Source organism: Arthrobacter sp. HLT1-20, assembly GCF_054510895.1.
The window spans coordinates 57672-115342 of record NZ_JBTNDR010000009.1; the positions used below are offsets into that span (position 1 = coordinate 57672).

General features: G+C 64.2%; 51 protein-coding genes and 1 riboswitch (2 of these 52 cut by a window edge). Of the genes, 25 read left to right on the forward strand and 26 right to left on the reverse strand.

The features are described 5' to 3' along the window. Window positions 1–89: the 3' end of an alpha/beta fold hydrolase gene (locus ACX80Q_RS07140; protein WP_459329834.1), read on the forward strand. 1141 nt of this gene lie to the left of the window's left edge; only the last 89 of its 1230 coding nucleotides appear in the window; its start codon lies beyond the left edge, outside the window; the stop codon is at window positions 87–89. Between the two features lie 326 nt (window positions 90–415). Here the strand turns inward: ACX80Q_RS07140 and ACX80Q_RS07145 are convergent, their stop codons facing one another. After that, window positions 416–1042, reverse strand: coding sequence for a response regulator (locus tag ACX80Q_RS07145; protein WP_459329835.1), 627 nt, complete (start codon window positions 1040–1042; stop codon window positions 416–418). Continuing rightward, complete coding sequence (locus ACX80Q_RS07150; protein ID WP_459329836.1) at window positions 1039–2256, reverse strand: sensor histidine kinase; 1218 nt, start codon at window positions 2254–2256, stop codon at window positions 1039–1041. Before ACX80Q_RS07150 ends, ACX80Q_RS07145 begins: the two co-directional genes overlap by 4 nt. Window positions 2257–2485: 229 nt before the next feature. Between ACX80Q_RS07150 and ACX80Q_RS07155 the strand changes: the two genes are divergently transcribed. Together ACX80Q_RS07155 and ACX80Q_RS07160 are read left to right on the forward strand one after the other, a co-directional pair. Further along, window positions 2486–3043, forward strand: a complete 558-nt coding sequence (locus tag ACX80Q_RS07155) for a GlcG/HbpS family heme-binding protein (RefSeq protein WP_459329837.1) — start codon at window positions 2486–2488, stop codon at window positions 3041–3043. Window positions 3044–3052: 9 nt separating this feature from the next. Beyond that, a complete protein-coding gene (locus ACX80Q_RS07160) occupies window positions 3053–3745 on the forward strand; it encodes an ankyrin repeat domain-containing protein (RefSeq protein ID WP_459329838.1) in 693 nt (230 codons plus the stop codon). A gap of 45 nt (window positions 3746–3790) precedes the next feature. Here the strand turns inward: ACX80Q_RS07160 and ACX80Q_RS07165 are convergent, their stop codons facing one another. Genes ACX80Q_RS07165 through ACX80Q_RS07175 form a run of 3 tightly spaced genes read right to left on the reverse strand, consistent with a single transcriptional unit; the run spans window position 3791 to window position 6716 of the window. Then, entirely contained in the window at window positions 3791–4603 is an 813-nt protein-coding gene (locus tag ACX80Q_RS07165; protein WP_459329839.1) for an ABC transporter ATP-binding protein, read from the reverse strand. Further along, entirely contained in the window at window positions 4603–5664 is a 1062-nt protein-coding gene (gene fepG / locus ACX80Q_RS07170) for an iron-enterobactin ABC transporter permease (RefSeq protein ID WP_459329840.1), read from the reverse strand. The genes ACX80Q_RS07165 and fepG overlap by 1 nt, the downstream gene beginning before the upstream one ends. Further along, the gene (locus tag ACX80Q_RS07175; RefSeq protein ID WP_459329841.1) at window positions 5661–6716 is read right to left on the reverse strand and encodes an iron chelate uptake ABC transporter family permease subunit; all 1056 of its coding nucleotides are present in this window, start codon (window positions 6714–6716) and stop codon (window positions 5661–5663) included. Before ACX80Q_RS07175 ends, fepG begins: the two co-directional genes overlap by 4 nt. Before the next feature lie 112 nt (window positions 6717–6828). Here ACX80Q_RS07175 and ACX80Q_RS07180 point away from each other — a divergent pair, with 112 nt between their 5' ends. The 8 genes from ACX80Q_RS07180 to ACX80Q_RS07215 all read left to right on the forward strand — a co-directional run bounded on the left by ACX80Q_RS07180 (window position 6829) and on the right by ACX80Q_RS07215 (window position 16665). Further along, window positions 6829–7875, forward strand: a complete 1047-nt coding sequence (locus ACX80Q_RS07180; RefSeq protein WP_459329842.1) for an ABC transporter substrate-binding protein — start codon at window positions 6829–6831, stop codon at window positions 7873–7875. Window positions 7876–8051: 176 nt separating this feature from the next. Then, entirely contained in the window at window positions 8052–9575 is a 1524-nt protein-coding gene (locus ACX80Q_RS07185; protein WP_459329843.1) for a SulP family inorganic anion transporter, read from the forward strand. 119 nt (window positions 9576–9694) lie between these two features. Further along, window positions 9695–10411, forward strand: coding sequence for an SRPBCC family protein (locus ACX80Q_RS07190; RefSeq protein ID WP_459329844.1), 717 nt, complete (start codon window positions 9695–9697; stop codon window positions 10409–10411). A 134-nt stretch (window positions 10412–10545) separates the two neighbouring features. Continuing rightward, window positions 10546–12075: an aldehyde dehydrogenase family protein gene (locus ACX80Q_RS07195; RefSeq protein ID WP_459329845.1), complete on the forward strand. Its 1530-nt coding sequence runs from the start codon at window positions 10546–10548 to the stop codon at window positions 12073–12075. After that, on the forward strand, window positions 12068–13297 hold the full coding sequence (locus ACX80Q_RS07200) for a CaiB/BaiF CoA transferase family protein (protein ID WP_459329846.1): 1230 nt from the start codon (window positions 12068–12070) through the stop codon (window positions 13295–13297). The genes ACX80Q_RS07195 and ACX80Q_RS07200 overlap by 8 nt, the downstream gene beginning before the upstream one ends. Then, window positions 13290–14093 (forward strand): enoyl-CoA hydratase/isomerase family protein, encoded by an 804-nt coding sequence (locus ACX80Q_RS07205; RefSeq protein WP_459329847.1) that lies wholly within the window; start codon window positions 13290–13292, stop codon window positions 14091–14093. The genes ACX80Q_RS07200 and ACX80Q_RS07205 overlap by 8 nt, the downstream gene beginning before the upstream one ends. Window positions 14094–14368: 275 nt before the next feature. Beyond that, window positions 14369–14998, forward strand: a complete 630-nt coding sequence (locus ACX80Q_RS07210; protein ID WP_459329848.1) for a TetR/AcrR family transcriptional regulator — start codon at window positions 14369–14371, stop codon at window positions 14996–14998. Continuing rightward, window positions 14995–16665 (forward strand): MDR family MFS transporter, encoded by a 1671-nt coding sequence (locus tag ACX80Q_RS07215; protein WP_459329849.1) that lies wholly within the window; start codon window positions 14995–14997, stop codon window positions 16663–16665. The genes ACX80Q_RS07210 and ACX80Q_RS07215 overlap by 4 nt, the downstream gene beginning before the upstream one ends. A 54-nt stretch (window positions 16666–16719) precedes the next feature. Here the strand turns inward: ACX80Q_RS07215 and ACX80Q_RS07220 are convergent, their stop codons facing one another. Both ACX80Q_RS07220 and ACX80Q_RS07225 read right to left on the reverse strand, forming a co-directional pair. Next, complete coding sequence (locus ACX80Q_RS07220; RefSeq protein ID WP_459329850.1) at window positions 16720–17424, reverse strand: ABC transporter ATP-binding protein; 705 nt, start codon at window positions 17422–17424, stop codon at window positions 16720–16722. Between the two features lie 3 nt (window positions 17425–17427). Continuing rightward, window positions 17428–18876: an ABC transporter permease gene (locus ACX80Q_RS07225; protein WP_459329851.1), complete on the reverse strand. Its 1449-nt coding sequence runs from the start codon at window positions 18874–18876 to the stop codon at window positions 17428–17430. A 161-nt stretch (window positions 18877–19037) separates the two neighbouring features. On the opposite strand from ACX80Q_RS07225, the gene ACX80Q_RS07230 reads away from it, so the two are divergent. Both ACX80Q_RS07230 and ACX80Q_RS07235 read left to right on the forward strand, forming a co-directional pair. Continuing rightward, window positions 19038–20111, forward strand: a complete 1074-nt coding sequence (locus ACX80Q_RS07230) for a lipid II:glycine glycyltransferase FemX (RefSeq protein WP_459329852.1) — start codon at window positions 19038–19040, stop codon at window positions 20109–20111. A gap of 228 nt (window positions 20112–20339) precedes the next feature. Continuing rightward, window positions 20340–21767: a threonine/serine exporter family protein gene (locus ACX80Q_RS07235; RefSeq protein ID WP_459329890.1), complete on the forward strand. Its 1428-nt coding sequence runs from the start codon at window positions 20340–20342 to the stop codon at window positions 21765–21767. Between the two features lie 287 nt (window positions 21768–22054). Here ACX80Q_RS07235 and ACX80Q_RS07240 read toward each other — a convergent pair whose 3' ends face one another. Both ACX80Q_RS07240 and ACX80Q_RS07245 read right to left on the reverse strand, forming a co-directional pair. Then, window positions 22055–22909 carry a siderophore-interacting protein gene (locus ACX80Q_RS07240; RefSeq protein WP_459329853.1) on the reverse strand — a complete coding sequence of 285 codons (855 nt, stop codon included), beginning with the start codon at window positions 22907–22909 and terminating at the stop codon, window positions 22055–22057. A gap of 76 nt (window positions 22910–22985) precedes the next feature. Beyond that, window positions 22986–23744 (reverse strand): uracil-DNA glycosylase, encoded by a 759-nt coding sequence (locus ACX80Q_RS07245; protein WP_459329854.1) that lies wholly within the window; start codon window positions 23742–23744, stop codon window positions 22986–22988. 220 nt (window positions 23745–23964) lie between these two features. Here ACX80Q_RS07245 and ACX80Q_RS07250 point away from each other — a divergent pair, with 220 nt between their 5' ends. Continuing rightward, entirely contained in the window at window positions 23965–24240 is a 276-nt protein-coding gene (locus tag ACX80Q_RS07250; protein WP_459329891.1) for a DUF3263 domain-containing protein, read from the forward strand. A 42-nt stretch (window positions 24241–24282) separates the two neighbouring features. Next, window positions 24283–24891, forward strand: coding sequence for a LytR C-terminal domain-containing protein (locus tag ACX80Q_RS07255; protein ID WP_459329855.1), 609 nt, complete (start codon window positions 24283–24285; stop codon window positions 24889–24891). Window positions 24892–25012: 121 nt separating this feature from the next. On the opposite strand, the gene ACX80Q_RS07260 is transcribed toward ACX80Q_RS07255, so the two are convergent. Next, a complete protein-coding gene (locus tag ACX80Q_RS07260; protein ID WP_459329856.1) occupies window positions 25013–25564 on the reverse strand; it encodes a TM2 domain-containing protein in 552 nt (183 codons plus the stop codon). A gap of 450 nt (window positions 25565–26014) precedes the next feature. On the opposite strand from ACX80Q_RS07260, the gene groL reads away from it, so the two are divergent. Continuing rightward, window positions 26015–27643 (forward strand): chaperonin GroEL, encoded by a 1629-nt coding sequence (gene groL / locus ACX80Q_RS07265; RefSeq protein ID WP_459301463.1) that lies wholly within the window; start codon window positions 26015–26017, stop codon window positions 27641–27643. A gap of 177 nt (window positions 27644–27820) precedes the next feature. Continuing rightward, window positions 27821–28801, forward strand: a complete 981-nt coding sequence (locus ACX80Q_RS07270; RefSeq protein WP_459329857.1) for an RNase H family protein — start codon at window positions 27821–27823, stop codon at window positions 28799–28801. Here the strand turns inward: ACX80Q_RS07270 and ACX80Q_RS07275 are convergent. The 9 genes from ACX80Q_RS07275 to ACX80Q_RS07315 all read right to left on the reverse strand — a co-directional run bounded on the left by ACX80Q_RS07275 (window position 28798) and on the right by ACX80Q_RS07315 (window position 39621). Further along, window positions 28798–30681 carry an HNH endonuclease signature motif containing protein gene (locus ACX80Q_RS07275; protein WP_459329858.1) on the reverse strand — a complete coding sequence of 628 codons (1884 nt, stop codon included), beginning with the start codon at window positions 30679–30681 and terminating at the stop codon, window positions 28798–28800. The genes ACX80Q_RS07270 and ACX80Q_RS07275 overlap by 4 nt on opposite strands. A 125-nt stretch (window positions 30682–30806) precedes the next feature. Beyond that, complete coding sequence (locus ACX80Q_RS07280) at window positions 30807–31100, reverse strand: WXG100 family type VII secretion target (RefSeq protein WP_459329859.1); 294 nt, start codon at window positions 31098–31100, stop codon at window positions 30807–30809. Window positions 31101–31257: 157 nt separating this feature from the next. Then, a complete protein-coding gene (locus ACX80Q_RS07285; protein ID WP_459329860.1) occupies window positions 31258–32853 on the reverse strand; it encodes a sensor histidine kinase in 1596 nt (531 codons plus the stop codon). Between the two features lie 15 nt (window positions 32854–32868). Next, window positions 32869–33579, reverse strand: a complete 711-nt coding sequence (locus ACX80Q_RS07290; protein WP_103466192.1) for a response regulator transcription factor — start codon at window positions 33577–33579, stop codon at window positions 32869–32871. Window positions 33580–33665: 86 nt separating this feature from the next. Then, window positions 33666–35000, reverse strand: coding sequence for a sulfatase family protein (locus tag ACX80Q_RS07295; protein WP_459329861.1), 1335 nt, complete (start codon window positions 34998–35000; stop codon window positions 33666–33668). After that, window positions 34997–36406, reverse strand: coding sequence for a sulfatase family protein (locus ACX80Q_RS07300; protein WP_459329862.1), 1410 nt, complete (start codon window positions 36404–36406; stop codon window positions 34997–34999). The genes ACX80Q_RS07295 and ACX80Q_RS07300 overlap by 4 nt, the downstream gene beginning before the upstream one ends. Beyond that, on the reverse strand, window positions 36406–37329 hold the full coding sequence (locus ACX80Q_RS07305) for a carbohydrate ABC transporter permease (RefSeq protein WP_459329863.1): 924 nt from the start codon (window positions 37327–37329) through the stop codon (window positions 36406–36408). The genes ACX80Q_RS07300 and ACX80Q_RS07305 overlap by 1 nt, the downstream gene beginning before the upstream one ends. Before the next feature lie 9 nt (window positions 37330–37338). Beyond that, window positions 37339–38313 carry a carbohydrate ABC transporter permease gene (locus tag ACX80Q_RS07310; RefSeq protein ID WP_459329864.1) on the reverse strand — a complete coding sequence of 325 codons (975 nt, stop codon included), beginning with the start codon at window positions 38311–38313 and terminating at the stop codon, window positions 37339–37341. Then, the gene (locus ACX80Q_RS07315; RefSeq protein WP_459329865.1) at window positions 38314–39621 is read right to left on the reverse strand and encodes an ABC transporter substrate-binding protein; all 1308 of its coding nucleotides are present in this window, start codon (window positions 39619–39621) and stop codon (window positions 38314–38316) included. A gap of 270 nt (window positions 39622–39891) precedes the next feature. Between ACX80Q_RS07315 and ACX80Q_RS07320 the strand changes: the two genes are divergently transcribed. Continuing rightward, complete coding sequence (locus tag ACX80Q_RS07320; RefSeq protein WP_459329866.1) at window positions 39892–41046, forward strand: LacI family DNA-binding transcriptional regulator; 1155 nt, start codon at window positions 39892–39894, stop codon at window positions 41044–41046. 9 nt (window positions 41047–41055) lie between these two features. Then, complete coding sequence (locus ACX80Q_RS07325; protein ID WP_459329867.1) at window positions 41056–42051, forward strand: Gfo/Idh/MocA family protein; 996 nt, start codon at window positions 41056–41058, stop codon at window positions 42049–42051. A gap of 92 nt (window positions 42052–42143) precedes the next feature. Here the strand turns inward: ACX80Q_RS07325 and ACX80Q_RS07330 are convergent, their stop codons facing one another. Both ACX80Q_RS07330 and ACX80Q_RS07335 read right to left on the reverse strand, forming a co-directional pair. Continuing rightward, entirely contained in the window at window positions 42144–44510 is a 2367-nt protein-coding gene (locus tag ACX80Q_RS07330) for a polysaccharide lyase 8 family protein (protein WP_459329868.1), read from the reverse strand. A gap of 125 nt (window positions 44511–44635) precedes the next feature. Then, the gene (locus ACX80Q_RS07335; protein ID WP_459329869.1) at window positions 44636–46159 is read right to left on the reverse strand and encodes a sulfatase-like hydrolase/transferase; all 1524 of its coding nucleotides are present in this window, start codon (window positions 46157–46159) and stop codon (window positions 44636–44638) included. Between the two features lie 141 nt (window positions 46160–46300). On the opposite strand from ACX80Q_RS07335, the gene ACX80Q_RS07340 reads away from it, so the two are divergent. After that, a complete protein-coding gene (locus ACX80Q_RS07340) occupies window positions 46301–47215 on the forward strand; it encodes a sugar phosphate isomerase/epimerase family protein (protein WP_459329870.1) in 915 nt (304 codons plus the stop codon). 26 nt (window positions 47216–47241) lie between these two features. Next, window positions 47242–48684: a sulfatase family protein gene (locus tag ACX80Q_RS07345; protein WP_459329871.1), complete on the forward strand. Its 1443-nt coding sequence runs from the start codon at window positions 47242–47244 to the stop codon at window positions 48682–48684. Between the two features lie 287 nt (window positions 48685–48971). On the opposite strand, the gene ACX80Q_RS07350 is transcribed toward ACX80Q_RS07345, so the two are convergent. From ACX80Q_RS07350 to ACX80Q_RS07365, 4 genes are all read right to left on the reverse strand, one after another. Continuing rightward, a complete protein-coding gene (locus ACX80Q_RS07350) occupies window positions 48972–49766 on the reverse strand; it encodes a class I SAM-dependent methyltransferase (protein WP_459329872.1) in 795 nt (264 codons plus the stop codon). Between the two features lie 73 nt (window positions 49767–49839). Then, the gene (locus ACX80Q_RS07355) at window positions 49840–51513 is read right to left on the reverse strand and encodes a DNA repair helicase XPB (RefSeq protein WP_459329873.1); all 1674 of its coding nucleotides are present in this window, start codon (window positions 51511–51513) and stop codon (window positions 49840–49842) included. Further along, on the reverse strand, window positions 51513–53339 hold the full coding sequence (locus ACX80Q_RS07360) for a helicase-associated domain-containing protein (RefSeq protein WP_459329874.1): 1827 nt from the start codon (window positions 53337–53339) through the stop codon (window positions 51513–51515). The genes ACX80Q_RS07355 and ACX80Q_RS07360 overlap by 1 nt, the downstream gene beginning before the upstream one ends. A 29-nt stretch (window positions 53340–53368) precedes the next feature. Then, window positions 53369–53608: a hypothetical protein gene (locus tag ACX80Q_RS07365; protein ID WP_459329875.1), complete on the reverse strand. Its 240-nt coding sequence runs from the start codon at window positions 53606–53608 to the stop codon at window positions 53369–53371. Between the two features lie 201 nt (window positions 53609–53809). Between ACX80Q_RS07365 and ACX80Q_RS07370 the strand changes: the two genes are divergently transcribed. Further along, window positions 53810–54190, forward strand: coding sequence for a cold-shock protein (locus tag ACX80Q_RS07370; protein WP_459329876.1), 381 nt, complete (start codon window positions 53810–53812; stop codon window positions 54188–54190). Window positions 54191–54201: 11 nt separating this feature from the next. Continuing rightward, on the forward strand, window positions 54202–54753 hold the full coding sequence (locus ACX80Q_RS07375) for a DUF3027 domain-containing protein (protein ID WP_459329877.1): 552 nt from the start codon (window positions 54202–54204) through the stop codon (window positions 54751–54753). Window positions 54754–54912: 159 nt separating this feature from the next. Here the strand turns inward: ACX80Q_RS07375 and serC are convergent, their stop codons facing one another. Then, window positions 54913–56040, reverse strand: coding sequence for a phosphoserine transaminase (gene serC / locus ACX80Q_RS07380; protein WP_459329878.1), 1128 nt, complete (start codon window positions 56038–56040; stop codon window positions 54913–54915). A gap of 251 nt (window positions 56041–56291) precedes the next feature. Here serC and ACX80Q_RS07385 point away from each other — a divergent pair, with 251 nt between their 5' ends. Together ACX80Q_RS07385 and ACX80Q_RS07390 are read left to right on the forward strand one after the other, a co-directional pair. Continuing rightward, window positions 56292–56987: a metal-dependent transcriptional regulator gene (locus ACX80Q_RS07385; protein ID WP_459329879.1), complete on the forward strand. Its 696-nt coding sequence runs from the start codon at window positions 56292–56294 to the stop codon at window positions 56985–56987. 118 nt (window positions 56988–57105) lie between these two features. Next, a riboswitch (cyclic di-AMP (ydaO/yuaA leader) is annotated at window positions 57106–57336 on the forward strand. A gap of 127 nt (window positions 57337–57463) precedes the next feature. After that, a protein-coding gene (locus ACX80Q_RS07390; RefSeq protein ID WP_459329880.1) for a M23 family metallopeptidase crosses the window boundary here: on the forward strand, window positions 57464–57671 show its 5' end (the start). Its footprint extends 479 nt past the window's final position; the window shows 208 of its 687 coding nt (coding positions 1–208); the start codon lies at window positions 57464–57466; its stop codon lies beyond the right edge, outside the window.

The following is a 57671-nucleotide window of genomic DNA, read 5'->3' on the forward strand; positions in this document are numbered from 1 at the left end:
AATCCCATGTGCTGCCCAACGCCACTCACGCAACAGTCGCACTGGACGCCATGCCCGACTTGATGACATGGATGGCAGCGTTGCGGTGAACGCGAGCCAGATCCTCCGGCCAGTTTGCCAATGAAGCCGGTCACCCCCGCATGGAATCGTTCTGCGGCCGCTATCCCAATATGCTCTGGCAGCCGAATACCCACGAGTACGACGTCGGGCGCCAGCGCCGGTGCGCCGCGCACGGCCTGGCGCGCCGGGACAATGAAAACGAGGAGCTGCGGTGCTCGCCATGGAGTTGACCGGCAGCTTAATTGGTGAAGGCAGTTGCCAGTCAGGCTGTGAGCCACAGGATTGAGCAGTATGTGCGGAGGGTCCCATGGTGCCGCTCCCAGGGACGGGTGCGGCGGTAACCCAGCTGAGCGCCTTAGCGCATGCCCTCGCGCCTGATGGCTGTGGAGATGGCACCGGCCCGGCTCTCCACTCCGAGCTTGGCGTAGATGTGCGCCAAATGTGTCTTCACGGTGGCCTCGGAAATGAACAGCCGCTGGCCCAGTGCCTTGTTGCTCAGCCCCTCCGTCAGCAGGCTCAACAGCTCCGCCTCCCTGGGCGTGAGCACCTCGTCGGGGTTGCGCAGCTGCTGAAACAGCCGGGATGCCACCGGGGCGCTCATGACGCTCTTTCCCTGGACCGCGCCCCGGACAGCCGCGAAAATCTCCTCCGGTGCGGCGTCCTTGAGCAGGTACCCCATGGCGCCGGCGTCCACGGCCCGGACAATATCGGCGTCGGAATCGTAGGTGGTGAACACAATGACCGCCTGCTTGTTGTTGAGCCGCCGCACCGCCTTGATGGTCTCAATGCCGTCCATCCCGGCACCCATGGCGAGGTCCATGATGATTACTGCGGGGCTGTGCTCCGCCACGGCCAGCAGGGCTTCCTCCCCGGATGCGGCCTCCGCAACAACGCTGATGTCCGGCTGGGTGCCCAGCAGGGCCTTGAGCCCGCTGCGGACCACCATGTGGTCGTCCACCAAAAGAACAGAAATAGTAGTCATGCGTCGTTTTCCTCCGTGGGAAGCTGCGCGGCAACGATGGTTCCCTCGCCGGGCGTGCTTTCCACCGAGAATACCCCGCCCAGCTGCTCCACGCGCGCCCGCATGGCCCGCAATCCATAGCCGCCGGATTCCGACGGCGGGGCGGTGACGCCTGGGTCGAAGCCGTCGCCGTCGTCGTAAATGTCCAGGGTGAGCGTGCCCGGCAGATACCCCAAAGTCACCGTCGCGTGGGCAGCGGCGGCGTGCAATTTGATGTTGGCGGCGGCGCTCTGGACCACCCGGAGCACGGCGTGCCGGACTTCGGGGGCCACGTGGCGCTCCACCCCGATCACCTGCACCTCAACCTCCGGAACGTACATCGAGGCTGCCTGCCGCAGGGCGTCGGCCAGTGGCACGGCGTCCAGCCCCGGCGAGGCCAGCTCGTGCACCAGGTTCCGGGTTTCGGCAAGGTTGGCCCGCAACAGGGCGCCGGCCCGGTCCACATCACCCTTGGCGGCGGCGCTGGGCCACGTCCTGGTGGCGGCCTCCAGCAGCAGCAGACTGCTGGCAAGGCCCTGGGTCACGGTGTCGTGGATTTCCCGCGAAACGCGCTCGCGTTCGGCCACCGCACCGGCCCGGCGCTCGCTGGCCGCGAGCCGGTCCTGGGCCGCTGACAGTTGCGCCAACAGACGGCGCTGTTCGCGGGCGTCGTGCTCAATCCTGTCGTAGATCAGCGTCAACATGGCGCCCACAGCCAGCGGCCCCAGCAGCATGGCAATGTCGCTGCCACCGCTGAGCCTGAACAGTCCCGCGGATGTTGCCACCGCAATCACCCCGCCCGCCACGTGGGCAGCCCAGCCGGTTAAAGAGGTGCGGCAGAGGAAGAACACAGCAACGGAACACCACGCAAAACTTGGCGCCACCACCACCAAGGCCGGCCACAAAGCAACCAGGGCAATCATCCACAAAACCCATGGTCGGCGCCGGCGGGCCAGCACAGCGACCACCGCGTAGACGGCGCACACGCCCACAGCAAGCGCCAGCACCCAGATGTTGTCCGCCGGCGGATGCCGCATGACGTATCGCAGCAGCGACGCCACAAGGAGCACCGCAAAGCCCAGATGCACCACCGCAGCAATCCTGCCCAGCTGGTGGGACGGAGTGATCGCTGATGCCTGGAGGCTGTTTACTGGCCCATCGAGGTGCGCAGAGGTGGCTGGAGGTGAAGGTGGCATGGTCCTGTTCCGGTACATAATAGGTGGTTCTCCCATGCTAGATCGTATGGCGTTGTGGCTCTCTCAACCTTTTGGCTGACAACGCCACCGCTTGGGATGAGCCAGCTCCAGCCCAAGGCCCGATGTGCCAGCAGGGCCGTCCGCGAAACCATAGAGACATGGCGCAGGCACCCAAAATGCCGGCCAGTCCCACTCAAGGCCCAGCATTCAAAGAACCCAGGAGACCACCATGAAGAAGTCCACCAAGCTCATGTCCGCTGCCGCCGTTGGCGCGTTGCTGCTCACGGGAGGCAGCACCTTGGTTGCCAATGCCGGAACCAGCTCCGCCGTGCCAGTGGCCAAACCTGCCGCGGATGTCCAGATAGCTGCCTCCAACGCAGTGCCCCAAAACCGGATTTCCGTTGGCGCCTCAGCACAAGCCGTGGGTGCGGCCCTGGCCAAATGTCAGGGCGACAAGCTTCCCTTCGTGACAGTTGCGCTGGTTGACCGTTTCGGCACCGTCCAGGCAATTCTGCGCGGTGACAACGCAGCCGAGCACACCATCGAAGCCGCCAAGGCCAAGGCCTACACCGCCGCCGCCTTCGGGGCACCCACCAGCGAGCTGGCCAAGCGCATCCAGGGCAACGGCCCCAGCATCGCGGACCTGCCCGGAACCCTGTTCCTGCCCGGCGGCGTTCCCTTGAAGGTCAACGGTGTCTCGGTCGCCGGGATCGGCGTGGGCGGCGCCCCCGACGGCATGCTGGACGAGGCCTGCGCAGCTGCCGGCGCCGCGGCCCTGATCAAGTAGCCTTTCCCCATGGCACCCTTCGCAGCTTCCAACCCACGCAGGCGCCTGTTGTTGGCGGCGGCAGTTTGTGCTGTGTTGCTCACTGCCTGCACAGCAGGTGAAGGCACGACGGCGGCAACCCAGGTGCCGCCGTCGTCCGCCGCCACGAGCCAATCACCCCCGCCCACCCCCGCACCGACCACCCGCGCTGCCCTGTCCAAGGAGGCCCAAATGGAGCTCGACCAGCAGCTGATTCTCGCCGCAAAGGCCAACGACCTGCCCCTGGTTGAGCGGCTCATCGAGGCGGGCGGCAACGTCAATGCCAAGGATTCCCTTCAAGACTCGGCATTCCTGTACGCCGGAGCCGAGGGGTTCAACGAGATCCTGGAGCTCACGCTCGCCCACGGGGCCGATGTGTCCAGCACCAACCGCTACGGCGGGACCGCCCTCATCCCGGCGAGCGAGCACGGGCATGTGGAGACGGTGCGGATCCTGATCGCAGCGGGAGTTCCGGTCAACCATGTCAACAACCTTGGCTGGACGGCCATGCAGGAGGCTGTTCTGCTCAACAACGGCGGCCCCAGGCAGCAGGACGTTGTCCGGCAACTGCTGGACGCCGGTGCCGACCCGGACCTGAGGGACCCGCAGGGCCGCACTGTCCTGGAAAACGCCCAGCGCCTGGGCTTTTCGGAGATCGCGGAGATCATCAGCGCGCACCGCTGAGTTGCTGGCGGACCCTGCCCGGAGCCAAAGCAGCCCGGTCATCCCTCAGGCGGTGCGGGGCCGACCCAACGGGATGACCAGCGGCGTGTGGGAGACCGGGTCTTCAATGATCCTGCACGGCATGCCAAACACTTCCTCCACGAGTTCCTCGGTGATGATGTCAGCCGGGGCGCCCTCGGCCACCACTGCGCCGTCCTTCATGGCGATGATGTGGCTGGCGTAGCGGCTGGCATGGTTGAGGTCGTGCAGCACGGCAACCAGCGTGAAACCCTTGTCCTGGTTCAGGTCCCGGCACAGCTCCAGCAGTTCAATCTGGTGCGCAATATCCAAAAACGTGGTGGGCTCATCCAGCAGCAACAGGGGAGTCTGCTGCGCCAACACCATGGCCACCCACACCCTTTGCCGCTGCCCGCCGGACAGCTCATCAACAAGCCGCCCTGACAGTGAATCCACCCCGGTGGCAACCATGGCATCGACCACGGCGGCCTCATCCGCAACGCTCCACTGCCGCAACAGTTTTTGGTGGGGGTAGCGGCCGCGGGCCACCAGATCGGCCACCGTGATGCCGTCCGGGGCAATTGATGACTGCGGCAGCAGACCCAGTTTCCGTGCCAACTCCTTGGCCGGAAAGGCCGCCACCGACTTGCCGTCCAGCAGGACCTGCCCCGTGCGCGGCTTGATGAGCCGGGCCAACGCCCGCAGCAGCGTTGACTTACCGCACGCGTTGGGGCCCACGATCACAGTGAATGAGCCCTCGGGGATCTGGACGTTCAGGTGCTCCGAGATGACCCGCTGATCGTAACCAATGGTCAGATCGGCGGCCTGCAGCCCTTGGTGGGTGGTCGTTGAGATACTCATTATTTCCTTGCTTCCCTGGCCAGCAGCCAGATCAAGTAAACGCCGCCAATGCTGACGGTCACCACACCCACGGGCAACTGGATGGGGGCAAACACTCTCTGGGCGGCCAGATCGCTCGCCACCAGCAGCAGCGACCCCACCACGGCGGAAGGCAGCAGGGAGATGCCGGCGTTGCCGCACATCCGGCGGGCCAGCTGCGGGGCAGCCAGGGCCACGAAGGCGATGGGACCGGCCACGGCGGTGGCTGCGGCCGTCAGCGCCACCCCAAGGATCAGCAGCAGCAAGCGGGTGGGTTCGGCCCGGACGCCCAAGGCGCGGGCGGCGTCGTCGCCCATTTCCAGCATCCGCATCCTCGTGGAAACACCCAGCGCGGCCACCGACACCAGGACGACGGCGGCCATGGCCGGACCCGCCGCAGCCCACGTGATCCCGTTCAGGGAACCTGCACCCCACACGGCCGCGGCCATCGCCGCCTCAAGCTCAGCCTGCAGGATGAGCCAGTGGTTGAAGGCCGCGAGCATGGCACTCACCCCGATGCCCACAATGATGAGCCGGAAGCCGTGCGAGCCGCGCCGAAACGCCAGAAGATAGACCGCCAGGGCCGTGAGGATGCCGCCCACGAGTGCCCCTGCTGCGACCTGCCAGAAGCTTCCGCCGACGGCCAGAATGACCAGCAACGCCCCAGTGTAGGCGCCGGTGTTGAAACCGATGATGTCCGGGCTGCCCAGCGGATTCCGGGTCAGCGACTGGAAAATGCCGCCGCTCATGCCCAGCGCGGCGCCCAGAAACAATGCCATGAGGACGCGCGGAAGCCGCCACTGGGTCACCACAGTCTGGGCCATGGGATCGCCGCCGCCGGTCAAGGCGTGCAGGACCTCGGGCAGCGGGACGGCGAAGTCGCCCGTGGCCAGGGCCACGGCAGACAGGATCAACGCCAACACCACCACCGCGATGCAGACCAGCACGGTGCGGGTCTCGAAGCGGAAACTGGCAGCACCTGCCGGCGCTCGCAGCAGCAGGGTTTGCCGGCCGAAGTCCACCGCCGGGCGTGAAATACTCACAGGCCGCTCACCTTCTTTCGGCGGGCCAGGGCAATCAAAACTGGTGCTCCGATGAATGCCGTGACCACGCCCACCGGCAGCTCACCGGGAACAGCAATGCGGCCAATCACGTCGGATACCAGCAACAGGATGGGGGAGAAGAGCAGTGTTGCCGCCATGATCCACCGCTGGTCAGGCCCCATGACCCAGCGAGCCACATGGGGAACCATGAGTCCCACGAAGCCAATGGCGCCAACGGCTGCGGTGGCAGACCCGCTCAGGAGCGTGATGGCCAGGACGGCCAGAATGCGGGTGCGGTTCACATTGCTGCCCAGTGACGTGGCGAGATCGTCGCCCAAAGCCATGGCGTTCAGCCCGCCCACGGTGAGCAGTGCCACCAGCAGCCCGGCCGCCATGAACGGCGCTACCGTGGCCACCATGTCCATACTGCGCTGATCCAAGGACCCAATGCTCCAGGACCGCAGGTGGTCGAACGCCTTCGGGTTGAGCAGGGTCAGGCCCGAGCCAATGCCTGTCAGCACCGCTCCCAGCGCCACCCCGGCAAGGGTCAGCCGGATCGGGTTGACCACGTTGCGCCCGGACGTGCCGATCAGGTAGACCGCAACGGTTGCCAGAACCGCGCCGGCAAAGGCGAACCAAATGTAGGCCGTGAGGGAGGAGATGCCCAGCAGGCCAATGGCAATGATCATGGCAAACGACGCCCCGGCATTGACGCCAAGGATGCCGGGATCCGCCAGAGGATTGCGGGTGATGGCCTGGATCAGGGCGCCTGCCACGCCCAGGGACAGCCCCACCCCAATGCCCATGAGGGTGCGTGGCAGGCGGCTTTCGAGAACGATCGCATGGCTTACGGTGTCGTGGGGATTCACGAAGGCAGCGACCACGTCGGCGACGGGGATAAATTTGGCGCCCACGCCCAGGCTGAGCAAGGATGCGCCAAGGAGTGCCACGGCAGCAACCACCAGAATGAGCAAGCGCCAGCTGGGTTTCCTTGCCGCGCCGTGGGGCGTGGGAGCCGCGCGGTGGGACCGCTCAAGGCTTGGGGTTGTCACATGGGGCACTGTGGACCGCTCCGGGTGGGTGAAATAAAGGTGGGCGCGGCCGCCTTGGTGACCCCCATCACTCGCCGCCGGACCTGCGCTTTAATTAGGTTAGCCTTAGTCCGTGAAAAACAACGATTCCGCGGCCCAGCCGCCCTCCCTCCTCCGCACCCGGCGCCTGGTATTGCGCGCAGTTGGCGCCACCTTGGCCATCACCCTGCTGGCTGGCTGCGGTGCTGACGCCACCACCGGAGCCGGCAACGCGGAGGTGGCCACCGGCGGATCCAAGTTCACTACCGCTGATGTGGAAACCGCCAAGCTCGGCACCGACGCCGCCCCCGGCGTGTTCCCCCGCGTCATCAAGCACGCCAGCGGTGAAACAACCATCGAGAAGAAGCCCACCCGTGTGGTGGTCCTGGACACCGGCGAACTAGACGATGTCCTCTCCCTGGGGATCACGCCCGTGGGCATCCCCACCACCGAAGGCAAGAACTCCATCCCCAGCTACCTGGCCGCCAAGGTGGAAGGCGTGGCCACCATTGGCACCATCCAGGACCTGAACCTGGAAGCCATTGCCGCGCTCAAGCCGGACCTCATCCTTGGCAGCAAACTTCGCGCGGACAAGCTGTACACCCAGCTCTCCGCCATTGCCCCCACGGTCTTCAGCATCCGCCCCGGATTCCCCTGGAAGGAAAACTTCCTGCTGGTGGGCAAGACCCTCGGCACGGAGCAGCAGTCGGTTGACATCCTCAATGACTACCAGGCGCAGGCCGAGGCGCTAAACAAGGACGTCACGGGGGATCCGAAGATCTCCCTGGTCCGCTTCATGCCCGGCAAAATCCGCCTGTACGCCAACAAGTCATTGATTGGCGTGATCCTCAAGGATGCCGGCCTGGCCCGCCCGGAGAACCAGAACATCGATGAACTGGCGGCGGAAATTTCCGCCGAGAACATTGACCAGGCCGATTCCGACTGGGTTTTCTACAGCAGTTACGGCGATCCGGCCACCACCGGCGAGCAGACAGTGGTGGACGGACCCATCTGGTCCAAGCTCAGCGCCGTCAAGGCCGGCAACGCCAAGGCCATTGACGACGACGTCTGGTTCCTTGGGCTGGGCCCTGCCGGTGCGCAGTTGATCCTCACCGACTTGCGCGAGCTCCTGGTCAAGTAGGCCACTCAAGTAGGCCGGAGGCCCCCGTCCGTTGGTGGCCAGCGCGCCGGCTGGGAAACCAGCCGGGCGTTTGTGCAACTCCCGGCCACCACCCGCCACGCTAAAGTGGGGACTTGGGCCGGCATGCTTGCGCCCTGCCCCTCAACCCTGCCCCTCAACCCGTGAATGGAGCCGACGTGGCGCTCGGAAATGTTGCGCTGAAGTCGGCGCCCACACCCCAGGAATTGCAGTCGGTGTGGGGTGCACTGAAGTCCCCGCGGCGCCTGCGGACAGAGGTTTTGGCCGCCCTAGTGGTGGCCCTGGCACTGATCCCGGAGGCCATCGCCTTCTCCATCATTGCCGGGGTGGATCCGCGGATCGGGCTGTTTGCCGCCTTCACCATGGCAGTGACGATTTCCTTTGTTGGCGGGCGACCAGCCATGATCTCAGCTGCCACCGGCGCCGTGGCCCTGGTCATTGCCCCGCTCATGCGGAGCCACGGGCTGGACTACCTCATCGCCGCCGTCATACTGGCCGGCACCTTCCAGCTGGTCCTGGGGCTGGCCGGCGTGGCGCGGCTGATGCGCTTCATTCCGCGATCGGTCATGGTGGGGTTCGTCAATGCGCTGGCCATCCTGATTGTCATCGCCCAGCTGCCGGAATTGTTGGGCGTGCCGTGGATGGTCTACCCGTTGGCGGGCTTCGCGCTGCTGGTCATGTTTGGCCTGCCCAAGCTGAGCAAGGCGGTTCCTGCGCCCCTGGTGGCCATTGTTGTTTTGACCCTGTTTACGGTTCTGGCCGGAATAGTGGTCCCCACGGTGGGGGACAAGGGTGAACTGCCCGATAGCCTGCCGTCCCTCTTTGTGCCGAACGTCCCGCTGACCTGGGAGACGTTGCAGATCATTGCCCCGTTCTCGCTCGCCATGGCCTTTGTGGGACTGCTGGAATCCCTCATGACAGCCAAACTGGTGGATGACATCACCGACACCCGGTCCTCCAAGACCCGTGAGGCACTGGGCCAGGGCGTGGCCAATGTTGTCACAGGCTTCTTCGGCGGCATGGGTGGTTGCGCCATGATTGGCCAGACCATGATCAACGTCAAGGCCTCCGGCGCCCGCACCCGCATCTCTACCTTCCTTGCCGGGGTATTCCTGGCTGTGCTGGTGATCATGCTGGGAGATGTGGTGGCCCTGATTCCCATGGCCGCACTGGTGGCCGTCATGATCTTTGTTTCCCTCGCCACCTTCGATTGGCACAGCATCCGCCCAGCCACCTTGAGAATGCTGCCCAAGAGCGAGACCGCCGTCATGGTGGTCACGGTTGCCGTGGTGGTGGCCACACACAACCTCGCCATTGGGGTGGGGGTGGGTGTCCTGGTTGCCATAGTTCTGTTTGCCCGCCGGGTGGCGCATCTGGTGGCGGTGGAGCGGACGGTGGCAACCGTCAACGGCCGTGAGGTGGCAAGCTACCGCGTAATTGGGGAGCTTTTCTTTGCCTCCTCCAATGACCTGTATTCGCAGTTTGACTACGCGCTAGATCCCGACCAGGTGGTCATTGACCTCAGCGCGTCCCACGTATGGGACGCCTCAACCGTTGCAACGCTCGATGCGATCACCGCCAAGTACCGCCGTCACGGCAAAACAGCCACCATTACCGGCCTCAACGTGGCCAGCGCTCGCATGCATGACCGTCTCGCCGGAAAACTTGGCGCGCAGGACTAACTCACGCGCCGCCGTCGTGCCATCCAGCGACAAAGTTCCAGCGACAATGTCACACCACGGGAGCATAATGGCTGGTAGTTGAACAGCGATTCCCCGGCGGCCATGATGAGGAGCAGCAGATGACCAAGGAATTCAAGATTGTCCATGAGCAGCAGATTGACGGCACCCCCGAGCAGGTGTTTGCTGCGGCCACCGAAGGCAGCGCGGGCTGGCTGTGGCCCGTGGACATTGAGCTGAAGCTTGGCGGTGCGGGTCCCTTCGGGAGCACCGTCACGGCGTGGGATCCGCCGCATCGCTACGCGAACCACATGGACGGCGAGAACGGGTTTTACAACACCTTGGAGTTTGACATTTCCGGGCGCCCCGGCGGGAAGTCATGGCTGCGCTACGTGCACAGTGGTGTCATCTTCGAGGACGAGGAGAACCAATACCAGGGCGCCCAGCAGCACACAGCCTTCTACCAGCACACCCTGGCCCAGGTGGTGAAGTACTTCCCGGGCAGGCAGGCCAGCTTCGCGGACGTCCAGGGCCCGGAAAGTTCGGGTGCGCCCGATGCCCTGCTGCGGGTCAAGGCCGCACTGGGGATTTCCGACGCCGAAGCCGGGCACCGCGTCAGCGTCACCATTGCGGGGCTGGGGCAGGTGGACGCCGAGGTGGACTACCTTGCCGAAAACTTCGTGGGCCTGCGCACCGAGAACGCCATGTACAGGGTTTTTGGCCGCAACGCCTTTGGCTCGGTGGTGGGCATGACCGTCCATCTCTTTGCCGACGGGGCAGACGCCGACGCGGAGGTCGCGGCCTGGGGTGCCTGGCTGGACGGGCTGTTCCAGGGCTGAGCAGCAGCCGCGGGGCGGAAAATGGCGACGCCCCTGCGCGCGTTGCTTGCGTTGCCTGCCCGCTGGTGTGACAGTGGTCATGGACGGCTCACACCCATAGCCGCCACCGTTGATAAAGCAAAGGGGCTTTAGATATGACAACTGAGACACCCATCAGTTCCCACGCCGTGTGGACCGTGAGGGACCACCCCATGTGGATTGACGGCGTGCCCGTGCCATCGAGCAGCGGCCAATGGCGTGATGTCCACAACCCGGCCCGCCGCGAGAGCGTCATTGCCCGAGTCCCCGCCGGCACCGCTAATGACGCCGACCATGCGGTGACGGCAGCCCGTGCCGCGTTCCCGGCTTGGCGCGCCCTGCACTTCACGGGCCGGGCCAAGGCCTTGTGGGCCATTGCCGACGAACTTGAACAGCGGGCCGAGGAGTTTTCCAGGCTCACGGCCCTGGATACCGGCAACGCCCTGCGCACCCAGGCCCGGCCCGAAACCACCAGCATGGTGGCCATGTTCCGCTACTTTGCTGGCATTGCCGGAGAGGTCAAGGGGACAACCCTGCCCGCAGGGGATGACCAGCTGCAGTACACCCGGCTGGAACCGCTGGGCGTGGTGGCCGCCATCCTGCCCTGGAATTCCCCGCTTCTGATTGCCGCGTTCAAGGTGCCTGCCGCACTCGCCGCCGGCAATACGGTGATCCTCAAGGCCGCCGACGACGCCCCGCTGACCATCCTGCTCCTGGCCGAGGTGTGCAACAAGCACCTGCCCGCTGGTGTGCTCAACGCCCTCACCGGTCGCGGCGCCGTGGTGGGCGATGCCCTGGCCACCCACCCCGGCGTGGATAAGGTTTCCTTCACCGGATCCACCGAGGTGGGGCGCCAGGTGGGCGCCCAGGCCGGCGGCCGGCTGGCACACATGTCGCTGGAACTGGGCGGCAAAAACCCGTCCATCGTGTTCCCGGACGTTTTGGACGGGGGTGCGGAGTCCGACGTCGAACTCATGAACGGTCTGCTCCTGGCCTCACGCTTCACCCGGCAGGGCCAAAGCTGCACCGCCGGTTCCCGGCTGTACCTGCACGAGGACATTTTCGACGAGGTGGTGTCCCGGCTGGGCGCTAAGCTTGGCGCGCTGACGGTGGGCGACCCGCTGGATGAGGCCACGGACATGGGCGCCATCATCAACGCCCGCCAGCACGCCCAGATCACCGGCTTCCTGGACGAGGGCAGGGCCACCGACGGCATGAAGGCTGTGCTGGGCGGGGAGGCGCCAGCATCCGGGCCGCTGACGGAGGGCTACTACCATGTGCCCACCCTGTTCACGGGCGGGCGGAACGAATTCCACATTGCCCGGGAGGAGATCTTTGGCCCCGTGCTGGTGGCGATTCCCTGGCGTGAGGTGGACGATGTGGTCCGCATGGCCAACGACACCCACTACGGGCTGGCCGCCTATGTGTGGAGCCACAACCTTGACGACGCCCTGAACACGGCGCACCGGGTGGACGCCGGCTGGGTGCAGGTCAATCAGGGCGGCGGGCAGGTGCCGGGTCAGTCCTATGGTGGCTACAAGCAAAGCGGCATGGGCCGGGAAGTGTCCCTGGAGGGCATGCTCGAGGGATTCACCCAGACCAAGCAGATCAACGTGAAGCTGCGCCAGAGCGGTCCCCGTGGCTGAGGGTCTTGGACAGCTGCCCCTCGCCGGGGTGAAGGTCATGGACCTCTCCCGTGCGCTCGCCGGCCCCTACTGCGCCGCGCTTCTGAGCGACATGGGCGCCGAAGTCATCAAGGTGGAGAGCGCCACGGGCGGCGACTCCAGCCGTGCCTGGGCTCCCTTCGACGGCCCTCATTCGCTGTACTTCGACTCCGCCAACCGCAACAAGCAGTCGGTGGCCGTGGACTTTTACGCCGAGGCTGGCAAGGCCCTGCTGTGGGATTTGGCCGTGGCCAGCGACGTGCTCATTGAAAACTTTCGCCCGGGGGTGCTGGCCGCCACGGGCCTGGACCCGGAACTGCTCCGGGAGGCCAATCCGCAGCTGATCATCGCCTCCGTCACGGGATTTGGGCCAACGGGGCCGCTGAGCCAGGCCGCCGGCTTGGACCAGGTGGCCCAGGGCATGTCCGGGCTCATGTCCGTGACGGGCCTTGACGTTGACCACATGTACCGGGTGGGTGTTCCCATCGTGGATTTGGTCACCGGGATCTACACGGCCTTCGGCATTGCTGCAGCCCTGGCCGGGCGCAAGGAGGGCGGGGCTGGGAGCGCGGTGTCGGCGTCGTTGTTGGAAACAGGGCTCTCGCTTTCCGCGTTTCAGGGGCAGCAATACCTGAGCACGGGCGAGGTACCCGTGCCGCGCGGCAACAACCATCCGGTCCTTTCCCCGTATGGGGTGTTCAAGAGTGCGGACATTCCGCTCATCATCGCCGTGGGCAGCGAGAAACAATGGGTGCTGCTGTGTGGGCTGCTGGGGCGCCCGGAGCTGGCCGCACACCCGGACTATGCCTCCAGCCGCCTGCGCACTGTCCACCGCGAGGAGCTCCGCGAACTCATCGATGGTCTGCTGGCACGGCAAAATGCTGCCGATTGGCTGCGCGAGCTGCGGGCCGCCGGCATCCCGGCCGGGCCCATCTACAACTACGCCCAGGCCTTTGCCGATCCGCAGGTGCAGCACCTGAACATGGTGCAAACGGTCCTTCGCAGCGACGGCTCCGAACTGCCACTGCTGCGCGGCCCGGTATCGGTCAACGGGCAGCCGCCCGCCGTACGCAAGGCGCCTCCTGCCCTCGGTGAGGACACTCTGGCCGTTTTGGCAGGGCTGGGGCTCACCGCCGAACAGATTGCCGGCCTGGTGGACGCCGGGGTGGTGCTTGCCGCGCCGGCGGTGGCCTCCCATGGCTGAGCTGCGTGCTGAGCTGCGGGTGGAGCGCCACGGCGAGGTGGCCGTGCTGGTTATCGACAACCCCGCCATGCGCAACGCCGTCACCCATGCCATGTGGCAGCAATTCATGGCCCTGCTCGCTGCGTTGGCCGCGGACAGCGCCGTCAAGGTGCTGGTGGTGCGCGGGGTGGGGGAGCACTTCTCGGCGGGGGCGGACATTGCCTCTCTCAAGAGCATCCTGCATGACCCGGCCACGGGGCATCACGGCGGCTTGGACATCACGGCCGCCGAGGACGCACTTGCGGCATTCCCCAAGCCCACCATCGCCGCAATCGACGGCTACTGCGTGGGCGGTGGCTGGCAAATTGCCGGGGCGTGCGATCTGCGCCTGGCCAGCAGCCGCGCAGTCTTTGGTGTCACGCCCGCCAAAATCGGGATCGTGTACCCCCTGTCCGGAATCGGGCGACTCGTGGAGATCGCAGGTCCTGCAACCGCCAAATACCTGCTGCTCACGGGGGACTTTGTGCAGGCACCCGAGGCTCTCCACCTGGGGCTGGTCACAAAAATTCTCGCCGGGGAATCGTTTTGGGACCAGGTCAGCGACTTTGCGCAGCATGTTGCTGCGCGCTCGCAGTTCTCCCACCAGGCGCACAAGCAGCTGGTCAACGCACTGGGCGCTGTCACGGCGGACGTGGCAGGGCTCTATGATCGCTGGCAGCAGGAAATGGTGCGCAGCGCCGACGCCGAGATTGGTATTGCAGCATTTCTGGCCAAGGAAACCCCGCGGTTCACCTGGGTGGCGCCGTCCGAGGGCTGAGGCGGATGCTGGCTGAACACGGGGCTGGGCCAGGGGCTGGCTGAGCGGGCCCTCGATTTCGGCTCACCACGGCGTGCCAAACCTGCCCCCAATGCCCCACGGCGTGCCAAACCGGCGAGGGAACATGAAAGTTCATGGGTCCTCTCCCCTTTGGCACGCCGTCGGCAGGGGAGAGCTCGGGAAGCGCTGGGGAACGGCCCGCTTGTGAGTCAAAATATGCACGAATGTAAACTTTGCACTTGTGCAATAAGTGCTCGGGTGCATATTCTTGAGGTATGCAAAAAACCACTGTGCCGTTGCGTGAGCGGAATCGTCTTGAGACCTGGGCGTTGATCCATGACAAGGCATCCCTCATGGCGTGCGAAGAGGGCCTGAACAAAGCCACCGTGGAAGCCATTGCCGATGCGGCGGGCATTTCCAAGCGCACCTTCTTCAACTACTTTGCCTCCAAGGAAGATGCCATCTTGGGCATTCAGGCGCCCAAGCTCTCCGAGGAGACTATCGCGGCCTACCGTGCCGACGGGGACCAGGATTTGTTCGGGCGAACGGTGCACCTGATGGCCGCCGTCATCCGCTCCATGTTCCCCGAAGCGTCCCTGAGCGATCGCCGTAGGCAGCTCAAAGCCGACTACCCGGAGTTGGGGAAGCGCATTTTCACCCATATGCGGGCCTCGGAGGAACTGGTGGAGGCCGCCCTTTTGGAGCGGTACCAGGAAGGGTTGCCGGAGGACACCTGGTCTGAGCTGCCGCCGGGCCGGGACTCCGCGCTGGCCTTGCTGATGATGGCGGGAACTGTTTTGCGGTTCGCGTTCTCCAAAGACCCCAGCGCCACAACCAACGAGGACAGCCCGGCCGTTTACGAGGCCATTGAAATTTTCAGAGAGGCCATCAAGGCAACGCTATGAGTACTAAGAAAATGAGTTCCACCGCCCAGAAAGCTGTGGCAGGTGCCCCGGCCGAGCAGGGAGATCCCCATGCGCAGCGCAGGATTGTGCTGCTCTTTGCGGGCCTGATGGTCACCATGTTGCTGGCCTCACTGAATCAGACAGTGCTCTCCAGTGCGCTGCCCACGATCGTAGGTGAGCTCTCCGGCGTCGAACATATGGCGTGGATCATCACGGCCTTCATCCTGGCCTCCACCATCATGATGCCCGTCTATGGCAAGTTGGGTGACCTTTTGGGCCGCAAGCCCATGCTGCTGTTCGCGATCTCCATTTTCATGGTGGGCTCGGTGATTGGCGCGCTGGCACCGGATATGACCACGTTGATTGTGGCCCGCGTGGTCCAGGGACTGGGTGGCGGTGGCTTGATGATTCTCTCGCAGGCCACCATTGCCGACGTCGTCCCGGCCCGTGAACGCGGCAAATACATGGGCATCATGGGCGGCGTCTTCGCGTTCTCCTCGGTGGCCGGCCCACTCATTGGTGGCGGGCTCACGGAGGGTCCCGGCTGGCGCTGGACGTTCTGGATGAACGTGCCGCTGGCCGTGCTGGCCATTCTTGCCACCATTTTCCTGCTGCATGTGCCGCGCAAGGTGCACGCAACCCGGCCCAAGATTGACTACCTAGGCATGATGCTCATTGCCTTGGCTACCACCGCGATTGTCCTGGTGGGCACTTGGGGCGGCTCGCAGTACGACTGGAACTCCCCGGAGATCATTGGCCTGGCCATCGCGGCAGTTGTCACGGGCGTGCTCTTCGTCATCGTGGAACTGCGCGTTCCCGAGCCCGTCATGCCCATGAGCCTGTTCAAGAACCGCAACTTCAACCTGACCACCGTTGCCGGTCTGCTGACAGGTATCGCCATGTTTGGTGCCATCGGCTACATGCCCACCTATCTGCAGATGGCCACGGGTTACTCGGCCACAGAGGCCGGGCTGCTGATGATCCCCATGATGGCTTGCCTCTTAGTGGTCTCCGTGGTGGTTGGCCGCCGCGTCTCCACCACGGGCCGGTACAAGATCGCGCCCATTGTTGGCTCACTCATCCTGGCTGTTGCGTTGGCGTTGATGGCGACCATCACCGTGGGCACCCCCATCTACGTCATCTGCATCTACCTGGGCATCATGGGCATTGGCCTCGGGGCAAGCATGCAGATCCTGACGCTGGTTGCACAAAACTCCTTCCCGCTGGCCCTGGTGGGAACGGCTACCGCCGGGCAAAACTATTTCCGCCAGGTGGGTGCCACGCTGGGCTCGGCCGTGGTTGGTGCAGTTTTTGCCACCCGGCTACACGAACTGGTGGCCGAGAAGCTCCCGGGTGGTACGGGTGGTGGTGGCGCCAACTCCTTCACCCCGCACCTGGTCAACAGCCTGCCGCCGCAGATCAAGGCGCTGGTCATTGAGTCCTACAACGAGGCCCTGATTCCGGTCTTCCTGTGGATGGTGCCGCTGGCTGTGCTCGCAGCAATTGTGCTGTGCTTTGTGAAGGAAGTGCCCTTGGAGACCAAGGCCGACCGCGAGATTGTCCTGGACGTCAGCCCCGAGGGGATGGCCGAGTTTGAGTCGGCTGTGCAGTACGACGCCGTTGCCTCCGCTGGTTCCGCGGCGGAGGCTCCGGCGCCACGCAAGTAAGCAACGCCCCAACTATGACGCAGTAGGTGCTGAAAATCGCAGCGAAAATAGCACCTACTGCGTCATAGTTGGTTGGGCGGGGTTTTTGTTGTCCTCGGTGATCTTGCCGCGGGCCAGCCGGAACTTCCTGTCCGTTTGGGCAGCCAATGCCTGATCGTGTGTCACCACCAGGATGGTTGTCTTCTTTTCATGGGCAAGCCGCCGCAGCAAGGCGATGATGACCTCACCGGTTTCATCATCCAGGTTGCCCGTGGGTTCATCGGCCAGGATCAGCTTGGGGTTGTTGGCCAAGGCCCGGGCAATCGCCACGCGCTGCTGCATGCCGCCGGAGAGCTTGTTCGCCTTGCGGGCATGCATCTCCTCCGTCAGCCCCACCTGATTGAGTAGCTCAGCCGCCCGCCGGCTCCTTTCGGCGTGGGAAACGCCGGCAAACTCCATGGGCAGCATGACGTTTTCCTTGGCGGACAGGTTGGGAATCAGGTGGTACGCCTGAAACACAAAGCCAATGTCGTCGCGCCGGTAGGCAGTGAGCTTACCGTCCGGGAGGGCGGAAACGTTCACCCCGTCCACCACAACGTCCCCGGATGTTGCCTTGTCCAGGGCCCCCAGCAGCGAGAGCAGGGTGCTCTTGCCGCTGCCGCTCTTGCCCAGGATGGCGGCAAAACTGCCCTGCTCCAGGCTGAAGGAGACCCCGTTGACGGGCTTGATGGTGCGGTCGCCCGATTTGAAGGTCTTGACCACATCGCTCACTTTTAGCATCGTTTACTCTCCTCGCAGAACTTCAATGGGACGTACCTTGGCTGTCAGCAAGGCCGGAATGAGCGCGCCCAGGGCCGCGATCAGCAAGATGCCAGCCACCCCAAACACCAGTGTCTGCCAGCCCAGGGATGTGCTGACGGTGCCGATGAGCTGCTCCGCCCCCGCAAAGGCGCCACGGGTCCGCGTGAAACCTTCGCCGCCGCCGGTGCAGCCGCCGGGTCCGCCGCCGGGGCCGGCAGAGCCGGCAGTGCCCACGGTGGCGGCGCTGGTACTGGTATTGCCGGCCACCAGGGCGTTGACGATGGGGTTGCTGCTGAACGCAGCCACCACGGCGCCCACCACCGAGCCCATGACCACCAGGACCATGGCCTCGATCACGAACTGAGCCCCGATGATGCGGTTGGAGGCGCCGATGGCCTTCAGAACCCCAATTTCACGGCGCCTCTCGCGCACCACCATGATCATGATCAGCAGGACAATGAGCCCGGCCGTCACGAGTGAGGCGATGAAGGCGATCAGGGAGATGTTTTGCACGCTGCCCAGGGAACTGATGGCCGAGTCCAGATTGGTTGAGCCGGAGGTGACATCAACCGTGTCTGCACCCAGTGCGGCAATAAGCGCCGTTTGGGTGGCTGCCATGTTGTCAATGCTGTCCACAGTCACCGTGAGGCTGCTCAACTGTCCCGCCTGGTCCGTGAGCGTCTGCGTTGCTGCAAGGGGCAGGTAGATGGCGTTGTTATCAAACTCGGTGCCGGCGTCGAAGATGCCAGTGACCTTCATGGTCCTGTCCTGGACCGTGAACGTGGAGCCCACCAACAGGCTGTTCTTGGTGGCGAGCGTGCTGCCCACCAGCACCTGCGTGGAGGCGTCTGCAAAGTCGGTGAGCTGGGCCCCGCTGGTGACATTGACGGCCGCCCCGGTGGCTGTTGTGGAAGCGGAAACGCCCGTGGCCTGGATGGGGATGCTGAAACCCGCAGGTGAGGCTGCCGTGTCCTGCCCCGACGTGCTGCCGTTGCTGTTGTTGCGCTGGCCCAACGACCCCGGAGCCACAGCGGATTCCAGGCTGGTGGTGCCGCTGGTGCCGAAGCCGCCGCCCTGGCCGCCCGCGGGCCCGTTGCCCCCGCCGGAGGTGCTGATTTCCGCAGCCTCATTGCGCAGCCGCACGCTCAGCGTCCCGGTCACATTGCTCACGTGCTCGACGGCGGATGCCTGGGTGAGTGCCGCAGCCGTCAACGGCTCGCCGCCGCCCAACCCTCCACGGGATCCCGCCGGATTGACCGTAAGGGTGTTGCCCACCGACGCCTTCAGCGAATCGACCTTGCCGGCAACGGCCTGATTGGCAACCAGCATGGACAGCGCCAGACCAATGGCAACAGCCAATATGATCACCACGGAGCCGGTCCGGATCTTGTTGCGGAAGGCGTTGCCCACGCTTCTGGACACCACACTCATAAATTGCTCCCAACTGTGTGGCCGCCCTCGCGGCGACCGTTCACAAGCAATCGTGTGCCCGGGTTCGGTGCATTCATTATGGAGGTGCTGTGAATGGGCTGTGAGATTCTTCCCGGCTAGACTAAATGCAGCAAACACATGCCAACGTAATTGAGGGTCACTTGCCAGAATTTACCGCCCGCTTTGCCACCGCCGCCGAGATTGCACAGTGGGATTCGCTGGTCACAGCCAACCCCAACGGTGGCAATTTGCTGCAGTCTGAAGCGTTTGCCGCTGTCAAGAAAAACTATGGCTGGGATCCCCAGTTCATTGCCTTCGAGGGCCCGCAGTACACCAGCTACAACCTGGTGCTGGAAAAGTCATTCCCCATTCTGGGCAAGCTCTGGTACCTCATCAAGGGCCCCGACGCGGGAGACGTTTCCGAGATTCCGCCCATGCTGGAAGCCTTGCGAGCCTTTGTGAAACGCGCCAAACTCAATGTGTTTGCCGCGAAGATCGAGCCCGATGTCATTGCCTCGGACGAGGCCCGTGCAGTGCTTACCGGAGCCGGCTTGGTTAAGGTCCCCGACCTGCAACCCAACGACAGCACAGCCCTGCTGGACATCTCACCGGAGCCCAACCAGTTGCTGCGCAACTTGCATTCACGCGGCCGTAACGCCGTGCGCCGGGCCATCCGAGAAGAGGTCCAGGTGGTTCCCATGGAACCTACCGAGGAGACCATGCGCACCATGTACGACCTCATGGTGGGCACCATCACGGCCAAGTCCACCAGCCAGGCCCGAGACTTTGACTACTACAAGCAGTTCTGGAGCGAATTCACCAAGCGCGGCCAGGGCCGTTTCTACTTTGTGTTTGAGGACGGCGTGGCTTCGGTGGGTGCGTTTGTGATCAACTACGGTTCCAAGGCCACGTACAAGGATGGCGGTTCGCTGCAAAAGCGCAACCAGTACGGAGACTCACATTTGGTCCAGTGGGTGGCCATCAACGACATGAAGGAACTGGGTGCTGTGCAGTACGACTTCTGCGGCACGCCGCCGTCGGACAGGCTCAAGGACCCCACGCACCCGCACCACGGTTTGGGCTTGTTCAAGACCAGCTTCTCCAAGACTGTCACCGATTTTGTGGGCTGTTACGACCTGGTACTCAGCCCGTTGCGGTATAAATTGTGGTCTGTGGCAGGTGAGAGGGTGTTTAGGCAGCTCTACACCCGCCGCACAGGAAAGCAGTTCTACTAAATCGTCTTTTTGGCTTCACCGCAGCGGAAGATCCTGCCGCAGTGAGGCCCACGGCCACAGGGAGTAAGAATGACCACCAATCCCAACAGCCGGGATCAAGGCGAGGCTGGCCGAGGCCAGCCTGAAAAAACCCAACATGGGCAAGTTCCTCTGGGGAAAGCCTTCGCCAGGGGCTCCAAGAACGTCCCTGCCGGACTGGGCACTACCGGCCCGGCGCCAACTGCGAGCATGATTCCCGTGGTTTCGCCCGCGCGCCCCAACAAGGCCGCGCGGACTGTGCTGCGCAAGCTGGTGCAGGGCGAAGCCCCGCCCACGGCGCCCATGAACATTGTGGACAGGCTTGCAGGCACCCCCTACGCCAACTTCACCATCCAGGTGGGCAAGGCCGAGGAATCAGCCCGCAAAACCATTGACTTTGCTCTGCGCCTGGCCGAGACAATGTTCAGGTACGGCGCAGGTGCCCTCGAAGTGGAAACCAGCATCATCGCCGTCACCGCGGCCATGGGGTTACGCAACATTGAGGTCGACATCACCAACCAGTCGGTCATCATCAACTACGCCCCGCGGGACGCCGTGCCCATAACGCTGCTGCGGGTGGTGCGGTCCTGGACCAACAACTACGCGGGTCTGGTGGAGGTCCACGAGTTGGTGACAGACATTGCCAGCGGGGGAGTCACCCGGGATGAGGCGCACAGGCGCCTGGACGTCATCATCAAGAAGCCCAAGCCCTTCCCCCGCTGGATGGTGTCCATGGCCGAGGCAGTGTTTGCTGCGGCAGTGGTTGGTGTCATTGGTGGCACAGTGTTTGGCATGATCGTGGCGTTCCTGACCATCCTGCTGGCGGGGCAGGTGGCCCGCGTCCTGGGCAAGTGGCGGGTGCCGGACTTCTTTGTCACAGCCATCAGCTCCTTCATCGTCACCATGGTGGCTGTGCTCTGCTTCATGATGCATGTACCGCTCAGCCCATCCGTGGTGGTTGCCGGCGGCATCCTTTTGATGCTGCCCTCGGGCAGGCTTGTCTCTGCTGTGCAGGATGCCATCAACGGCTTCCCTGTCACAGCCGCAGGCCGGTTCCTCTCAGCATTTCTGACGTTTGGCGCCATAGTTGCGGGCATCGCCGTGGGGCTCGTGACCAGTTCCGTGTTCGGGGCGGACAGACTCAACGTGGCGGAGACCATCTCCGGTACCCTGCCCCTTTTCTGGGTGCTTGCGCTGGTGGCCTTGGCCACTGTGGCCATCTGCATTGCCGAGCAGACATCGCTCAAACTGCTGCTGCCCACCACTGCCGTTGCCGTGATCGGCTACGTGGTCTACTACTACGGCATGGAGTTTGGCCTGGGTGGACGCTTTGCCCCGGCTGTGGCAGCAGTTGTCATCGGCATGCTGGCCCGCGTCATTGCCCTGCGGCTGGGTGCGCCCCAGCTGGTGGTGGCCGTCCCGTCCATCATTTTCCTGCTGGTGGGGCTCTCCATCTTCCGGGCCATGTTCGTCATGACACTGACCCCCGAGGACTCCGTGACGGGCGCCGTTGGCATCTTCAACGCCCTGGTGGTGATCCTCGCGGTTGCTGCGGGCGTGGTGCTGGGCGACAACGCCGCCCGTCCACTCACCCGCAGCAGCGGCCAAAAGGACCGCCGGAGAAACCGCCGGCGGTAACCCCCGTAAGCGCTGGGCGGTCGCCGTCAGCTCTGGGACCCCCGAGCCAACGGTGACCTTGGCGGTGCTGCGGACCGCCATTTTTCCGGCGACTATCCGACACGTCGGCCGCGGGCGGCCTTTGGTGTCTCCTTTACGTCGCCTACAAAAAATGTCGGCTCCGCAGCCCCAACAAATTCGGGCCGGACATTCCGGAGCGAGGATGGATTTTGCTCGCGAGGAACGAGCGGCAAAATCTTACTGCTCGCGAGGGATGTCCGGCCCGAATTTGGCGGACTACAGGCGAACTACAGGATTTTGCCGATGGGCTGCTTCTTTTCGGCTTGGAAGTAGTCCTCGGTGCGGCCGTAGGCCCAGTAGCCCGAGAGGGACACCTGCGAGCGATCCAGGCCCCGCTGCTTGAACAGCAGATCGCGCAGGGCCTTCATGTATTCGCGTTCGCCGTGGACAAAAGCGTCGACAGTGCCAGCCGGCCACGGACCGTTGGCGACGGCGTCCAGCAGGGCGGTGCACTGATCGGGGGTGGCGCCGTCGCGGAACACCCAGGTGAGTTCAACGCCGCTGGGCTTGGCCACGGGCTGGATGTCGGCAGCCGTGTCCACCTCGATGTAGGCGTGACCCCGGGCATCTACCGGCAGGGACTCCAGGGATGAGGCAATGGCCGGCAAGGCCGATTCGTCGCCGGCAAACAGGTACCAGTCGGCGTCGGCATTGGGCTTGTAGGCGCCGCCGGGGCCGGAGAAAATGATCCTGTCTCCGGGAGTTGCGGCGTTGGCCCACGGTCCGGCCAGCCCGGAATCGCCGTGGATGACAAAGTCGATTGCCACTTCCTGGGCAGCCACATCGACCCACCGCAAGGTGTAGGTGCGGGTCATGGGCCAGTGCTCCCGCGGCATGGACTCGCGCAGCGCAAAGACGTCAACGGGTTCGGCGTAGTCCACCCCGGGCACCAGGAAATGAATCTTCACATACATGTCAGTGGCGTCCTTGGCCGTGAACTCGGCCAGGGCCGGGCCGCCAGCCACAATGCGCACCATGTGCGGGCTGAGCTGTTCACGCCGGCGCACCGTGAGGGTGAACTGGGTGCGCGGTTTAACGGCGGGCGCCACGACTGTGGCGGTTGGGGTCTCTGCTGTTGTCACAATTGTCTCCTCGATGCGGGCACAGGCCAGCAGGGGCTGGGGCGCTAACGCCCCTAGTTAGGTTCTCCTAACAAGTCTAGTTCACCGGGAGTGCCCAGTCGATTGGGGCCGCGCCTTGGGCGGCCAGCAGCTCATTGACGCGGCTAAAGGGCCTGGAGCCAAAGAATCCGCGCGAGGCCGACAACGGGCTGGGGTGGGCCGACTCGATCACGGCCGTCCCCTCCAGAAGTGGTGCCAAGCGCTGGGCGTCGTTGCCCCACAGCACGCTGACCAGGGGCTGCTTGCGTGCAGCCAGCGCGGCGATGATGGACTCGGTCACTTCCTCCCACCCACGACGCCGGTGGGAGCCCGCCGCTCCCGGCGCCACGGTGAGCACCCGGTTGAGTAGGAGGACGCCCTGGCTGGCCCAGGCGCTCAGGTCGCCGTGGGCGGCCGGCGGGATCCCCAGATCGGCGCTGAGTTCCTTATAGATGTTGTTCAGGCTGCGCGGGAGCGGCCGCGTTCTTTTGTCCACCGAAAACGCCAACCCCACCGAGTGCCCGGGCGTGGGGTACGGGTCCTGGCCAACAATCAGGACCTTGACCTGGTCCATGGGTGTGCCCAACGCACGCAACACCAAAGTGGGGTGGGGCAGGAAGCGGGTTCCGGCGTCGTACTCCCTGGTGAGCATGGTCCCCAACTCGCGCAGATTGGAGTCAAGTGGCGCCAGCGCTGCGGCCCAATCCGGTGCCATCTGGCTCAGTGGCTCCGTTCGCAACGATTCCAGGGCCTGCAGCTGATCCTGGCTCCACGGAGGCGGTGCTGGCATGTCGAAGAGGCTCGGTGTGCTGTCCATAGATTCCATTGTGGGCCATGGAAGACGTCCGCAAGAGTGGTCCACAGGGGCAGCCGGCTGAGTTGTTGTCCACAGTTTTCCAAATGACAGGGGTGTCATTCGCACCTATTATGGACAGAGCAGGGCATTGATCATGTGTTGCGTACGCGTCGAAAATGAATGGAGGGCCGTTGTGGTCGAGACAGACCAGCATGGGCAGCCCCTCGCGGACGACGCCGACGTGCCCGGTACCGCGGAAGGCGCCAGTGAGCATGTGCTCAGCGAGCGTGAAGAGCAAATGTTGGGTCTGGAGCGGCAGTGGTGGAAGTACGCCGGTGCCAAGGAACAGGCCATTCGGGAGCTGTTTGACCTCTCGGCAACCCACTACTACCAGGTGCTCAACGCGTTGATCGACACGGAAGCTGCGTTGGCGCATGACCCGATGCTGGTCAAACGGTTGCGTAGACTACGGTTGTCGCGCCAACAGGCCCGTTCCGCACGCCGGCTCGGCAATTGACGCGCCCTTCACCACGATTACCCACAAGGACACCACTGCACTATGAGTAAATACCCGCGGGATGAATTCGACGCGATCGAGGAGAACTCGGCGCGCCACGGCGTTCACCGCGCTTCCATGGAGATCCAGGGACGCTCCCTGCTGCCCCTGATGATTGTTGGAGTGGTGGCGCTGTGCATCGGCGTGCTGGCATTTTTCATCATGCCCAAGATGCTCAGTAACACAACACCCAACCAGCCTGCCGTGGTCAACAGCAGCACCGCGCCGGCAACCCCTGCTCCCAGCGTTGTACCCACCACCCAGGCGCCCACCACGGCGCCAGTGGCCACGCCGTCACCCACACCCACACCCACACCCACCCCCACCCCCGCCTCGGCGGTGGACAAGAGCGTTCCGGTGGCGATATTCAATGCAGCAGGTGTTCCCGGCCTGGCGAGCAGATATTCAGGACTGGTCACGGCCCAGGGCTGGACCGTTTCGCAGTCGGCCAACTGGGCGGGGCAACCGCAGCCGGCGTCGGTTATTTTCTATAGCGGCACCGTGCAGAAAGCCAATGCCGAGTCCTTGTCCAAAACGTTGAACATCCCCACCTTGGTGGACACAGCCGAGCTGGGCATTCCCCTGGCCGTGGTGCTGGGGCCCGGAGCCTAGGCAGCCAGGCGGGATCTGCACCCTCCGGGCTCGGCTACCGGAAAGAGTGATGGCGGGCAAACCTGATTGGTTTGCCCGCCATCACTTTTTGTTCAAATCAGCACGTCAGGACCCTGAAGAACTAGTCCTTCAGAGGAATGCCCTTGGCGTCGGTCTTGAACGGGTCTGCGCCAACGAGGATCATGATGCCTTCAATGAAGCCCCAGATTCCACCAAGTCCGAATGTCACAAAAGTCACGACAATTTGAATGACACCCATTTTTGTGTCGCCAAGGTAGAAACGATGGATACCCAGGGAGCCCAGCAAAATACCCAGGATGCCGGCCACAATCTTGGACTTCTGCTCTGCACCGTACTGCATGCCGTAAGCGGGCTGCTGGCCGTAACCTGGCTGGCCATAGTTCTGCTGCACGCCGGGCTGCGGGTAGCCGGCCTGAACGTTCTGCTGGTCGTAGCCCGCCTGAGCGCCAGGCTGCGGGTACATCGGGGCCTGCGAAGCCTGCGGGTAGGCCGGGGCCACCGGTGTTTCGGCGGGAGCTGCGGGCGCCTGGTAGGCGGGGGTCGGGACGGTCGGTGCCTGGTACTCGGGAGTCTGCGGGGTTGCGGGCTTGTCGTAGCCTGCGGGAACGGCGGCCGGGGTTGCCGGCTGTTCGGGCTGTGAATTCTCACTCATGATGTCTCCTGGTGCTAGTGCTGCGGCGCAAGGCCCTGCCGGGCGGCAGTGGGTGACCCATGTAAATGCGCGAATCGGAATACTTACAAGCTCCACGCTAGTCTCTTGCCGCCCCGGCTGAAAGAGCCACCCGCCCGTGGCGGCGAATGTGTCCTGTATTGCACGGCGGCAGTGCCCAAAACCGCGCCCATGTTCCCGTTCGCCTGAAGCTCACACAGCCCGCTCCGCTTGCACTCTGCTGTGCCGAGTGCTAATTATTGAGTTAGCACTCTGAGGTGGCGACTGCTAATTATTAGCCGGCCAGCCGCCGTCGGAGTATTGAACTTTCCTCATTGGGTGAGGGTTCGCGGCCGCTGTATATAGATCAACGGCCGCGCATCCGTCCGTCGCGGGCACCGTGATGGGGATTTCTGTATCCAAAATGACTGTCCCGAAAGGACTGAAGCCTCCATGGCCAAGCTCATTGCATTTGATGAAGAGGCACGCCGCGGTCTTGAGCGTGGATTGAACATCCTCGCCGACGCCGTCAAGGTAACCTTGGGCCCGCGCGGGCGCAACGTTGTTCTCGAGAAGAAGTGGGGCGCCCCCACAATCACTAACGATGGTGTCTCCATCGCCAAGGAAATCGAACTTGACGATCCTTACGAGAAGATCGGCGCTGAGCTGGTCAAGGAAGTCGCCAAGAAGACTGATGACATTGCCGGCGACGGCACCACCACGGCAACCGTGTTGGCTCAGGCTCTGGTCAAGGAAGGCCTGCGCAACGTAGCTGCCGGCGCCGACCCGCTCTCCTTGAAGCGCGGCATCGAGAAGGCTGTTGCAGCCGTCATCGAGCAGCTGCTGGCTTCCGCCAAGGAAATCGAGACCAAGGAAGAGATCGCAGCCACCGCTTCCATCTCCGCCGGCGATCCCGAAATTGGCGCCCTCATTGCTGAGGCCCTGGATAAGGTTGGCAAGGAAGGTGTTATCACCGTCGAGGAGTCCAACACCTTCGGCCTGGAACTGGAACTCACCGAAGGCATGCGCTTCGACAAGGGTTACATCTCCGCTTACTTCGTGACCGACACCGAGCGCCAGGAAACGGTCCTTGAAGACCCGTACATCCTGATCGTTAACTCCAAGATCTCCAGCGTCAAGGATCTTGTTGCAGTTCTGGAAAAGGTTATGGCTTCCAACAAGCCGTTGCTGATCATCGCCGAAGACATTGAAGGCGAAGCTCTTGCCACGTTGATCGTGAACAAGATCCGCGGCCTGTTCAAGTCCGTTGCCGTCAAGGCTCCGGGCTTCGGCGACCGCCGCAAGGCTCAGCTGGCCGACATCGCCATCCTCACCGGTGGCCAGGTCATCGCTGAAGAAGTTGGCTTGAAGCTGGAAAACACCACCCTTGACCTGCTGGGCAAGGCTCGCAAGGTTGTTGTCACCAAGGACGAGACCACCATTGTTGATGGTGCCGGCGACGCCGAAGCCATTGCTGGCCGTGTTGCACAGATCCGTGCCGAGATCGAAAACTCCGATTCGGACTACGACCGCGAGAAGCTGCAGGAACGTCTGGCCAAGCTGGCCGGCGGCGTTGCAGTCATCAAGGCCGGTGCCGCAACCGAGGTTGAGCTCAAGGAGCGCAAGCACCGCATCGAAGACGCAGTGCGCAACGCCAAGGCTGCTGTTGAAGAAGGCATCGTCCCCGGCGGTGGCGTTGCCCTGATCCAGGCTGGCGTGAAGGCTTTCGCAGGTTTGAAGCTGACCGGCGACGAGGCCACTGGCGCCAACATCGTCAAGGTTGCCATCGATGCACCGTTGAAGCAGATTGCCTTCAACGCTGGCATGGAGCCCGGCGTAGTTGTTGACAAGGTTCGCGGCCTGCCCGTTGGCCACGGCCTGAACGCTGCAACCGGCGTTTACGAAGACCTGCTGGCTGCCGGCGTCAACGACCCGGTAAAGGTAACCCGTTCCGCACTGCAGAACGCGGCTTCCATTGCTGGCTTGTTCCTCACCACCGAAGCTGTTGTAGCCGACAAGCCCGAAAAGGCTGCACCGGCTGGCGGCGGCGGAGACGACATGGGCGGCATGGGCGGTTTCTAACCCCCACCCCCTGAACGGCTAGTCAAAAACACCCCTGCCCCGCGGGGATGGATTTCGCGAAAAGCATGCGAAATCCATCCCCGCTACGGGCAGGGGTGTTTTTTCTTTTCCCTGCTTGGGCTGCGAAAACCGCCACTCTTGCAATTGGATGTCAGTGGAGTCTGAAAGTATGGATGCATGACTATTACTGCTGCTGCCGATGGTTCGGCTTTAGGTAATCCTGGACCTGCTGGCTGGGCTTGGTACGTGGACGAGAATTGCTGGCGCGCCGGTGGCTGGCCCCACGGCACCAACAATATGGGCGAGCTCATGGCTGTCCTTGATTTGTTCGTTTCCACTGCCCACATGCCTGAGGAGCCGTTGCACATTCTGTGTGACAGCCAATACGTCATTAACTCTGTGACCAAGTGGATGCCGGGCTGGAAGCGCAAGGGCTGGAAGAAGTCGGACGGGAAGCCCGTTCTGAACCTTGATCTACTCAAGGAGATTGACGCCGCCCTGGTGGGCCGCAAATACACCTTTGAATGGGTCAAGGGGCATGCTGGCCATGACTTGAATGAGGCGGCCGATGACCGCGCCCGGGCCGCCGCCACCGCCTACCAGGCCAAGCGTGAGCCGAATGCCGGTCCGGGTTTCCCCGGAGCCAAGGCTCCCACCGAGTCCAAGGAGTTGAACGACGCCGGAACATCCCGTCCCGCGCAGAAGTCGCCTCCGGTGGCCCCAGCCCAGAAGACCTTGTTTCTGGATGAACTGGAGCAGCCGGACCTGTTTTCCATGCTGGAGGATGAAGCGGATCCCGCCTTCGCCGCTCACCACGCTGGCGCGCTGGATGCCGTGGTGGGGCTGGAGCGGGAACTCCTGGACCCTAGAGTTCGCGCGGATCCGCTCCGGTCGGGGGAGCTGCTGCACCCGGACTTCGAGGAAATTGGCGCATCAGGCCGCCGATGGAGCCGCCAGGAAGTCCTAGAGATGTTCAACGACGAGGAGCCTGCCGCGGTTGAGTTGCAGGTCCTCTCCCTCTCCCAAGTGGACACCTCCACGGCCCTGCTGAGCTACCGCAGTGTCTCCCCGGCCGGAAGCGCGCTGCGCAGTTCCTTGTGGCAGGTTGAAGACGGCCAGTGGCGGCTGCGGTTCCACCAGGGCACACCGGAAAGCTAGAACGGGGCCTCAATGTCGCCCTGGGTCTGCAGATAGACGCGTCCCGTGGGTGTGGTGGTCCGGGTGACTCCCGGGCCCACATTTTCAACTGTCCAGCCGGTGTGGGGGTCATCCTTGGCATGGTGGCAGTACGGACAGCGCGGCCGCAGGTTCTCAAGGCTGGTTTCGCCCAAGGGCAACAGAGTGCCATCCGCACTGTAGCTGTATCTGCCGAAGGGTCTGGTGTGGTCCAGCTCGCAGGACGCGGCCGGGCGGTCGCAGCCGATTCCGGTGCAGACAGGATCCTTCAGGCGCACCTCCCTGCCCATGGACTTGGGCGGTTTACGGGACTTGCGGCCGATGCTGGTCACTCTGCCGGTATCCGGATTCGCGAGGAATCGTCGCCAGAACGTGGCGGTAGCCGCCAGTTCCCTGGCCTGTTCCGCCGGTATGGGCCCGTAGCCGGCCAGAATGGCCGATTGGGAGGACAGCCCCAGAAGCGTTTGGTCCGAGACCGTGACGTTGATGGTCGCCGGAATGCGCTTCTTAAAGAAGGGGCCGCCCGCCTGACGTGGATGGTCCTCGCACTGGCCGCAACCGCCGCAACCCGAGGGGTGGAGGAGGGCCTGGTGCAGTAGATCCATGAGGACATCGGCGCGGTACTCGTTGAGTGAGCGCGAGGGGCGGCCCGTGGGGGTGGTGCCATGGCTGTCCTCGCCGCAGCTTTTCGCGTTGCGGGCCCAGCTGTCGATTGAATTGAAGAACAGTGTGGCTTCCACAGCGGGCAGGCGGGCCGCTAGGTAGGCCATGCCGTCGTCCAGCGGCGTCAGCCAAACATCGCGCTCGGTCCGGGCCCGTTGGTGCCGCGTTTGGAGCGGCTCCGGATTGATTTTCTCTGCGGCAGCCCTGACCTTGCGCAGCAAGGCATTGGGGTTGGTGTTCATGGCAGACCTCAGGAGCCGTGGTTCAATCTGGTGCAGAAGTTCCGCTGGAGTGTTGTGGGTTCCTTGCACAATGGCCCTGACCCGGCGCGCATCCAATGACCCGTCGGCGAACTGGGAAAAGGTGTCCGGCAGGTGTCTTGTCAGCAGCTCGGCATCGCAGATGAGGCGTTCGGCTGCACCAACGCCAATGGCGAACAGCGCCATGAGTTCAGCGGCAGCGTAGCGGGACCTGTCAGGATGGTTGGCAGGCGGCTGCTCGCCCACAACCGGCGGGCGGCGGGTGGAGAACTCGGCGATGGCCGCCGACTGCCGGGCCATGGCCCAGGACGATTGGCGCTCTGTGGCCTGGATGTAGCTCAGTAGGTCATCGTCGCCAAGGCTGCCGGGGTCGATTGCGTCCAGCGCATCGACTCCCCGCTGAGCCGTCCAGGGAACGTACTCAGCCTGCTCCTGTGCCGTCATGACAGGGAGTAGCCTCTCCACACGTTTCAGGCCGCCATAAACTTTGACGTTGACCGGCGGCGGCATGGTCAACGGCTCGGCCGCCCGAAGTACGTTGATTCTCAGCTTCCGTGTGGCTTGGGCGGAGGCTTGCCCTTCATGGGCGTCTCCGTCCCAGAGCGGATCGCCGCGTTGCTGGAGGGCGTCGGCCTCAACCAAGGCCATAAACGCTGACTCGTCATCGACAGGCTCTGGGCCGCCACCACCTGAGTCGTCGGGGTAGTAGAGAGAAGCGTCGGCATCCGCTTGGGCCTGCAGTTCCTCCCACGTAGGAAGCGCAGCCTGTGTAGCCATGCGGGGCTCGCCGGTGACGGGATCAACCGAAAAGGGATCCGGCGGTTGGGCGGTGGCCGCATGGAGATACGCCTCGAATGCCGCATCGAGGTTGTGTCCTTGAATTGACGGTCCGGAAAGGTTGGAATCCTCTGAAGATCCGGGCCAATTCTGCGTGCCCATGGTGATATTATATCCGAAATAAAGTAAGAGTTCTATAGTTTTCTGTGACAAATATTCGAGAGTGGGTGGGCCCACGCTGGCGAGGGACCCGCCGTGAGCGTGTGAGCGGTGGGAGCCGGTGGGGACTAGCGCGCAGTGAACATTCGGGTGTTGGCGTCTTCCGTTTGCGCGTATTGCGTTGCTGCCATGGACAGGGCGGCGTTGATGCTTTCCAAGGATGCTTCCACGCGCAACTCTGTGGCGTGCCATTCCTGGAGGAGTAGCTGGAAGTTGTTGGCTGCCATGCCTGTCCAGGTGGACTGCAGGTCCAGGAGGTTGCGCTTCATGGCGTCAACTTCCATGCGAATCCGCTCCACTGAGCCCTTGACCGCCGTGCTTTTGACAGCGAGGTCGTCGCTGTTGACGTTGAACTGTGCCATGACCATTGCCTTCCCTGCGGGGTGAAACTGCCCGAACATCGTTGACAGTTCCCAGCCTAGAAGCAGGCCATGGCCGGTGGCAGCCGTACTGTGGCAGATGTGGATGGCAGGCAACCCGGACCCGGCTGTGGATGAACCAGTGACCGGGGTGTCTTCCTTATTCCTGCGGTGCCTGACTGGGAGGCGACGCCGGGGCCGCCGGCATGGCGTCTTGGGGCAGGGCGGGCGGCGCTGCCACGTGGGTGTCGTCGAACGTTACCTCTTCATCTGTCTCGGAGTCAGCCTCGTGGCCCGCATCCGGAGCGGCGAAGGGCAGCTCGATCACCAGGGTTGCGCCGCCGCCAGGGGTGGTCTCCAGCCGCACGGTTCCGGCATGTGCTGCCACAATGGCCGACACGATTGCCAGGCCAAGGCCGCTGCCGCCGGTGTTCCTGTCACGCGAGGAATCCGCTCGGTAGAAACGCTCAAAGACGCGGGGGGCCTCCTCCTCGGAAATGCCGGGGCCATGGTCGCGAATCTTGATGACTGAGAACTGTTGCCCGCCCTCGTGGCGGGTGCCCACCATGATCTCTATGGGGGATCCCTCGGGGGTGTACCGCAGCGCATTGCCCATGAGGTTGGCCACCACCTGACGCAGCTTTGCCTCATCCCCCAGGGTGGGTGCGGCGGCCCCGGGGCCACCATCGAGTCCGACGACGGTGAAGGTCCTGTCGCGCGCCGCAGCACGGGCATCGAGCACGGCGTCGTGGCCAATGATGAGCAGGTCAACGGGTTTGCGCTGCAGGGGCCGCTGCTCGTCGATCCGGGCCAGCATGAGCAGGTCCTCGACCAGTTCGCCCATGCGCTTGGCTTCGCTTTCAATGCGGCCCATGGCCGTGCCCACATCCTCCGGCGTTTGCAGCGCCCCATGGCGGTACAGTTCGGAGAAACCGCGGATCGTGACAAGAGGGGTCCGCAATTCGTGGGAAGCGTCTGCCACAAAGCGGCGCATCTTCTTTTCGGAAGCAGTCCGGGCGGCAAAGGCATGCTCAATATGCGCCAGCATGGCGTTCAGCGAACCGGACAATCTGCCCACCTCCGTGGCAGGATTCTCAATGTCCACCCGCCGGGACAGATCACCTGCGGCGATGGCTGCGGCGGTTTTTTCCACCCGGCTCAGAGGCCGGAATGATCTGGTGACTGTCCAGTAGGCAATCATGGTGCCCAGGGTGATGGTCAGGATTGCGACGCCGGCAATCACCACAGCCAGCCGCTCCATGGTGATGTTCAGGCTCTCGTAGGGCAGACCCACCACAACATAGCCTGTGTAGACGTCTTTAGCACCGAGCGGATTGGGGATCTCGAAGCCCTGCGGCGCAATAACGGTGATCCGCCAGGGTGCGCCACCATCGCTGCTGGGAACCGTGAACGTCTGCCCGTTGAGGGCCGCGGCCTCGTCAGAGGTGTAGTTGGGATAGGCGGGCTTGTCTTTGCCGGAACGGTTCTGGTCAGCAAGTGAGCCGTCGTAGAAATGAAAGCCCACATAGTAATCAAAGCTGAACGGTGTTTGGCCCGCGTTCTTGGAATCGACTGTGCCGTAACGAATGATGGATTCTTGGAACGTTGTGAGCTGGGTGTCCATCTGGTCTTCCAGAAAGGAGTGCAGCAAAAGGAACGTTGTGGCCCCCAGCGCCAGCAGGGACAAGCTCAGCAGAGCGCTGATGATGGCCACCAGCTGTGAGCGCAGGGAGGCGTTCTTCCACAACGTAATCAATGTCTTGGTGGTGCGCTAGCGCTTGTCGGCCGTTCGCAGCACGTAGCCCACGCCGCGCTTGGTCTGGATCAGGGCAGGCAGCGAGGCGTCGGTGTCCACCTTGCGGCGCAGGTAGGAAATGTAGGACTCCACAATGGAGGCGTCGCCGTTGAAGTCGTACTCCCACACATGGTCAAGGATTTGGGCCTTGGACAGCACGCGGTTGGGGTTCAGCATCAAGTAACGCAGCAGCTTGAACTCGGTGGGGGAAAGTTCAACCGTCTTGCCGGCGCGGCGCACCTCGTGGGCGTCGTCGTCGAGCTCCAGATCGGCAACGCGCAGCACGGCGTCGTCGTCCTCCATGGGCTGGGTGCGGCGCAGCACGGCACGGATGCGGGCCACCACCTCATCGAGGCTGAACGGCTTGGTGACGTAATCATCCCCGCCAACCGTCAGGCCGGTGACCTTGTCCTCGGTGTCATCCCGCGCCGTGAGGAACAGGACAGGGAAATGGCGGCCGGCGGCCCGCAGGCGGCGGGTCACCGTGAAGCCGTCCATGTCAGGAAGCATCACGTCCAGAACGGCAAGGTCGGGGTTGTGCTCCTCAGCAGCAGCGAGGGCCTCACGGCCATTTGCGGCCGCAATCACCTCAAACCCGGCGAAACGCAGGGAGGTGGAGAGGAGTTCACGAATATTGGGCTCGTCGTCAACAACGAGCAACTTAGCTTCTGGTCCGGTCTTCTTCACCATTACAGTCTCCGACTATTGGCTGGGAATACGCTGGATATTCCTTGGGTAAGTACTGTCAGCTTACGCCCAGTCAGCTCCCAGCTCTAGTAGGGGATGGCAAAGATTTCCTGGCGCTGGGTGGCGCTTGCCGCGGCCGGCAGAACCAGCTTCTTCAAGAAGCCGGTGTCGCCGGTCGCCAGGCACCAGCGCAGCAATTCCGCACGCATCGCCTCCATCTGGGGAGCATGGGCCAGCTCCATGGCAAGATTCCTCTGCTCGCCAGGGTCCGTGGCGAGATTGTGCAGCTGTTCCCTATATTGCCCCCAGCTATACACCGTGTACTTCCAGGTACCCAGGAGCAGAGCCCGTCCGGTGGTGCCTGCGCCGGGAAGTGCGTCGGCGTCGCTGAAAACCGTCTGCACCACCACGGGCCCGGGGTCAGGCGCCAGCACCGAGCCCACAGCCAGGTTAGCCGGGGCGGCAATCCCTGCCACCTCGCACAGCGTGGGCAGCAGCCCCAGGACCGGCGAAACAGGGGAGTGAGCCACAGCCGCGTCGCGCCCCGGTACATGGATCAAGAACGGCACCCGGATGCACTCCTGATAGAGGGCCGTCTTTTGGTTCCAGCCGTGGGAGGAATCTCCATCGCCGTGGTCGCTGACAAATACGACGGCGGTCCGCGCCAAGTCGATTCCCGCCAGCAGCTGCCCGATTCGCCGGTCGACGCGCTCCACCAGGGCCGCATAAGCGTGGCGGTAGAGGCGCCAATCGTCGGCGGTGTTGGCGTTGCTGCCGTACAGCCGGGCGGCGACTTCCCTCTCGGTGGTTAGTGCCTGTGGCGCGTAGGGTGCGGGCGAAAAGTTGTTGGGCAGCGGCGGCGCCTCCAGTACGGTGACGGGCGGGACGTCGCCGTAGGGCATCGGCTGGGCGCGGGCATATTCACAGATGGTGTGCGGGTCATCAAAGGACGCCACCAGGAGGTACGGGCGTCCACTTTCTGCAGCCCCCGGAGCCCGGCTGCCCAGCCAGTCAGTGCACGCCTCCACCAGCCCCTCATCACCGAAGGGGTGGATGGGGGCAAAACCGTCCCGGGTCGAAGCACTGGCCTGGCGGGCATGCCACTTGCCGGCATAGGCGCAGTCGTAGCCGTGGGCGGTAAACCAGTGACCCAGCGACTCCGGCCCGCATCCCGGGTCCGGCCCGGTTCCCGGGCTGCTCGCGGCGTTGGACATGACCCCGAGCTGGTGCGGATATTTTCCGGTGACCATGGCGCTGCGGGCGGGCACACACAGCGGGAACGGCGTGTAGGCCTGGGTGAAATGTGTGGACTGCGCGGCCAACCTGTCCAGGTGCGGCGTCCTAAAATGCGCGTCCGTGTCGCGCCGCCGGTCAAGGGCGTGGGCCGCGAATTGGTCGGCCATGATGAGCAGGATGTTCATGGCGCCGCCACCAGTGCCGCCAGCGCCTCCGCGCCCACCCACGATTGGCCCGCCGCGGCCAGCGCGTCCGCCAGTGCCGCGGCGTGCGCCTGCACCAGGCCGGAATCGGTGATGTTGTTGAGCTCGTAGGGATCGGCGGCCAAGTCATAGAGGGTGGTCTCAAATCCTCGATCCGGATGCAAAGTGGCAATGAACTTGCTAGTGTCCGTCCGCAGGCCGCGCCTGTCCACGTCCTCATCGTCGCGGGGGTAATAAAAATACAGGGCCGACGCCGGAGCCTCCTGGGGCGGGCTGCCCGCCTTCTCTGCCAGCAGGGCCGCGGAAATATCCCGGCCCTGCATTTGTGCCGGGACCCGGCCGCCCAGGCCCAGGAGGCCCAGAATTGTGGGGGCGATATCCACACTGGACAGGCCGCCGTGGGTGGGTGCCGGGTCCAGTCGTCCGGGCCACTGCAGGACAAAGGGGATCCGCATGGACTCCTCGAAGGGCACGTTTTTGTAGAGCAACCCGTGGCTGCCCATTTGCTGGCCGTGGTCGGAGGTGAAGATGACCAGCGTGTCCTTGGCGAGGCCAAGGGTGTCCAGGGATGCCATCAGCCGGCCCACCTGGGCGTCGATAGCGCTGATGGCCGCGTAATACAGGGGCGCGATGGTTGCCGCCTCACGGCCAGCCTCGGAATTCAGCTCCACATTGGGCCGGTTCAATAGCACTTCCGGGGAGAGCTCCGCGTAGCCGCGCTCGTGCTCCGGTGGCAGCTGGTCAAAGGGCTGGTGCGGCGGGTTCCATGAAACAGCCAAGGCAAAGGGGGTGCCGGCGCGGGCGGGAGCGGCGGCCCGCCCCAGAAACTCCACCGCAACGTCCGTCTCATGGGCGGCCGACCACCCTGTGACGTTGACGCGTTGGTGCCGTCCGGCGTCGCCCGTCCAATAGTGCGGGCTCAGGTGGGCATCGTTGCAGCCGTAGGAATACCAAAAGTCAAAGCCGTGACGCCGGTCAGGGGGCGAGTACGCATCCCAGTACCGGCCGTCCTCCAGCACGCCGGCTCCATGGATGGCATCGTCGGGGACAGGTGCCTCCAAATGCCATTTACCGATGTAGCCGGTGTTGTAGCCGGCATCCCTCAAAACTGCAGCCCAGGACGGGGCATCGGGACGCAGGCCCACACCCCACCCGGCGGTTTCGGAGTTCACGTTGTGGGTGACGCCGTTCGCCTCGGGATACTGCCCGCTCATCATCATGGCCCGGTGCGGGCTGCACACAGGGTAGTTGCTGACGGCGTTCGCCAAAGAAACTCCGCTGGCCGCCAAGGAATCCAAAAAGGGGGTGGATACGGGGTCGCCGCCCGGCTCCAGGCACATGGCCCGGAACTGGTCGGCGACAAGGAACAGCAAGTTGGGGGAGGACATTATTTGCCCATGCCCAGGGTCAGGCCCTCGGTGAGCCGCCGGCCCAGCCACACATAAATGATGAGCATGGGCAGGACCACGATGCAGAGTCCGGCGAACAGTCCACCCCAGTCGGCGCCCGAGTAGGTCTGCTGCTGCACAAAGGAGATCAAGGCAACCGGCAGCGTGTACTTTTCGGTGGACTGGATCAAGGTCAGGGCCAGCAGCGTCTCATTCCAGTGCGCCACCACCTGCAGCACAAACGCCGTCAGGATGCCGCCCTTGGCGAGCGGAAGCGTGATCTGAACGAAGGTGCGCAGGGCGGAAGCGCCGTCGAGCGCGGCAGCTTCCTCCATCTCCAGCGGCAGGCTGCGGAAGAACGCCGTCAGCAGGAACACAGTGAACGGCATGGACATGGCAATGTAGACCAGGTTCAGGCCGATCAGGCTGTCGGTCAGGTTCACCTCGTTGAGCATGATGAACAAGGGGATCAGGATGACCTGTGCCGGGATGCCCAGGCCCAGAATGAAGTACAGGCTCAAGCCCCCGGTGAGGCGGCTTTCCACCCGGCTCAGATAGTACGCGGCCGGTGCGGCAATGGCCACCGTCAAGAATGAGGAGACGCCCGTGGTGACAACGCTGTTGAAGGTGGCCGTGGCGAAGTCGCTGACAGTCCAGGCCCGGACAAAGTTGGAGAAGTCAATGCTGGCCGGCATGCCCCAGGGGTCGCTGAGGATGGCCCGGGTGTCACGGAACGCCTGCAGGACCATCCACGCCAGCATGGCGATGCTGATGGCCACCACGGCCCACAGCAGGACCACGCCAATACTGCGGATGACGTTGTTCTCCGCGCGCAGCGCGGGGCTGACGCCGCGGTGGTTCCTGCTGCGGGGTTTGGCCGGCTCGGGAGTTTTTGTGGCTTGGGGTGCTGTGAGGGTGCTCATGGGGATTCCTTAGAATTCAACGGCGTCACGGCGCATGGCGCGGCGCAGCAGGACGACGAGTACCGAGACCAGTGCCAGCGAGATGATCGCCGACGCCGTGGCGGCACCGTAGGCGGGCGTGGACTGGCCGGAGAACGCTGTGACGTAGGTGTACACGGCCGTGGTCCAACTTTGCGTGGGGGGAATGCCTGCGCCGCTGCTGCCACCGAAGACCCAGATGATTTCAAAGATCTTGATGGAGGAGATGGTCCAGAGCACGGCGCAGGTGCCGAAAACGTCCCAGGTCAGGGGCAGGATCACATAGCGCAGGCGTTGAAACGCCGTGGCCCCGGCCAAGGCGCAGTCCTCATAAAAGTAGGGCGGGATGCGGTCGACGCCGGCCATCAGGATGGTGGTGAAGTAGCCCGTGGTGGTGGCAACCAGGGTTGCCATGATGAGCGGGAAGATGTTTTCCTGCGCCAGCCATGCCGGTGGTTCGGTGATGCCCAAGGGCTTGAGGAGGGTGTTGACCATGCCGCCGGGGTTGAAGATGAATCCGGCCAGCACGCCAAAGACCAGCGCGTTGATCAGGTGCGGGAAGAAGATGACATTGCGGGCAATCTTCTTTCCCGCCATGTCGCGCAGCACAAGCGTCATGGCAAACGCCAGAATGAAGATCGCGGCACCCACCACAAACAGCAGCAGCAAGGTGTTGCCGAAGGACTTCAGGAAAAGATCGTCCTTGAAGACCCGCACGTAGTTTTGCAGGCCAACAAATTTCATGGGGCCGGAACCAGCCCACACGTGCAGGCTGATCCAGCCGGCACCGATGGCCGGAACAATGAACAAAACCGTGTAGAAGACAAAGGCGGGGCCCACGAAGGGCACCAGAAGCTTGCGGCGTTGCCGGTCAATGCTGCTGCCGCCCTGCCCCGGCCTCGCCCTTTTGGCGGAAGCAGGAGCGGGGGAGGCAGCAGCGCCGTGGCGTCCAAGAGAGGTGGACATCTAGCTGTTGTCCTTCCAGTACCCGATCTGGGCGGCCTTCATCTTGGCCACAAATTCCTCGGCCTTGATCTTGCCCAGGAACAGCTCGTCATTGATGGGCCACAGGATCTTCTCCACATAACCCGGCGCCGTGACGCCGTCATTCTGCAGGTACACGCCGTCCGCGCTGTCCAGGGCCTTCTTGACGGAGGCGATCTCCGGGGCCGTGGCCGCGTCGGTGCGGATGGGCAGTACCTTGGCGTCTGTACCGTAGGCGTCCTGGTACTTCTTGCCCAGCATGAAGGTGGCCAGTTTCTGCGCCAGCTTGGGGTTCTCCGCCTTCTTCGGGATGGCCCAGCCAACAAAGTCCGCACGCACGGTCTTCGGCTGGCCGGCAACGGGCGGGAATGGGAAGGAGGAGAACTTGAAGCCCTCGGCAGCGTAGGTGCTGGTCTCGGTGGGAATCCACGAACCGTTGAGCAGCAATTCAGCGCCGCCGTTGGCCCACACCTGCTGCTGGGCCGGCCACTTGCTGGCGTTGTAGCCCTTGACCAGGTAGCCGCCCTGGGCGATCTGCTCAACCTTCTTCGCAGCCGCCAACACGGACGGTGTATCCCAGGCTGCGCCGGACTTGTCCTCGGCCACCTTGGCGAAGGCGCCCGTGCCGTCGGTGCGGACCAGGGCCGTGGTGAACCACATGGAGTTGTAGCCGGCAATGTCGCCGTCGGCTGCCAGGGGCACCTTGCCCTCGGCCTTGAACGTGTCCAAGACCTTGATGAACTCGCCCCACGACGCCGGGGGCGCCGTTTCCAGTCCGGGGTGCTTGGCGGCGTCGTACCAGATGCCGTCCGAACTCAGGCTGTACGGCAGCATCCACGGCTTGCCGTCGGCATCCTTGATGTTGCTGACCTCAACGTACTTCGCCGGGATCAGTTCCGAAACCTTCTTGCCGTCAACCTCTGCCGCGTAGGCATCGCCCAGCGGCAGGGCCTGGCCTGTGTCGCCGATGACCGGGGCCAGCTTGGCATAGGGGCCGTCCACAATGTCCGGGACGTTGTTCGTGTTCAGTGCCGGGACAAGCTTTTGCACATTGGAGCGGCCCTGCCACTGGACCTTGACCGTGGCGCCGGTTTCCTTCTCAAAGTCGGCAATGGCGCCGGCAATGACCTTTTGCTGCGGTTCGCCCTCTTTCCACATGGACCAGTACGTCAATGTACTGCTCTCCTGTGCGGCCTGGGGACTTTCAGTTCCGCCGCCGCAGGCCGTCATGGCCAGTGATGCACCGGCCAGCACAGCCAGGGTCCGCGCGATTCGGGATTTAGTACTCATGGAAGACACCTCGTGAAGTAGTTGTGCCGTAGATCACGACTCAGTGACATGACTCAAACAGCTTTGAAAGAGAGGAATCAATGAGTACTTTCAAACTACTTTTCCTGGTTTTTCCGGAAAGGTGGGCACACTCTCCGGGTGACGCGGCTTGACGCGGCTTGACGGGGCGGGCGCAAGGGAGGATTGTGCCAATTGACTGTTAATTACTCCTTTATTCATTTCTTTAGTTTCTGGCAGGCTCATTCATGGTGGGCTATGAGAGAGGGCGCCGTGACACGAAAATCTGCCTCCGGGCACATCCGCGACACCGGTTCCAGGGACTTGAAGTTCCAGGCGCTGGCCGATGAGTTGCGCCGCGGAATCCTGGCTGGCACCTGGGCCGTGGGCGCCAAGCTGCCCACTGAGGCGCAGCTGGCAGCCGAGACGGGACTGTCCCTGACCACTGTCCGCAGAGCCTTTGACGAGCTGGTGCAGGCAGAAGTTGTGGTGCGCCGCCAGGGTGCGGGAAGTTTTGTGGCAGACCGCCAGCCGGTCCGGCGTCGTTCCCGGTTCACCGTGGGAGTCCTATTGCCGGACACCCAGCTGTACTACCCGCGCGTCCTGCAGGGCATTGAGGAGACGCTGTCCGCCCAGGACGTGGGGTTGCAGCTGGCCACTTACAACTACCAGCCGGAACGGGAGGATTCCTGCATTGAGTTCCTGGTGGAGTCAGGGGTGGACGGGCTGATCCTGGTCCCCACCCTGGGTGGTATTGCCGATCCGGCGCAGCGGGTCAGGGAGCTGACGTCGCTGAACGTGCCCGTGGTGCTGCTGGAGCGCAGCCTGATGGATTTGGGGCCGGGGGACCGGACGGAGCACGTGTGCTCGGATCATCAAGGTGGCGCGTACGACGCCGTCACCCACCTTGTCGAGCTTGGTCACCCGAGCGTGGCGTTGCTGACGCGGGCCCAGACGCCCACGGAGCCTGCCATTGTTGCCGGTTATGAACGCGCTGCCGCCGATCTGGGCTTCACGCCGCTGATCCTGCAGGCACTCAAGACCGATTGGGAGGCTGGCGCGGCCGAGGGCTTGCTGGCGCAACTGCGGGCGGCCGGGGCCACCGCAGCCCTGGTGTTTGGTGACAGGGAGGCCACCTTGTTGGAGGCTGCCGCACGCCGGGCAGGCGTGCGGGTCCCGGAGGACTTGGCGTTGGTGTCTTACGACGACGAATTGGCGGACCTGGCGGAGGTGCCCCTGACGGCTGTGGCCCCCGCCAAGCACCGTATGGGCAGGATGGCCGCGGAAATTCTGTTGCGCCGCCTAGTGGAGGGCGATGATTGCCCCATCCACCAGGTGCGGTTGCGCCCGCGGCTTGTTGTGAGGGAATCTTGCGGGGCCAAAAGGCTTCCCGCGTGCTACGAATCAGGGCAACACGAACAGGAATGAGTCAAGGAAATGAGACTGGGAATTATTGGGGCAGGCGCCGTTGCCGGTTTGCATGCGCACGGTGCGCACGTCCTTGACGGGATTGAATTGAGCGCCGTCTGCGACCTGCGTGAGGACGTGGCAGCGGCCGTGGCGGCACCGTGGGGTGCGGCCGTGTTCACCGATTATCAGGCCATGCTGACTGCCGGGGTGGTGGACGCCGTGGTGATCAACACCCCGCACAGCCTGCACCGGGACATGGTTCTGGCTGCGGCCGCCCAAGGGGTGCACGTCCTGGTGGAGAAACCCATGGCCACGACCCTGGCCGACTGCCGCCTCATGGAGCAGGCGTGCGCCGCTGCCGGCGTGGTCATGGTGGTGGGGATGATCCAACACTTCATGGCGGAGAAGCTGGCCCTGCTGGCGGCGCTGGAGACAGGTCAGTTGGGGAAGGTGTTGATGATTCACGACTACCGCAGCACCGACTACCGACCGGGCACACGCCCCGACTGGTTCTTTGACAAGGAAATTTCCGGGGGAGGGGCGTTCATCAACATTGGTGCGCACTGCCTGGACAGGTGCCTGTGGGTGGGTGGGGCGCCAGCCGTGCAGCTCAGCGCCACCACCCTGAGCCGTTTTGGGGCGTCAGTGGAAACCGATGGGACCATGGAGCTCACGCTGGCCAACGGTGTTGCCGTGCGGATCTCCATCGTCTCGGACACGCCCGACCACATCGACGAGATGCTGGTTGTTTGCGAGCTGGGCACCGTCACGGTCGATCCCCGCACGGGCACCTTCATGGAGATCGACGGCAAACGCTCGCAGTTGCACGCCACTGCCGCCCACGACATCCAGGACGCCTTCACTGCGCAGTTGGCCGATTTTTCGGCCGCCGTTGGGGGCGCTGCGCCCAGTGTTAGCGGGGAACACGCCACGCACGTGGTGGAACTGGTGTTGGCGGCGTATGCGTCAGCTGAAAGTGGTGCGCCCGTGCGGCTGGCCGCGCCCTGGGCCGTCCGCGGCTGATTCCACTTGACGCATGTGCACGGTTCGGATCGAATGTGGCGCCACTTCCAAAGTGGCGCCACATTCGCGCTTAACGGTGCGCAGGCGTGGTGCTAGCGGTGCAGTTCAAGCTCCACGGTGGCGCCCATGAGTCCGGCCGTGTCGACAGTGACAACTGTGTTGCCGTTGGCATCCGGTAGCAAGGTGGCACCGGCTGTGCTGCGGCGGTACTGGGTGCCAGCCACTGTCACCGTGACGGACGCGGCGGCCTGGGTGGGGTCCGAAACCGCCAGCATGGCGTGTCCCGGATTGCCGTTGAACAGCACGCATGCCGGGCCGTCAGCGGAAATGGTGCCCACCGTGCCGGCACGCCAGAAGATGGCAGCCGTTTCCTTGGCACTGAACTGGACGCCTTGCCCCACGGCGTCGTTGCGCAGGATCCGCGGCGCGTTCCGGGCTGCCTTCTCGGTTTCCCGCGCGGATACGCCCGGCAGGATGGCGTAGGCGTAGCTGGCCTGGCTGGGTGCTGTGCCGTGGTCAAAGAGCAAGGTGGCGTACTGCCGGCTGGTGGTGGCTGCCGTGCCGCCCGTGTTGACCTTCTTCCAGGAACCCTCCCGCTGCTCGCGCAGGACTGTCAGCGCTTCATCCCCAAGCATCAGGTAGCCGCCAGTTCCCGCAACATGCGCCCACGTTGCGCCGCCGTGGACCGCAGCGGTGCCCGTGGGCGCCGAGTGGGCAACGCCGTCGACAGTGATGGCCTGCCCGCCCGCGGCACCTAGGTTCCGGTGTTCCACAATGCTCTCCACCCGGGCCCCGCTGGCAGTCTTGATGTCCGAACCCAGGGCCACCACCATGTCCTGAACGTAAAACCAGGCCTTGCGGGCCGCCATGCCGGTGCCGCCTGGGGCTATCAGGTGCATGCCCACGGCCCCGGCCTTGCCTAGGGACGCGCCACCCGTCCACTCGTTTTTGGGTGTTTTGGCGCCCCATTCGCCCTCAACCTTGGGCGGCAGCGGTGTGGTGTCCGCGGTGATGCCGGGGAGCCGGTTGAGGTTGGCGGTGGGCCAGAAGTCGTCGTCAAAGTGGTCGGCCTTGCCCGCGTATACATACGTCATGCCGGAGCCGGTCTGGCCGCCAAGGTTGTTTTCGCCGTTGCCGCACTCGTACCAGGCGATCCTGTTGCTGCACAGGCCCAGGGCAGCGGCCCAGCCGTCACCGCGGAACACCGAGCGGTCCATGCCGGCAAAGTAGTTGTGCCCGGGTGTCTCGGCCAGCGGCAGGATGCCTGAGGCGGCGAGGTCCTTCAGCAGCGCGGTGCGGGGGATGGAGGCACCCTTGAGCGGGCTCTCAAAACTGTTGCGCTGGATCCAGCCCTGGCACAGGCCGCGCCAGCGGTTGCCCGTGGCCGGATCCACCGCCCGTGCCAGCCACAGGATGGACTCGATGGCGCCGTCGCCGTTGTCGTAGCTGCGCTCCTGGGTGCGCGAGATGGCACGTCCGCGCACGGAATCCAGCATTTGGCCGTTGTGCAGGAACGGGGCAAAGGATTCCTCCACGGACTTGAAGAGGATGGTGCGGCTGGGGTCCGCCACGGCATGCTCGGAGTCGCCCAGGAGGGAAAACAGTTTGGCCAGACCGCCCAGCAGGACTAGCCCGTAGGTGCCGGTGTAGGCGATGGTGGAGTGCTGCACAAAGGAGCCGTCGGTGAAGAAGCCGTTGCCGCTGGTGACGTACTGCCACACGGGACTCAGCGCGGCGACGGCCGCTGCCAGCCGCACCGGGTCGTTGCCCACAATGGATCGGACAATGATGCCCTGGCAGATGTCCACCCGATTGGCGCCCTCGGAGAGAATCTTTCCACGCTCGTCCGAGAACTGCCTGGTGGGGTCCGGGATGAAATGGTCGACGGCGGCCGTGTACCGTCCCAGCAGCTCCGCCGGAACGTGGCTGCCCAGGATGGCCAGGGCATCGCCTAGCGCCCGGGGGACGCCGATTTCCCAGGACCACCAGTTGCCGAATTCCTTCTGGGTGGCGTTGTAGATGAGCCGGTTGCCGTCCTGAAGCGCAGCCAGCATATGACCCAGCAGGGCAGCGTTGCCCTCATGACCTGAACCGGGAGTGGCCCAGGCCGTGGCCATCTGGGCCAGCCTCTTGTAGGTGGTGACAATCTGGGCGTCGGCGCTGAACGGGGCGTCACTGAAAATCTGGGTCCGGGGCCCCGCAGGCAGGAGCAGTGCCACCGATTTGCTGACGTCCGCGTCCAGCCTTGCCACGGCTGCCGTGAAGTCCGGGTCACCCGCCGTGATGAGCTTGCGGCCCGTGATCTGGTCAACCCACCGCTCACGCAGCGCCTCAAACTCCGGCGCTGTGGCGGCCTGTGCGGCCTGGGCCAGGGGGCCGAATCCGCCCGCGAGGAGGCCCGCGAAGGTCAGGGCGCCGGCGCCCTTGAGGATGTGCCGTCGAGTCAGTCCATGCGTCATGGGTGGAATTCCTATTCGTCAAAGGCTGCCAGCCTGGTGCCGGCAACGCAAGCGGTACCTTGCATTCAAGGCCACCGGAAAGAGAGGAATAAAGGACTACTGGGGCACATTGGCCATTGGGGCAGTCACGGCTGAGGTGTGCCGTCCCAGTTGGGGGCCGTGAAGGCGCCGAGTGGATCGTCGGTTCCGGCAGAGCACACCAGCGGGCTGTGCTGGCCTGCCCCGGCAACCGGCAGGGCGGCGCCGTCAAACACCGGCGCCCCATGCTTGGCAAACCAGCCAGCCAGCCGCGACCGTAGGCTGGCCAGCGCAGGGTGCGGAACGGCGTCGAGCATCAAGTTCACCCGTTCACCGGGGTCCGCGGCCAGGTCATACAGCTCGTGGGGGCCGTGCGGGTGCCGGTGCACATACTTGAAATCCTGGGTGCGGATCATGCGGACCGGGCCGTACTCGTCGTACACCACCACGGCGTCGCCCGCCCGCTCAGCCGCAGGCCTGCCGGCCGTGAGCAGCAGCGGCGCAAAGGACGCGCCGGGCCCCGTCTCGAAGGGGGCAGGATCCAGCCCGGCGAGCTCGAGGATGGTGGCGGCGACGTCGTACGCGGACAGCAGCTCCGCCCTGACTTGGGCGGGCGCTATCCGTCCCGGCCAGTGAAAAATGGCGGGCACTTTGACGGAGGAGTCGTACATGTTTTGCGGGAAGGTGCCGTTGCCCTTGCCCCACACGCCGTGGTGACCGCAATTGAAGCCGTTGTCGCTGCTGAAAATGACCACGGTGTTCTCCCGGATGCCGAGCCTGTCCAGCTGCGCCATGAGCCTGCCAATGGCCGCATCCATGGCGCTGACGGCCGCAAAATACCCCACCAGCGCGGCCCGCACATCCGGCTCACCGCCAATGGCCACCCCGCCAACCGTCGGTTGCCAGGGGTGCGGCTCCTCCTGCGGGCAGCTCACAAAGGCGCAATCCGTGTAGAGGTCCTCAAATTCTTGCGGGTGCTGGCCCTTCCATGGTTTGTGCGGTGCCGTGTAGTTGACGGCAAGGAAGAACGGATCTGTGGCTTCTGGGGACTGCTGCCGGGCGGCCTCACGGTCCAAAAAGTTGTGCGCATCATCGGTGATGGCGTCGGTCAGATACGTGCTGGTTTCCTCCCGTGCGCCGTTGCGGTACATGGTTGCTCCCGTGTACGGGCTGCCACCGCCTGCAAGGCCGTACCAGTGCACAAATCCCTTGCGCGGGGCGTCATTGGCGCCCAAATGCCACTTGCCGGACAGGCCCAGCCGGTAGCCATTCCCGGCCAGGACGTCGGTGAAGATTTGTTGGCCGGCCAAATAGTCCGGAGCGTTTGCCCCCACCTCGACGCCGGTCAGGTAGTCGTGCACGCCGTGCCGGGAGGGGATCTGGCCGGTCATCAGGCTGGCCCTGGCCGGGGAGCAGACGGGGGAGACGCAAAAGAAGTTCTCCAGCCGGGTACCCCGGGCGGCGAGGGCGTCCAGGTGCGGCGTCTGGATCTCGGTGTTGCCGGCACAGCCGAGCGCCCAAGGACCTTGGTCGTCGCTGAGGATGAATACGATGTTGGGCAGTGGTGATGGACGGGCAGGCTGGTGGGGCCGCCCGGGCAGGGCGGCTGTGGTGGCGGAAGGGCCGGGCATGGGTGCTCCTTGCAAGAGAGGAAACACCATTGTTAGCAGTGTTCCAGGGAAGGAATAAAGGGGTAATGAAGAGTTTTCAACGTTGATGGAAAGCGTTTTCCGGGCTAGTGTGGGGCTACCTAAACTTTTGAAAGGGTCACCATGCCTTTGGCGTTCTCCACTCTGGGCTGTCCGGACGATTCCCTGGCGCAGGTCATAGAGCTTGCCCAGACCACGGGAGCCACGGGCGTTGAACTGCGTTCGGCTGCGGGTCAGTTCGTGCACCCGGGCATGGACCATGCCCGGCGCGTCGACGTTGCCCAAGCGCTTGCCGGCGCCGGCCTGACCGTGGTGACCTTAGCCAGCTATGTCAGCGTCTGCGCTCCCCCGGCTAGCGGGGCCGGAGGCAACGCTTCCGGCCCCGCGGTTGCCCCAGGCGAGTCCGGCGAAAACGATCCGGTCCTCGCTGAGCTGCTGGCCGCCGTCGAACTGGCTGCGGATCTTTCCGCCGGCAATGCGTCCGGCACGGCCCAGCTGCGGGTGTTCCCCGGGGCCGGGATTGAGCCCTGCGCGGCGGGGGAGAGTCCGTCGGAGGAATTGCTGGCCGCTGATCACCGTGGGGCACGCCGGCTTAACGCCGCAGCCGGACGGGCCAGGGAGCGCGGGGTGACCATCTTGTTGGAGACCCATGATTCGCATCCCCGCGCTGGCGATATTGTGCGGATCCTGTCCCGGGTTGACGCGGACGCACCCGTGAAGGTCATTTGGGACCTCATGCACCCGTGGCGATATGACGAGTCCCCGGAACGCACCGCCGAACTCCTGGCGGATTCCTTGGCTTACGCCCAATACAAGGACGGTGTGCGGAACCCCGGGACGCACACGGTGACGTTGACACTGCCTGGCCAGGGCGAGCTGCCGCTGCGCGAGATGCAGGCGCTGGTTGCTGGCATTTCCGCTGCGCAGGGAATCAAGGACCCCTGGGTGTCCCTTGAATGGGAACGCGCCTGGCATCCCCACCTGCCGCCGCTGGCCCAGGCCCTGGAGTCGCTGAAAGCTGCCCTGGCCGCAGCCTAGAACGCCCACCACCTAGAAGGATCTCCATGCCCTCCAGCACGCCGGCACGCCAGCCCAACATCATCGTCATCATCTCCGATGACCATGGCTATGCAGACCGCTCCATCCTGGGGGTGCAGGATGATGTGAGCACGCCCGCCCTGGACAGGCTGGCCCGGCAGGGAGTGTCCTATAGCAATGCCTATGTCACGGCACCTATTTGTTCGCCGTCCCGGGCGGGGCTGGCTGCCGGCAGCTATCAGCAGCGCTGGGGTGCCCGCTGGTTCACGGACTCGGAAATCTGCCCGCCAGAGGTCCCCACCATGGCCGAGTTGTTGCGTGCACAAGGCTATGCGACGGGCTATTTTGGCAAGGTCCACTACGGCTCCGAACGCCATGGCGATCGCGGCACACCTCCCCGGCACGGCTATGACGAATCGTTGTACGGGCTCGCGGGGGAGTCAATGGGCCGGCTCAACTACCTCCACCACTCCCAGGAAGCAGAGCAGAAATACGGCGAGGCGGCGTTCCCCCTGGCCGTGCAGCCTCTCTGGAATGGCGAGCAGCCGCAGGAGCTGGAGGGATTCCTCACCGATGCCATTGGCGAGCGGACCCGGGCGTTCGTGGCGGACCATGCGGACCGGCCGTTTCTGGCCACGGTGGCCTTCAATGCCGTCCACAACTTTTGCTGGCAATTGCCCGCCGAGGAGCTCGAAAAGCGCGGGCTGCCGGCCTACGAGGACTGGAACCCCGGGGCCGGAGAATACATTGACTGGTACGACGGCGCCATCAGCCCGCACCTGGACAACGGCCGCGCGTACTACCTGGCCCAGTTGGAATTGATGGACCGGCAGATTGGTCTGATCCTTGACCAACTCGACGACTTGGGCCTGGCCCAGGACACCCTGGTCATCTACCTCACCGACAACGGCGGTTCAACCTGCAACTACGGGATGAACACGCCCCTGCGCGGGACCAAGTACACGCTGTGGGAGGGTGGCGTCCGTGTCCCGTTCCTGCTGCGCTGGCCCGGCCACGTGCCGGCTGGAGTGATGCGCAACGGGCTGGCAAGTTCCATGGACATACTGCCCACGGCGCTCGCCGCCGCCGGTGCGGACCCGGCCGGTTATGCGCACTGCGACGGCCTGGACCTGCTCGCCGCAGCAGATGGCAGTACCGCGGCGGACGGGTCCGGCACGCAGCATGGTCACGAGGCACTGCACTGGGACTGCGGCTGGCAGTGGTCTGTGCGCCGCGGCGACTGGAAGCTGAAGTGGGTGGAACCGGGCTCACCGGTGGGGGACGCCATCAGGGATGTGGAGCACGCCGAGCCTGGCAGCGGTTGGTTCCTGTGCAATCTGGCTGCGGATCCGGCCGAAACCACTGACCTCCACACGCGCGAACCGGAGGTCATGGCCGAGCTGCTGGCCTTGCACCAGCAGTGGGCGGCGGAGATGCGGGCCCAGCCCAAAACTGTTTTTCTTGCCTAGCTCCTTCCTCTGTGATTCCTCTTTGATTCCGCCTGTATTCCGCAGGGCACCAGGCGCGTACTGGCGAGGTGGGTGCTCACCGTGTCAAGGGACGACGGCGGTACCCGCACCTTTCGCTGCCGGACGTGGCCAAGCCGTTCCGGATTGACTGTCATGCCGCAGGGAGACTGGCGGAACTCCGCATCCTCCGCAAGCCCACATCTAGGCGGCAGCTAGTGGACTCGGAAGGCGCATTCCTGGCCGACTGGATCCAACAACTGCCACACAGGTGTGAGGGGCGTTGCTGCCTAGTCAAGGTGCGCGTAAATCTCCACGGGCGCCAACAGCCCCGAGCGGAAGAACGTCATCAAGTTGCTCAGCTGGGTAGCCTGCACTCCCGCCGGGCCGCTGCCGGACAGGGCCCGTTCCAGGAAGGCCACGGATTCCGAGACGGGAACTTTGGCCTCATAGTCCACACTGAACCCTGCCTGGCCCAGGGCGTCGCTGTAGGCAAGTGGCGGTTGCAGGAAGGATGTCTCGGGGGAGGTGGCCCAAGGCAGCGGGTATTCCTCCACGTCGCCGCCCATCAGCATGATGTCGTACACGGCCATGACGGAGCCCGGCCGCAACACCCGGGCCGCTTCGGCAAAGACCTGGTCCTTGTCTTGAATGTTCATGCCGACGTGAATGAGGACCGCCGCGTCAAAGGAGTCTTCCGCAAAAGGCATTGACAGGGCGCTGCCTTGGGAAAACGCCACAGCGCTGCTCAAGCCGGTGCGGCGGCTCAGCGAGGTTGCCGCGGCCACGCTCTCGGGGATCAGCTCCACCCCGTGGACGCTGGCGCCGAAGTGTCGGGCCAAATGGCGGGCCACCCCGCCCAATCCCGAGCCGATGTCCAGCACGTGGTTCCCGGTATGGATCCCGGCCCGTGTAGCCACCCGGGAGGTTGCCTCGGCACCGCCCACATGCCACTGGTCCATGCCCTGCAGATCGGCAATGTCAAAGTGCTCCGGGTCCTTGCCCATGGCACTGACCCGAGCCAAGATGAGTTGTTCAGCATTGGTGTGGCCGTAGTGTTCGGCCACCGAATCTTCATAGCTCATGACGCTGGTGCGCCTCCGTAGTCCAGTGCATCCACACTCCTGTGAATCCACGGTGAAGCCTGTTTTCCCGATCCTACTCCTGCAGGCCCTCCAAGGCACGGGGAACATCGTGGGCGTCCATGATCCGGTAGGCATAGCCCTGTTCGGCCAAAAAACGCTGGCGTTTGGCGGCAAAGTCGGCATCGACGGTGTCGCGGGCCACCACTGTGTAGAAGCGGGCCGTGCGGCCGTCGGCCTTGGGTCGCATGAGCCGGCCCAAGCGCTGGGCCTCTTCCTGCCGGGAACCGAAGGCGCCGGAAACCTGAATGGCCACTGAGGCCTCGGGCAGGTCGATGGAAAAGTTAGCCACCTTGGACACCACAAGCGTGGGTACACGGCCCTGGCGGAATTCCTCAAAAAGCCGCTCGCGTTCCTTGACCGGGGTGGTGCCCTTGATCAAGGGAGCGTTCAGGCGGGCCGCCAGCTCATCGAGCTGGTCAATGTACTGTCCAATGACCAGGATCTGCTCGCTGGCATGGGCTGCCACCAATGCCTGTGCCACCACCGACTTGGCCAAGGTGGTGGCACACATTCGGTACTTCTCGCCGTCGTCCGCCGTGGCATAGGCCAAACGTTCCGCCCGCGCCAGGTCCACGCGCACCTCCACGCAGTCGGCGGGCGCAATGTACCCCTGGGATTCGATTTCCTTCCAGGGCGCGTCGTAGCGTTTGGGTCCTATCAGGGCGAAAACCTCGCCCTCGCGGCCGTCCTCGCGCACCAGGGTGGCGGTCAGCCCCAGCCGGCGGCGCGCCTGCAAGTCAGCTGTCATGCGGAAAATGGGGGCAGGCAGCAGGTGCACCTCGTCATAGATCAACAGGCCCCAGTCGTTGTCATTGAGCAGCTCCAAATGCGTGAAGCTGCCGTTGCGCCGGGTGGTGAGCACCTGGTAGGTGGCAATCGTGACCGGGCGCAGCTCCTTCACGGCACCCGAATACTCGCCAATGTCCGATTCCGTCAAGGTGGTGCGCTTGAGCAGCTCGGCCTTCCACTGCCGGGCCGAAAGCGTGTTGGTGACAAGAATGAGCGTGGTGGTCCCGGAGGCGGCCATGGCGGCGGCACCCACAATGGTCTTCCCCGCGCCGCAGGGCAACACCACCACGCCCGAGCCGCCCGCCCAGAAGTTCTCCACGGCCACACGCTGGTAAGGGCGCAGGGTCCAGGGGGCTGTTCCCGTGGTCTCGCTCAGGGCGATCGGGTGGCTGGTGCCGTCCACAAAACCGGCCAGGTCCTCGGCGGGCCAGCCCGCCTTGAGTAGCAGCTGCTTGAGCTCGCCGCGGGCTGTCCCGTGAACCACCACCGTCAAAGGATCGATGCGGGCACCCAGCAGCGCGGCCACCTTTTTTGCATGGCACACCTCCGCCAGGATCAGCTCGTCGTCACTGCGGAGCACCAGGCCGTGCTGCGGATCCTGCTCCAGCCGCAGCCGCCCATACCTGGCCATGATCTCGGCAATGTCCAGCAGCAGCGCATGCGGCACCGGATAGCGCGAATAGTTCAACAGGGTGTCCACCACGTGCTCGGCGTCCAGCCCGGCGGCCCGGGCATTCCACAGCCCCAGCGGCGTGATCCGGTAGCTGTGCATGTGCTCCGGGGCGCGCTCCAGCTCTGCGAATGCGGCGATGGCGTGGCGGGCCTCGGTGGAATCCGGGTGCGCCACCTCCAGCAGGATGGTTTTGTCGCTTTGAACAATCAAGGGGCCGTCAGCCATCAACCTTGCGCCTCTCCCCGGTTGCTGTGTTCCGCTGCCGTGATCCTGTGGATGCTGAAATGCCTTTCATGTCCGGTGCCGTGGAGCCGCGCCCGCAGCAAGCCACCCTCAAGGGAGAGCGGCACCAGCAACACCCGTTCACCGTCCCCGGAACCGTTCACCGCGCTCAGCCACACACTGCTGCCGCCCGCAATGGACTGCCGCAATAGTTCCATGACGAGCGCCGGCCCGGCCTCACCAGCCTCGGCGGTGCCCCACACAGGATTGTTTCGGAGTTGGGCCAGCTGGGCGCGCATCAAAACATGTACCGCGTCGTCGGCTGGCCGGGGTGCCTCCCGTGGCGGTGATGGGGTTCTGCGGGGACCGCGCTGTGGTGTTCCTCCCGGGGGCTCTGGCGAACCCGGCGACTCTGGCGGGGCAGTTGAGGCCGGGTGCCTGGCAGTTGCGTCGATCAGGTACTCAAGGGACTGGGGCAACCCGGTGCTGCAATGCCTGCGAAGAAACCCCAGAATGTCCTCGTGGCTCCTTCCCGCAGCCACGGCGTTCCGCAGGGACTCTTCGCTGATGCGGAAGATCCCGGCGGTGCCCCTGCCTTCCGCGGTTGCCAAAAGCTTTAACTCCGCTGCGATGGTGGGCGCCAGAAAGCCCGGTGCCACCACTGTCAGGTCACCCTGAATCACAAAGTGGTCAAGGGGGGCCGGCAGGGTGGATGCCAGCGCCGTCAGTGCCGCTGGCCAATCGGCAGCGGCCGCGCACCGGCCGGGGATGCTCAGCGCCCCGGCGCCCGTGAGCCCCAGAAGTTCCAGCTCGGCCAAGATTCCCGGCACCAGTGCCGACACTGCAGGGGCCTGCCGTGGATGCCGCCAATCCAGCTGCGCCACCACGGAGGCAAGAGTGGGAGCGTACGACATGTTTGGCGATTCGGGGTTGCGGCCGGGCATGGCCAGTTCCGGGGCTGCGAGGGCGCCCAGAACCCTGCGGCGCAGGGCGGCAAGGTGGGGGAGCGCCGACGACGCGGCCAGCGGTTTTGCTGCCGGGCTGTTTGCTGCCGGCGTCCCTAGCGCACCGCTAAAGGGGAGCCTGTTGCTCCCCTGCCAGGCTTGGGCCAGCACCAACCATTGGGCCGGGCGCGCCAACAGCGGCCAGTCCGGCGCTGACGCCCGCCACTGCCTGGACGCGCGGTCGAAGGAGACCAGGTGCGCCGTGGCCGCCAGATCGAGATAAAAGCACAGCTGTGCTTCATCGAGTTCCAGCCAAGCGGCGAGCCTCCGCACAGTGCGCACGCCCGCACCCCCATCCCGCAGGGCTTGCAGGGGAGTGTGCCCCATGGACTCCACCAGCTCGGCGATGTTTCTCAACAGAGACTCGGCGGCGCTCGCCGCTGCGTTGTTGCGCAGGGCCGTGCGGACGTCGTGGACCTCAGGGTGGGGCACGGTGGCGGCCGGGTGGGCCGGCGAACCTGGGCTTTCGCCCAAGACGAGCCCCACGGAGGCGAGGGGAAGGAATTGCGGGGTTCCGGCGTCGTCCGCGGGATCGGGGGAAACGGCCGTCAATAGGGCCAGCTCATGCAGTTGCGCCAGTGCGGCCTGTGCGGCTTCCGTGCCCGCCGCGGCTGGTGAATGCAGGGCCGTCAGTGCGTGCAGCTGGGGAGCATTGAGTGCGTCCAGGGCAGTGAGGATGCTGCCGGGACCGCACAGCCGTGTTGCCAGGGCGGCGAAGGTGGCAACCGGCGGATTGATGGCATCCGGGCGCAGGGTGAAGAGCCGGAGCAGCTGCTCGTCGCTGCGGTGGGCCAGCTCGGTGGCCAAATCCGCCAGGGTGCCCATGGGTGGAAGCAGCGCGGTTTCGTGGCCGGCTAGAGGCGGCGGCGAATGGCCACGGAGCGCATCACGCTGGCGCCCATCATGAGGAACGCCGCGGGCAGGGCGATCATGGAGATCCAGTTGAAGCCGGGCCACGGGGTGCCGCCAGCCCACTTGCTGATCAGGACAACTATCAAGGCGATCAAGGCAATCACGGCCATGGCCATGGCCGCATAGTTGAACATCTGCCAGCCACGGCTCACTGTTTGCGGTGCGGAAAAGTGGGGGTTCATGAACATAACGCTAACAGCGGACAGTTGGGGCGCAAAGCCGCGGTGCCGGGGTCAACGCGGTAATGTAGGGATGCGTGTTGCTACACGTTCTGTCACTGTAGGTCCCGGCTGCCACAAAATACGGCCCGGAGTACTGCGGAAAGTCATCGCGCAGGCACAGAATGTGATTTCCACCGACAAAACTTTTTAAGGGGTAAGCAAGTGCCTATCGGCAAAGTGAAGTGGTACGACAACGAAAAAGGCTTCGGCATCATTGCTGCCGATGACGGCCGCGAGGTTTTCCTGCGCGCCAATGCGCTGCCGGCGGATGCGGGCGACATCAAGCCCGGAACGCGGATGGAATTTGGCGTAGCCGATGGCCGCAAAGGCGCCCAAGCCATGGCTGCAAAGATCTTGGACCGCAGCGCGTCCGTGGCCAAGGCCAAGCGCATGCCGGCCCGCGACCTTGCCCCGATTGTGCAGGACCTGGTGTCCTTGCTTGAGCACTCTGTAGGATCACTGACCAACGGCAAGTATCCTGATGGTGACGCGAGCAAGATTGCCGCAGCGTTGCGCAAGGTTGCCGACAACTTCGACGCATAACGGTGCCCACCATGACCGAATTTTCTGGCGAATCAGACGCCTCAGCAGTTCCGGAAGCAACGCCGCGCCCGGGTGTTCCCACCTGGCGCGTGGGTAAGCCCGACGCGTTCCTGGCCGCGGACGTGGCAACGGCGCGGGCTGCCGTGCGGAGCATTGCCAACGACGGCGACATTGGCCGGCACCTCGGTGCCCGCAGTGAAGGTGTCCGCTGCGTGACGCATCTGTTTGAATCTCAGCTGCCCGGATACGGCGGCTGGGTGTGGTTTGCCACCCTGGCGAGGGTCTCCCGAGGCAAAGCCGCCACGGTCAATGAGGTGGGGATGCTGCCCACCAACGATTCGGTCCTGGCACCGCCGTGGGTGCCCTGGTCCGAGCGGGTCCGCCCCGAGGACCAGCCGGCGCCCGACGAGGAGCATACCCCGGTTGACGACCAGCCGGAAGCGGCGGATCATACCGACGACGGCGACGCCCACTCCGACGCGGACGACAGTCACGCTGACGACGAGTCCCACGACGGGCACGACGACGACGGCGATCTCGTTATGGACGACGCGTCCAGCTAAAGGCGCAGCGCAACTAAAGGCGCAGCTGACCTGGCCAGCACGGGCACCAACGGCACCCGACAGCCAACCACTAAGGCGCGCCGATGCCCTGGGGCGGGCACAAAGAAGGCGGCTTCCACAGTGGAAGCCGCCTTCTTAGTGCCCTGGTCAGGGGTGGAGTTAGATGTTCTCGATGACGTAGTCGATGCACTTGGTCAGTGCCGTGATGTCCTCGGGATCGATGGCCACGAAGGTGGCAATGCGCAGCTGGTTGCGGCCCAGCTTGCGGTAGGGCTCGGTGTCCACAATGCCGTTGGCGCGCAGCACCTTGGCCACCGCCGCCGCGTCCACCGACTCGTCGAAGTCGATCGTGACAATGACGTTGGAGCGGTCTTCCGGGTTGACCACGTACGGGGAGGCAACGGGGGAGGACTCGGCCCAGGAGTACAAGCGGCCTGCGGAATCGGCTGTGCGTGCCGAGGCGAAGTCGATGCCGCCGTTGGCGTTGAGCCACTGGACCTGGTTGTTCAGTGTCACCAGTGTGGACAGCGCCGGGGTGTTGTACGTCTGGTTCAACAAGGAGTTGTCAATGGCCGTGGTCAGGTTCAGGAAGTCAGGAACCCAGCGGTTGGAGGCACCGATGCGGGCCGCACGCTCCAGGGCAGCCGGGGAGAACAGCGCAAGCCAGATGCCGCCGTCGGAGGCAAAGTTCTTCTGCGGGGCAAAGTAGTAAACATCGCTCTGGCGGACATCCACGGCCAAGCCACCGGCGGCGGAGGTGGCATCCACCAGCACCAGGGCGCCGTCGTCCGCGCCGGCAACGCGCTGCACGGGAGCGGCCACGCCCGTGGAGGTTTCATTCTGCGGCCACGCGTACGTGTCCACGCCGGCCTCGGCAACAGCCACGGGTCGGGTGCCGGGGGCCGAGGTGATGATGGAGGATGCGGCAAGGAACGGCGCATTGTTGGTGGCGGAAGCAAACTTGGAGCCGAACTCGCCGAAGGAAAGGTGCTGGGCCTTGTTCTCCACCAGGCCAAAGGCTGCAACGTCCCAGAACGCCGTGGAGCCGCCAACACCCAGAATGACCTCATAGTCGTCAGGGGCACCAAAGAAGTCCTTCAGGCCGCTGCGCACATCGCCTACAAGGTTCTTGACGGGCGCCTGACGGTGGGAGGTGCCCAGGAGCGTTCCGCCAGCCTCGGAGAGTGCCGCAATCTGCTCGGGGCGAACCTTGGAGGGGCCGGCGCCAAAACGGCCGTCGGCCGGGCGCAGATTGGCGGGAATGGTGAGGGGCGTGGATTCGCTCACAAGTTGCTCCAAAAAGTAAAAGATGGAAGTTGGTTTAAGCCCCAAGGGCTGCTGCCAATTCTGCCGTAGAAGTTCGCTCAGCGGAAAAATGTTGACATGTATGGAATAAAGCGTCCGCCAGTGGGGGTTCCCCGTACGTCCGGCGCGTGGCGCGCTCCCGCCCCAGGTTTCCTTCGGTAGCGCCACTCAGGCTAACGTAGAGATGAAAAGGCTTTGCCCAAAATCTCACTCAACAACAGGAGGATACTGCCGTGGCCGATCTGATTGACACGACCGAAATGTATTTGCGGACCATCCTGGAGTTGGAAGAAGAGAACATTGTGGCCCTGCGGGCGCGCATTGCCGAACGCCTGCACCACTCCGGTCCCACCGTTTCACAAACCATTGGCCGCATGGAACGTGACGGCCTGGTCATCGTGTCCGGTGACAGGCACCTGGAACTGACACCCGCCGGCCGCGACAAAGCCACCCGCGTGATGCGCAAGCACCGGCTTGCCGAAAGGCTGCTCTCCGATGTGATCGGACTGGATTGGGCGTACGTCCACGAGGAGGCCTGCCGCTGGGAACATGTGATGAGTGAGCGCGTGGAACAGCGCCTATTTGACCTCTTGGGCCGGCCCGAAGAGTCCCCCTACGGCAATCCTATTCCGGGACTTGAAGAACTTGGCGGGGAGATCTCGCCCCTGTTTGCCGCCGGACTCGTCACACTCGTGGACGCCATGACCAGCTACTCGCCGGAGCAGCAGGTAATCATTCACAGGCTGTCCGAGCGCATCCAGGTGGATCCGGAATTGCTGGTTCAGCTTGACGAAGGCGGACTGCGCCCCGGAGCGCAAATCTCCTTGGCCCAGGTGGGGGAGTACATTTCGGTCCGCGTTCCCGGGATCGAAGGCGCCTTGGAACTGCCGCCCGAGGTGGCCTCACACATCTTTGTCTCTATGAGCTGACTCACAGTTATTGATAACGAAGGTAACGGAATTATTACGTTTACCGCTCGTACCGTATAGTAATAAACAGGCGCTGTAATCAAAGCGTTACCGTTGTGCGACACCGAACCTTGCCTTCACACAACGGACAGCAAACATTCAGGCAAGGGCGGGGGAACCACTTTTGGCAGGCTTGCAGCCTGCCTTGGGGTGAAGCCCGTAATCGAAACACAGCAAACTATTTCGCTGACGTTGTCCTTTTGGACGGCGCCATGGATAGACGCGTGTCTCGAGGCTGGGCCGGATCAAAAGTTTCACTCTCTGATCCGAATCCGACAGCTAACTTCGCAGGTGCACCCATAGAGAGGTTTTTAGTGTCAGAGTTTAAGCAGCGGGGACGCCGTCGCGCGTCGTCGCCGGCAACTCATGAGCTTGTAGCTACCACCGGCAGTCGCCGCGAAGCACTTGCCGCAGAGCGTGCCAATTCATCATCGAGCGTGTCCGTAGCCGCTTTGATGCGTGCCGGCGCCGCCAGCGGCGCAGGCCAAAAAATGGGTGTCGCCATGGCCGCCACGGGTCTAGTACTGGCCGTCACCCTGCCCTCTGCCCAGGGCATTGACCAGCAGCAGCTGGAACCGGAATTTGCAGCGTCGACGCAGACTTTAGTCACTGCATCCGCGGATATTCCCATTACTTTTGCGGCCC

Coding starts and splice junctions, on each gene's coding strand:
- ACX80Q_RS07145 (WP_459329835.1), bottom strand. CDS start 1,042: ATGACTACTATTTCTGTTCTTTTGGTGGACGACCACATGGTGGTCCGC.
- ACX80Q_RS07150 (WP_459329836.1), bottom strand. CDS start 2,256: ATGCCACCTTCACCTCCAGCCACCTCTGCGCACCTCGATGGGCCAGTA.
- ACX80Q_RS07155 (WP_459329837.1), top strand. CDS start 2,486: ATGAAGAAGTCCACCAAGCTCATGTCCGCTGCCGCCGTTGGCGCGTTG.
- ACX80Q_RS07160 (WP_459329838.1), top strand. CDS start 3,053: ATGGCACCCTTCGCAGCTTCCAACCCACGCAGGCGCCTGTTGTTGGCG.
- ACX80Q_RS07165 (WP_459329839.1), bottom strand. CDS start 4,603: ATGAGTATCTCAACGACCACCCACCAAGGGCTGCAGGCCGCCGATCTG.
- ACX80Q_RS07190 (WP_459329844.1), top strand. CDS start 9,695: ATGACCAAGGAATTCAAGATTGTCCATGAGCAGCAGATTGACGGCACC.
- ACX80Q_RS07195 (WP_459329845.1), top strand. CDS start 10,546: ATGACAACTGAGACACCCATCAGTTCCCACGCCGTGTGGACCGTGAGG.
- ACX80Q_RS07205 (WP_459329847.1), top strand. CDS start 13,290: ATGGCTGAGCTGCGTGCTGAGCTGCGGGTGGAGCGCCACGGCGAGGTG.
- ACX80Q_RS07210 (WP_459329848.1), top strand. CDS start 14,369: ATGCAAAAAACCACTGTGCCGTTGCGTGAGCGGAATCGTCTTGAGACC.
- ACX80Q_RS07215 (WP_459329849.1), top strand. CDS start 14,995: ATGAGTACTAAGAAAATGAGTTCCACCGCCCAGAAAGCTGTGGCAGGT.
- ACX80Q_RS07220 (WP_459329850.1), bottom strand. CDS start 17,424: ATGCTAAAAGTGAGCGATGTGGTCAAGACCTTCAAATCGGGCGACCGC.
- ACX80Q_RS07225 (WP_459329851.1), bottom strand. CDS start 18,876: ATGAGTGTGGTGTCCAGAAGCGTGGGCAACGCCTTCCGCAACAAGATC.
- ACX80Q_RS07235 (WP_459329890.1), top strand. CDS start 20,340: ATGATTCCCGTGGTTTCGCCCGCGCGCCCCAACAAGGCCGCGCGGACT.
- ACX80Q_RS07245 (WP_459329854.1), bottom strand. CDS start 23,744: ATGGACAGCACACCGAGCCTCTTCGACATGCCAGCACCGCCTCCGTGG.
- ACX80Q_RS07255 (WP_459329855.1), top strand. CDS start 24,283: ATGAGTAAATACCCGCGGGATGAATTCGACGCGATCGAGGAGAACTCG.
- ACX80Q_RS07260 (WP_459329856.1), bottom strand. CDS start 25,564: ATGAGTGAGAATTCACAGCCCGAACAGCCGGCAACCCCGGCCGCCGTT.
- groL (WP_459301463.1), top strand. CDS start 26,015: ATGGCCAAGCTCATTGCATTTGATGAAGAGGCACGCCGCGGTCTTGAG.
- ACX80Q_RS07270 (WP_459329857.1), top strand. CDS start 27,821: ATGACTATTACTGCTGCTGCCGATGGTTCGGCTTTAGGTAATCCTGGA.
- ACX80Q_RS07275 (WP_459329858.1), bottom strand. CDS start 30,681: ATGGGCACGCAGAATTGGCCCGGATCTTCAGAGGATTCCAACCTTTCC.
- ACX80Q_RS07280 (WP_459329859.1), bottom strand. CDS start 31,100: ATGGCACAGTTCAACGTCAACAGCGACGACCTCGCTGTCAAAAGCACG.
- ACX80Q_RS07295 (WP_459329861.1), bottom strand. CDS start 35,000: ATGAACATCCTGCTCATCATGGCCGACCAATTCGCGGCCCACGCCCTT.
- ACX80Q_RS07300 (WP_459329862.1), bottom strand. CDS start 36,406: ATGTCCTCCCCCAACTTGCTGTTCCTTGTCGCCGACCAGTTCCGGGCC.
- ACX80Q_RS07305 (WP_459329863.1), bottom strand. CDS start 37,329: ATGAGCACCCTCACAGCACCCCAAGCCACAAAAACTCCCGAGCCGGCC.
- ACX80Q_RS07310 (WP_459329864.1), bottom strand. CDS start 38,313: ATGTCCACCTCTCTTGGACGCCACGGCGCTGCTGCCTCCCCCGCTCCT.
- ACX80Q_RS07315 (WP_459329865.1), bottom strand. CDS start 39,621: ATGAGTACTAAATCCCGAATCGCGCGGACCCTGGCTGTGCTGGCCGGT.
- ACX80Q_RS07325 (WP_459329867.1), top strand. CDS start 41,056: ATGAGACTGGGAATTATTGGGGCAGGCGCCGTTGCCGGTTTGCATGCG.
- ACX80Q_RS07330 (WP_459329868.1), bottom strand. CDS start 44,510: ATGACGCATGGACTGACTCGACGGCACATCCTCAAGGGCGCCGGCGCC.
- ACX80Q_RS07335 (WP_459329869.1), bottom strand. CDS start 46,159: ATGCCCGGCCCTTCCGCCACCACAGCCGCCCTGCCCGGGCGGCCCCAC.
- ACX80Q_RS07340 (WP_459329870.1), top strand. CDS start 46,301: ATGCCTTTGGCGTTCTCCACTCTGGGCTGTCCGGACGATTCCCTGGCG.
- ACX80Q_RS07345 (WP_459329871.1), top strand. CDS start 47,242: ATGCCCTCCAGCACGCCGGCACGCCAGCCCAACATCATCGTCATCATC.
- ACX80Q_RS07350 (WP_459329872.1), bottom strand. CDS start 49,766: ATGAGCTATGAAGATTCGGTGGCCGAACACTACGGCCACACCAATGCT.
- ACX80Q_RS07355 (WP_459329873.1), bottom strand. CDS start 51,513: ATGGCTGACGGCCCCTTGATTGTTCAAAGCGACAAAACCATCCTGCTG.
- ACX80Q_RS07360 (WP_459329874.1), bottom strand. CDS start 53,339: ATGGGCACCCTGGCGGATTTGGCCACCGAGCTGGCCCACCGCAGCGAC.
- ACX80Q_RS07365 (WP_459329875.1), bottom strand. CDS start 53,608: ATGAACCCCCACTTTTCCGCACCGCAAACAGTGAGCCGTGGCTGGCAG.
- ACX80Q_RS07375 (WP_459329877.1), top strand. CDS start 54,202: ATGACCGAATTTTCTGGCGAATCAGACGCCTCAGCAGTTCCGGAAGCA.